The 57671-nt window shown below is 35.7% G+C and carries 47 protein-coding genes and 6 pseudogenes (1 of these 53 running past the window's edge); 37 read left to right on the top strand and 16 right to left on the bottom strand.

Features of this window, described 5'->3' with window-relative positions:
* The 7 genes and pseudogenes from IPL24_17930 to IPL24_17900 form a co-directional block, all read left to right on the top strand.
* A pseudogene (locus IPL24_17930) lies at positions 1-197 on the top strand (hemerythrin domain-containing protein) (it extends 260 nt beyond the left edge of the window).
* A gap of 335 nt (positions 198-532) precedes the next feature.
* On the top strand, positions 533-1591 hold the full coding sequence (locus tag IPL24_17925) for a hypothetical protein (protein ID MBK8365470.1): 1059 nt from the start codon (positions 533-535) through the stop codon (positions 1589-1591).
* A 32-nt stretch (positions 1592-1623) separates the two neighbouring features.
* A complete protein-coding gene (locus IPL24_17920; protein MBK8365469.1) occupies positions 1624-3900 on the top strand; it encodes a VCBS repeat-containing protein in 2277 nt (758 codons plus the stop codon).
* A gap of 236 nt (positions 3901-4136) precedes the next feature.
* On the top strand, positions 4137-5552 hold the full coding sequence (locus tag IPL24_17915; GenBank protein MBK8365468.1) for a T9SS type A sorting domain-containing protein: 1416 nt from the start codon (positions 4137-4139) through the stop codon (positions 5550-5552).
* A 211-nt stretch (positions 5553-5763) separates the two neighbouring features.
* Complete coding sequence (locus IPL24_17910) at positions 5764-6315, top strand: dihydrofolate reductase family protein (GenBank protein ID MBK8365467.1); 552 nt, start codon at positions 5764-5766, stop codon at positions 6313-6315.
* A gap of 28 nt (positions 6316-6343) precedes the next feature.
* Positions 6344-6793, top strand: a complete 450-nt coding sequence (gene arr, locus IPL24_17905; protein MBK8365466.1) for an NAD(+)--rifampin ADP-ribosyltransferase — start codon at positions 6344-6346, stop codon at positions 6791-6793.
* 397 nt (positions 6794-7190) lie between these two features.
* On the top strand, positions 7191-8282 hold the full coding sequence (locus IPL24_17900; protein ID MBK8365465.1) for an AI-2E family transporter: 1092 nt from the start codon (positions 7191-7193) through the stop codon (positions 8280-8282).
* A gap of 19 nt (positions 8283-8301) precedes the next feature.
* Here the strand turns inward: IPL24_17900 and IPL24_17895 are convergent, their stop codons facing one another.
* The 3 genes from IPL24_17895 to IPL24_17885 form a co-directional block, all read right to left on the bottom strand.
* A complete protein-coding gene (locus IPL24_17895; GenBank protein MBK8365464.1) occupies positions 8302-9078 on the bottom strand; it encodes a CPBP family intramembrane metalloprotease in 777 nt (258 codons plus the stop codon).
* 59 nt (positions 9079-9137) lie between these two features.
* Positions 9138-10046 (bottom strand): alpha/beta hydrolase, encoded by a 909-nt coding sequence (locus IPL24_17890; protein ID MBK8365463.1) that lies wholly within the window; start codon positions 10044-10046, stop codon positions 9138-9140.
* Between the two features lie 66 nt (positions 10047-10112).
* Positions 10113-12770, bottom strand: a complete 2658-nt coding sequence (locus IPL24_17885; protein MBK8365462.1) for an amidohydrolase family protein — start codon at positions 12768-12770, stop codon at positions 10113-10115.
* Positions 12771-13162: 392 nt separating this feature from the next.
* Between IPL24_17885 and IPL24_17880 the strand changes: the two genes are divergently transcribed.
* From IPL24_17880 to IPL24_17870, 3 genes and pseudogenes are all read left to right on the top strand, one after another.
* Positions 13163-15328 (top strand): serine hydrolase, encoded by a 2166-nt coding sequence (locus IPL24_17880; GenBank protein MBK8365461.1) that lies wholly within the window; start codon positions 13163-13165, stop codon positions 15326-15328.
* 226 nt (positions 15329-15554) lie between these two features.
* The gene (locus IPL24_17875) at positions 15555-16520 is read left to right on the top strand and encodes a T9SS type A sorting domain-containing protein (protein MBK8365460.1); all 966 of its coding nucleotides are present in this window, start codon (positions 15555-15557) and stop codon (positions 16518-16520) included.
* A gap of 258 nt (positions 16521-16778) precedes the next feature.
* Positions 16779-18831 (top strand): annotated as a pseudogene (locus IPL24_17870) (alkaline phosphatase D family protein).
* 100 nt (positions 18832-18931) lie between these two features.
* Here the strand turns inward: IPL24_17870 and IPL24_17865 are convergent.
* Together IPL24_17865 and IPL24_17860 are read right to left on the bottom strand one after the other, a co-directional pair.
* The gene (locus IPL24_17865; GenBank protein MBK8365459.1) at positions 18932-19888 is read right to left on the bottom strand and encodes an aldo/keto reductase; all 957 of its coding nucleotides are present in this window, start codon (positions 19886-19888) and stop codon (positions 18932-18934) included.
* Positions 19889-19972: 84 nt separating this feature from the next.
* On the bottom strand, positions 19973-20902 hold the full coding sequence (locus IPL24_17860) for an AraC family transcriptional regulator (protein ID MBK8365458.1): 930 nt from the start codon (positions 20900-20902) through the stop codon (positions 19973-19975).
* Between the two features lie 362 nt (positions 20903-21264).
* Here IPL24_17860 and IPL24_17855 point away from each other — a divergent pair, with 362 nt between their 5' ends.
* From IPL24_17855 to IPL24_17755, 21 genes and pseudogenes are all read left to right on the top strand, one after another.
* Positions 21265-21801, top strand: a complete 537-nt coding sequence (locus IPL24_17855) for a hypothetical protein (GenBank protein MBK8365457.1) — start codon at positions 21265-21267, stop codon at positions 21799-21801.
* 63 nt (positions 21802-21864) lie between these two features.
* Positions 21865-22533: an FMN-binding negative transcriptional regulator gene (locus tag IPL24_17850; GenBank protein MBK8365456.1), complete on the top strand. Its 669-nt coding sequence runs from the start codon at positions 21865-21867 to the stop codon at positions 22531-22533.
* 121 nt (positions 22534-22654) lie between these two features.
* Positions 22655-24028, top strand: coding sequence for a chloride channel protein (locus IPL24_17845; protein ID MBK8365455.1), 1374 nt, complete (start codon positions 22655-22657; stop codon positions 24026-24028).
* Positions 24029-24068: 40 nt separating this feature from the next.
* Positions 24069-25290, top strand: a pseudogene (locus tag IPL24_17840) (sodium:proton antiporter).
* A gap of 104 nt (positions 25291-25394) precedes the next feature.
* The gene (locus tag IPL24_17835) at positions 25395-27221 is read left to right on the top strand and encodes a glycoside hydrolase family 15 protein (GenBank protein MBK8365454.1); all 1827 of its coding nucleotides are present in this window, start codon (positions 25395-25397) and stop codon (positions 27219-27221) included.
* Between the two features lie 176 nt (positions 27222-27397).
* Positions 27398-27538 (top strand): cyclase family protein, encoded by a 141-nt coding sequence (locus IPL24_17830; GenBank protein ID MBK8365453.1) that lies wholly within the window; start codon positions 27398-27400, stop codon positions 27536-27538.
* Positions 27513-27920: a cyclase family protein gene (locus IPL24_17825; GenBank protein MBK8365452.1), complete on the top strand. Its 408-nt coding sequence runs from the start codon at positions 27513-27515 to the stop codon at positions 27918-27920. Before IPL24_17830 ends, IPL24_17825 begins: the two co-directional genes overlap by 26 nt.
* Complete coding sequence (gnd, locus tag IPL24_17820) at positions 27917-28885, top strand: decarboxylating 6-phosphogluconate dehydrogenase (GenBank protein MBK8365451.1); 969 nt, start codon at positions 27917-27919, stop codon at positions 28883-28885. The genes IPL24_17825 and gnd overlap by 4 nt, the downstream gene beginning before the upstream one ends.
* Entirely contained in the window at positions 28882-29694 is an 813-nt protein-coding gene (locus IPL24_17815) for an SDR family oxidoreductase (GenBank protein ID MBK8365450.1), read from the top strand. Before gnd ends, IPL24_17815 begins: the two co-directional genes overlap by 4 nt.
* Before the next feature lie 117 nt (positions 29695-29811).
* Positions 29812-30594: a methyltransferase domain-containing protein gene (locus IPL24_17810; protein ID MBK8365449.1), complete on the top strand. Its 783-nt coding sequence runs from the start codon at positions 29812-29814 to the stop codon at positions 30592-30594.
* A gap of 180 nt (positions 30595-30774) precedes the next feature.
* Entirely contained in the window at positions 30775-31629 is an 855-nt protein-coding gene (locus tag IPL24_17805) for a mechanosensitive ion channel family protein (protein ID MBK8365448.1), read from the top strand.
* Positions 31630-31807: 178 nt separating this feature from the next.
* Positions 31808-32200, top strand: coding sequence for a DUF1801 domain-containing protein (locus IPL24_17800; GenBank protein MBK8365447.1), 393 nt, complete (start codon positions 31808-31810; stop codon positions 32198-32200).
* 38 nt (positions 32201-32238) lie between these two features.
* Positions 32239-32613, top strand: coding sequence for a DUF2200 domain-containing protein (locus IPL24_17795; protein ID MBK8365446.1), 375 nt, complete (start codon positions 32239-32241; stop codon positions 32611-32613).
* A 300-nt stretch (positions 32614-32913) separates the two neighbouring features.
* On the top strand, positions 32914-34521 hold the full coding sequence (locus IPL24_17790; protein ID MBK8365445.1) for a T9SS type A sorting domain-containing protein: 1608 nt from the start codon (positions 32914-32916) through the stop codon (positions 34519-34521).
* 119 nt (positions 34522-34640) lie between these two features.
* The gene (locus tag IPL24_17785) at positions 34641-35660 is read left to right on the top strand and encodes a PAS domain-containing protein (GenBank protein MBK8365444.1); all 1020 of its coding nucleotides are present in this window, start codon (positions 34641-34643) and stop codon (positions 35658-35660) included.
* A gap of 201 nt (positions 35661-35861) precedes the next feature.
* Complete coding sequence (locus tag IPL24_17780; GenBank protein ID MBK8365443.1) at positions 35862-36221, top strand: hypothetical protein; 360 nt, start codon at positions 35862-35864, stop codon at positions 36219-36221.
* Between the two features lie 81 nt (positions 36222-36302).
* A pseudogene (locus tag IPL24_17775) lies at positions 36303-36928 on the top strand (class I SAM-dependent methyltransferase).
* A gap of 148 nt (positions 36929-37076) precedes the next feature.
* Positions 37077-38506, top strand: a pseudogene (locus IPL24_17770) (spore maturation protein).
* Between the two features lie 96 nt (positions 38507-38602).
* Complete coding sequence (locus IPL24_17765; protein ID MBK8365442.1) at positions 38603-39196, top strand: T9SS type A sorting domain-containing protein; 594 nt, start codon at positions 38603-38605, stop codon at positions 39194-39196.
* Between the two features lie 38 nt (positions 39197-39234).
* The gene (locus tag IPL24_17760) at positions 39235-40602 is read left to right on the top strand and encodes an MFS transporter (GenBank protein ID MBK8365441.1); all 1368 of its coding nucleotides are present in this window, start codon (positions 39235-39237) and stop codon (positions 40600-40602) included.
* 84 nt (positions 40603-40686) lie between these two features.
* Positions 40687-41370, top strand: coding sequence for a hypothetical protein (locus IPL24_17755; protein MBK8365440.1), 684 nt, complete (start codon positions 40687-40689; stop codon positions 41368-41370).
* 12 nt (positions 41371-41382) lie between these two features.
* Here IPL24_17755 and IPL24_17750 read toward each other — a convergent pair whose 3' ends face one another.
* The gene (locus tag IPL24_17750) at positions 41383-42822 is read right to left on the bottom strand and encodes a T9SS type A sorting domain-containing protein (GenBank protein MBK8365439.1); all 1440 of its coding nucleotides are present in this window, start codon (positions 42820-42822) and stop codon (positions 41383-41385) included.
* Positions 42823-42988: 166 nt separating this feature from the next.
* On the opposite strand from IPL24_17750, the gene IPL24_17745 reads away from it, so the two are divergent.
* From IPL24_17745 to IPL24_17720, 6 genes are all read left to right on the top strand, one after another.
* Positions 42989-44140, top strand: a complete 1152-nt coding sequence (locus tag IPL24_17745) for a M28 family peptidase (GenBank protein ID MBK8365438.1) — start codon at positions 42989-42991, stop codon at positions 44138-44140.
* Positions 44137-44691: a Crp/Fnr family transcriptional regulator gene (locus IPL24_17740; protein MBK8365437.1), complete on the top strand. Its 555-nt coding sequence runs from the start codon at positions 44137-44139 to the stop codon at positions 44689-44691. Before IPL24_17745 ends, IPL24_17740 begins: the two co-directional genes overlap by 4 nt.
* A 77-nt stretch (positions 44692-44768) precedes the next feature.
* The gene (locus IPL24_17735; GenBank protein MBK8365436.1) at positions 44769-45359 is read left to right on the top strand and encodes a hypothetical protein; all 591 of its coding nucleotides are present in this window, start codon (positions 44769-44771) and stop codon (positions 45357-45359) included.
* 227 nt (positions 45360-45586) lie between these two features.
* Positions 45587-47098: a hypothetical protein gene (locus IPL24_17730; GenBank protein MBK8365435.1), complete on the top strand. Its 1512-nt coding sequence runs from the start codon at positions 45587-45589 to the stop codon at positions 47096-47098.
* A 37-nt stretch (positions 47099-47135) separates the two neighbouring features.
* Positions 47136-47444 carry a hypothetical protein gene (locus IPL24_17725; GenBank protein ID MBK8365434.1) on the top strand — a complete coding sequence of 103 codons (309 nt, stop codon included), beginning with the start codon at positions 47136-47138 and terminating at the stop codon, positions 47442-47444.
* 747 nt (positions 47445-48191) lie between these two features.
* On the top strand, positions 48192-49055 hold the full coding sequence (locus IPL24_17720) for a T9SS type A sorting domain-containing protein (GenBank protein MBK8365433.1): 864 nt from the start codon (positions 48192-48194) through the stop codon (positions 49053-49055).
* A gap of 19 nt (positions 49056-49074) precedes the next feature.
* Here the strand turns inward: IPL24_17720 and IPL24_17715 are convergent, their stop codons facing one another.
* The 10 genes and pseudogenes from IPL24_17715 to sufC all read right to left on the bottom strand — a co-directional run bounded on the left by IPL24_17715 (position 49075) and on the right by sufC (position 57585).
* The gene (locus IPL24_17715) at positions 49075-49773 is read right to left on the bottom strand and encodes a hypothetical protein (protein MBK8365432.1); all 699 of its coding nucleotides are present in this window, start codon (positions 49771-49773) and stop codon (positions 49075-49077) included.
* Between the two features lie 31 nt (positions 49774-49804).
* Positions 49805-51634 carry a DUF4173 domain-containing protein gene (locus IPL24_17710; protein ID MBK8365431.1) on the bottom strand — a complete coding sequence of 610 codons (1830 nt, stop codon included), beginning with the start codon at positions 51632-51634 and terminating at the stop codon, positions 49805-49807.
* A gap of 94 nt (positions 51635-51728) precedes the next feature.
* Positions 51729-52028 (bottom strand): transcriptional regulator, encoded by a 300-nt coding sequence (locus IPL24_17705; GenBank protein ID MBK8365430.1) that lies wholly within the window; start codon positions 52026-52028, stop codon positions 51729-51731.
* The gene (locus tag IPL24_17700; protein ID MBK8365429.1) at positions 52025-52663 is read right to left on the bottom strand and encodes a hypothetical protein; all 639 of its coding nucleotides are present in this window, start codon (positions 52661-52663) and stop codon (positions 52025-52027) included. Before IPL24_17700 ends, IPL24_17705 begins: the two co-directional genes overlap by 4 nt.
* A 197-nt stretch (positions 52664-52860) precedes the next feature.
* Positions 52861-53373 (bottom strand): DUF2480 family protein, encoded by a 513-nt coding sequence (locus tag IPL24_17695; GenBank protein ID MBK8365428.1) that lies wholly within the window; start codon positions 53371-53373, stop codon positions 52861-52863.
* A 106-nt stretch (positions 53374-53479) separates the two neighbouring features.
* Positions 53480-53830, bottom strand: coding sequence for a DUF59 domain-containing protein (locus tag IPL24_17690; protein MBK8365427.1), 351 nt, complete (start codon positions 53828-53830; stop codon positions 53480-53482).
* Complete coding sequence (locus tag IPL24_17685; protein ID MBK8365426.1) at positions 53827-54252, bottom strand: SufE family protein; 426 nt, start codon at positions 54250-54252, stop codon at positions 53827-53829. Before IPL24_17685 ends, IPL24_17690 begins: the two co-directional genes overlap by 4 nt.
* Positions 54253-54261: 9 nt before the next feature.
* On the bottom strand, positions 54262-55509 hold the full coding sequence (locus tag IPL24_17680) for a cysteine desulfurase (GenBank protein ID MBK8365425.1): 1248 nt from the start codon (positions 55507-55509) through the stop codon (positions 54262-54264).
* Positions 55509-56810 carry a Fe-S cluster assembly protein SufD gene (sufD, locus tag IPL24_17675; GenBank protein MBK8365424.1) on the bottom strand — a complete coding sequence of 434 codons (1302 nt, stop codon included), beginning with the start codon at positions 56808-56810 and terminating at the stop codon, positions 55509-55511. The genes IPL24_17680 and sufD overlap by 1 nt, the downstream gene beginning before the upstream one ends.
* A gap of 14 nt (positions 56811-56824) precedes the next feature.
* Positions 56825-57585: pseudogene (gene sufC, locus IPL24_17670) on the bottom strand (Fe-S cluster assembly ATPase SufC).
* Positions 57586-57671: the final 86 nt, after the last annotated feature.

Here is a 57671-nt window from a genome sequence, read left to right as displayed (position 1 = left end):
TATTTTGTAATACTTCTCAAATTGAAATTTTCATAAAGCAAATACAAGTTGATTTAGAAAAACACATTCGATTTGAAGATAGAGTTTTGTTTGAAAAAATTCAAAATGCTGCTTCACCAGAAAATATGGAAGCTATAAAGAAACTTCATTCAAGTGAAAAATTTATTGATAATTCAACTGATGTATTTTGGGAATAATAAAGGGCGATTGAGTTATATTCAATGTTAGTATTAAAGTATTTCGGTGGACATAATTCTGATCCGGTGCAGCAGCTTTATTCAAAATAAAATTTATCTTGAACAAACAGCCGCTTCTTTTCCCCTCCAAGCACAATTCACCATAACCTTCAAATCCCAACCTACCCCAATCTTGCAATGCTTTAAAATGATCTAAAAACCCACTGTTCCTTCCCTCCTAATTTACACCTCAATTTCTTTTCATTCCTATCCAAATTTTTTTAGATTTGTACTTCTAACCCTAGCCGTTCATGAAGAAGGTAATTTCTTTTTCGATTTTTTTGTTGTTGGTAGTGATGATTCTGGATGCCTGTAAAAAGGATGAGACCGAACCGGAAACTCCTACAGTTCCTACTCCTCCGGGAAATACCGCGGTATCCGTGGATCTGGATAGTGTGCCGTATACTAATCTATCGCAGTACCGTTTTTTTACCGGTGATATAAAAAATAATACGCCGAATGATGGCGTCATTCAATTCCAGCCGGCATCGGCATTGTTTACCGATTATGCTCATAAGAAACGTTTTGTCTGGGTGCCACCGGGATTGAAGGGAACTTATGTTGCCGATAATAATATCATCGATTTTCCTGTGGGAACTGCCCTGATCAAAACTTTTTACTACGATAATGTGCAACCTGCAAATGTCACCAAGATCATCGAAACGCGGGTGATGATCCGTAAATCAAATCAGTGGATCTTTGCTGAATATGTCTGGAATGAAGATCAGACGGAGGCTACACTTTCTATGAATGGAAGCTTTATTTCGCTGGCCTGGGACCAGGACGGTACATCTAAAAGTACCCTCTATCGCATTCCTTCTGAAACCGAATGCATGATTTGTCATAAGTCAAATAACCTGCCTATACCAATTGGCATCAAACCTCAAAATCTGAACAACGATTTTACTTATCCTTCCGGAAGAGTCAATCAGTTGCAGTATTTTATTTCAAAGGGAATTTTAGAAAATAATTTGCCTGCGAACATGGTATCTACAATCGACTATCACGATACTACTCAGACGTTGAAACTACGACTTCGTTCTTATCTCGACATTAACTGTGGCCATTGTCATCAGGAAAACAGTCATTGCGACTATCGGCCTATCCGTCTTGCTTTTTCTGAAACGACGGATCCTGCTCACCTTGGACAATGCGTGACACCGGATGATATGTTTGATCCGAGTTTATCTAATGTTATTTTTCCCGGTAATTATAATAAATCGATGATGTATTTCCGACTTAATTCCACTGACGAAAACAATCGTATGCCTCTGCTGGGTCGTACTATAGTTGACGAGGCAGGCGTGAAATTGCTCCGGGATTATATTTCTTCCATATCAAATTGTACAGACTGACCCTTAAAAAAACCCTTAATAACAGAAACAAAATGAAAAAAACCTTACTCTCGCTCACATTCATCATGCTATTTAAGCTGGTCAGTGTGGCTCAGCAAACTTGTAGCACTGCACTTACTATGGTGGATGGTATTGGCACTACTCCAACGATCACAGGAACAGAGGTGCCAACTCAGATGTGCGCATCCGGAGGAAGCGGAGCGACTGCGGCGAACTGGTATAAATATTCTCCTTTGCTAAATTATTCAGTGACTATCACAACTGATTTTCCTGCAAACTCAGGAATCGACAATCGTGTGCATGTGTATTCGGGCAGTTGTGGTTCATTAACATGTGTGGCAGGTGATGATGATAGTGGTCCCGGTGCTTTGTGCCTGGTTACTTTCAATGCAAACGCAGGTACAGATTATTATATCGTCTTCGATAATATTTATACATCGGCAGGTTTTCAGTATGAGATGATCGAAAATCCTGTTAATCCTTCACCCTTGACATTTACGCCTGTAACCATGAGTACCATTGTCGGCAATTACAAACTTGCACTTACCGATATGAATGGCGATTATCTGGATGATATTGTTTCTGTTTCAGACACAAATATTCAGGTGCATCAGCAAGATCTTTCAGGAACTTTTACGATCGCTAACTATACAACATCAGAAGCTCAGTTTTCACCGGGATGGAGTATGGCAATTGGCGATCTGAATGAAGACGGCTTTAATGATCTGCTCTATGGTAGCGGCAGCGGAGTTACGTTTATGCTTTCAGCAAATGGGGGAACTTCATTCAATCAGGTTTCCGGACCGGAATACGTTTTTTCGCAGCGCAGTAATATGGTTGATATCGACAATGACGGACACCTTGATGCATTTGTGTGTCATGATGTTGCTCCAAACGTTTACTACCTCAATGACGGTACAGGCAATCTTACGTATCATCAGGGAGGTTTAGGAGATCATCCGAATGGTGGAAACTACGGTTCTATCTGGGTAGATTACAACAACGACCATCTGCCTGATCTGTTTATCGCTAAATGCCGTGGTGGATCAGGTACAGCCAACATCAACGAGATGCACAGAAACAATGGTAACGGTACTTTTACAGATGTTTCCATAGCTACAGGTCTGGCAGATCCGGTTCAAACATGGTCATCGGCTTGGAATGATTTTGACAACGATGGATGGATGGACGTCATTGTAGGTGCAAGTTCAAGCGCTAACGGTATGCATAAGTTCATGCACAATAACGGCGACGAAACATTCACTGATATTACAAGCGGAAGTGGAATCGATAGTTTTCCCGGACTGAGTACTGAATATGCTTCGTACGATTTTAACAACGATGGATTTGCGGATGTTTTGACTCCGGGATATATACTTTTTAATAACGGAAATGGTACTTTTACTTCTCAGGCTTATTCGATGTCGATGGGAGCTGTTGGCGATCTTAACAACGATGGTTTTTTGGATATACAGAACGGAAATACCATCTACTACAACGATGGCAATAACCGTAACTGGCTTACAGTAACTCTTAAAGGAACTACGAGTAACAAAAATGGTATTGGTGCACGAGTGGAAATTTATGGACCATGGGGCAAACAAATTCGTGATATCCGTGCGGGAGTAGGATTCCGTTACATGGGAACACTGAATGCTCATTTTGGAATTTCTTATTTTAATACTATTGATTCGGTAGTCGTTAAATGGACATCCGGAAACACAGATGTGATATGCAACCCTACGATCAATTCTGTATTGCATATAGAAGAAAATTCTGCTCCTGTACCTACTTCCTCATTTACAGTAAGTGCTTCAGATATAAATATGACCGACGTAGTAGACTTCACAGACAATTCAAGTCCTTGCCCGTATGAATGGAACTGGTCTGTGAATCCATCATCAGGCTGGAACTTCACGAATGGTACAACTGCTACGTCAGAAAATCCATCCATTGCTTTCAATGATGCCGGAAACTATGTAGTATCACTTACGGCTACTAACGGTAACGGCCCAAGTGCTAACCTATATTCCTCAACAATTACAGTGCAAAATGTTGTTGGTATCGCAGACCTGACTCAAGGATCGATCAAAGTATTTCCAAATCCTGCTGCAGATCTTTTATACTTAAAATCAGATCAAACGATCAGAGAAGTAAAGATCGTGTCTGTGCTGGGTGCGGAAGTAGCATCAACACTTAACAGAATAAATAATTCGATTTCCTTAACGCATTTGCCGGCGGGAGTTTATTTTCTGCAGATCATGACGCAGAATGATCAGACGCAAATTACGCGGTTGGTGAAGCAGTAATAGGAAGTGAAGGGTGATCCTGACAGCTATCGGGGCTGAAGGGTGAACTTCAAACAAGAATGATATATTAACAAGACGGCCGGAATTTTATTTCGGCCGTTTTTGGTTTTAATTTTCTTTAACGCATTGTATGAAATAAATATAACATTATTATTTTCTTCTTTTTATTTTTTATATTTCGGTAAATAGTAATTCTACGGCAATGCTAAACGATATAGGCAACCAAAACCACCCACATGAAACGAATAATAATTTTCATTTTTCTTCTCGGAACATTTTATTACGCAGACTGTCAACCTCAGTTTTTTGAACGAACTTACGGTTTTGGGCAAGGTGCTCATATTGACAATGCTCTTAATGGAAATTATATAATTGGTGCAAACACAGGTACATTTCCCAACAATCAGGCTTATAATTTATTGATTGATGGTAGTGGTGATACGATAAGAACCATGTCATGTCTAAATTTAAACATAGGTTGTATCAGGCAAACTCAAGAAGGCGGATTTGTTTTCATTGGAGACTCGCGTGCGTATCCTTCAAAAAAAGCAATGGTTTATAAAACAGATAGTATTGGAAATATACTTTGGTATAATTCATATCCTTCTGATGAATGGGGAACATGGGGCTCTTGTATTTCTCCGAATTATGAAAATGGATTTTTTATTGGCCTTGTAGATGACGGAGCAAGTTCTGAAAACACATATTATATTGTTAAAGTTGATTCATCAGGAAATAATTTAGATACAGCAATTGTGCAATACCCACAATCATCTTTTCTGCAAAATCCAAATAGCATACAGGTTACTCCTGATAGCGGACTGGTTGTAGCGACATCAGTACCAATCTATGGCTTAACCAGAATTGTTAAATTCGATTCAAATCTTAATACTCAATGGGATAAAGTATATATAGACACAACCAGTTCCATTGAATTGAATGGTAATTCAATTAACCTGTTAAATAATAATGGATACTTAGTTACCGGTTATACAACACCAATTGGTGGAGGTCCGGGAGCATGTGGTTACTTACTTAAGATAGATCAAAGCGGTGATAGTATATGGAGTAAGGAATATTGCTTTTCAAACATTGCTATGCGCTTTATTTCTTCTGCTGAAGACACCCTAGGGAATTTTTATATTTCAGGAGAATACAATGATAATACACAACATTCTTTAATACTAATTAAAGCAAATTCAATTGGGGACATAATATGGACAAGACTTTTTTCGGGATACGGTTATGCCTTTCCCAAGTGTCTGATACTTGACAATGATCAAAATCCAATTGTCGTTGGTTATACAAAAGATACAGTTTCAAATCAAGATTACATTTACCTGTTAAAAACAGATACTTCAGGTAATATTACCTCAACAGAAAATTATTTAAGTGAAAATAAATTAAGTTTAAATATTTATCCCAATCCGGTGCATTCAATTCTTTCAATAAACTCTAAGGATTCGAAAGTAAATCAGTATTCATATAAACTTCGAAATGTATTTGGGCAAATAATACTTAACAAGAATGAAAAATTTATCCGCGAGTTTTTATTAGAAACTATTGATTTAAGTTTTCTTCCCAATGGCTTATATTTTCTCGAAACAATGGTAGATGGTCACAGAAATATTGATAAAATTGTAAAATATTGAAGGGATAAACTCCCATATCTAATGACAATTATAAATAAAGTCAGCAAAGAATGAAAATTGACAATAAAAGTAAACAGGGTGATTTAACACAGAGAAAACAGAGAAAAAAAGGGAGAAAAAGGAGAATAAAATATTTCTCTTTTTTCTCCTTTTTTCTCCATGCTCTCTGTGTTAAATTTTTCTCTGCGTTTTATTCTCTCAAATATAAAATATGAGAAAAGTAATTGCAGCAATTAATATGACCCTTGACGGGATTTGCGATCATACAGCAGGTATCCCCGATGAAGATTTACATATACATTATGCAGAACTTTTAGACAATTCAGGAAGTATATTGTATGGACGAACAACTTACCAACTCATGCAATATTGGCAAACACTGCTAAAAAATCCTTCAGGTCAAAAATCAATGGACGATTTTGCTCTTGCCATTGATAAAATACCAAAAATTGTTTTTTCACGGACTTTGAAAAATACTGAATGGGACAGTGCGAAACTTGTAACAAAAGAAATTAAAAAGGAAGTTTCAGAACTCAAACAACAACCAGGTAAAGATATTTTAGTTGGCAGTCGGAGTTTAATTATTCAGCTAATAAACTTTAATTTGATTGATGAGTTTCAGATTTGTATTTATCCAATGATAGAGGGAAAAGGTCTGCCGTTGTTTGACAAAGTAAGAGACAGGACAATTTTTAAACTTTCAAAGACAAAAATCTTTGGCTCAGGTGCAATCGTACTATATTATGAGGCTACTCATCAATAAGAAAGTCAACCAGCTAATCGTTTACGCAATGGAAAATAACAGCGACGAACATAAATCAAATGAACAAGGTGCAACACCTTTTGCACAGACCTATTTTCACGGGACAAGGTCTGACTTGAAACTCGGGGAGTTTATTGAAGTTGGTTTCAACTCGAATTATGGACAGAGAAAAAATGCAAAATATATTTTCCTGTCAGCAACTTTAGATGCTGCTATCTGGGGTGCAGAGCTTGCTTATGGTGAAGAACGTGAAAGAATATATTTAGTAGAACCAACGGGACCTATCGAAGATGATCCTGACTTAACAGATAAAAAATTCCCTGGTAACCCGACAAAATCTTATCGTTCAACCCAACCGTTTAAAATAGTTGGAGAAGTAACAAATTGGCAAGGGCACCCACCAGAACAAGTTAAAGCAATGAAGGCCGCATTAGCAAAACTGAAAGAACAGGGAATTAATTCTTTGAATGACGAATAAAGTTAGAATAAAAAAATTTCAGAAGAAATGATTTCTCATTAACTAATTGTCGCACTCTTCGAAAGTTTTAAGCGACTCACGGGCATGGGTCACATTTTTCTCAAAGCAATAAAAAGAATACCCGAGAATCTGGTTACTTTATTTCCCCTAAAACTTTGGCAAGGTTTTGAACTTAATTGGCTTCGATAAACTGTTAAATTGAAATCAAAAGCCTTTTTTATATTATTCACTTCTAACCATCAAGCATATTGGTAAAGGCAAACTATTTTAAAGTGGTATTGCCGGCATGGGAACAGAATATGCAATAGAAAAAATTATTGGTTTAAGTTTTTGCAAGAGCTGCCGTTAATGTAATGAAGGAGCGAGAACATTTAATAAAGTAAAAAAATAAAAGCACATGATAGAAGAAACTTCATCCAAAAATAAATCAAGATCGAGTATTAGTTTAATTTATACTGCTGCTTTTGTAATTCTCGGCTTGTGGTTTGCGTATGAAATTATCAGTATTTTATTTCTCTTCTTTCTAGGGATTGTTCTGACCCTGATTTTAAATGCACCTACCATGTGGTTGGTTTCAAAAAAAGTTCCGAGAACTTTTGCTGCAATCATCGTATTTTTTGTAATGTTGCTTTTCTTATTTTTTATGGGATGGCTTATAATTCCAAGAATGTTAGAAGAGGGAAGCACACTTCTATCCAATATTCCAAATTACATCTCCGATTTACGGCATCAACTCTCATCCATGCTATCAGATTATCCTTCTCTACAACAAAAACTACTTGGTAAAGAAGCGATCAAAGATAATCTACCGGAAGCAAATAGTATTATAAAAAGCCTTGGTCGATTTTCCTTTTCACTAATCGGTGGCGCTTTTATGATAATAGTTTTTTTCAGTATCGTAATTTACATGTTGATTGATCCGGCACCGTTAATAGAAACCTATCTGATGTTATTTCCGGAAGAAAAAAGACAGAAGGCAGCACAGGCATTAGCGAAAGCATCAGTTATGTTAAATGGTTGGATATGGTCTAATCTGTTAGCTGGTACAATGGAAGCCATTGCGACCTATTTCTTTTTAACCTATATGGAAGTGCCTGGAGTATGGGTATGGACTGGATTAGCTTTGTTTGCAGAATTAGTTCCCAAGTTAGGATTATATATTATGGCAGTCCCTCCGGTCTTAATAACCCTTTCAATTTCACCGATGACAGCCTTATGGGTACTTATATTTTATCTGATATTAAATGAAATTATGGGTGATTTGGTAATTCCTCGGATAAGAGCATCCACTATGAATTTACATCCTGTATCAACCCTCTTTTCCATGCTTGCTTTAGCAAGTGCTTTTGGCTTAATAGGGGCTTTGATTGCTACTCCACTTACTGCTTTTGTTAAAGCCTATTATGAAACATTTTACGTTCCAACTGTTTCCAAAGAAAATATTAAAGACCAGGTAAAGATGGTGCTTGCAAGGAAAGAAAAAAACTGAGCACGTTGTGTCACAAATTTCAATCATCATTCTTCACTGCCAAAGTAAAAAAACCACCTTTAAACAATATGAATACCAACATAAATCCCAATACATAACAAGCTGCCAGTACATAATTTTCCAGACCGGTATCTTTGATGGTTTCAAATGAAACAATATTGGCAAAAAACTGATAGGCAATATTACTTCCCCAATGTATTCCCAGAGTAAGCCATAAACTTCGGGTGGCGACGAATACCCACATTAATAGTAATCCAAGTACAAACAGGTACAACAATACATCCGGCTTATTAAGCTTGAAAATATGGTTAAGCACATACACCCCGGCAGAAAAAAGAATGAGATAGTTAACATTCCATTTCCGGGGCCAATAAGTCATGACATAACCACGTGTAAGAATATCTTCGGCCAACGAGGGAAAGAAGGTTCCGATTGTAAACAATAAAATCTGCTGCCAATCCCAATGCCAAGAAATTTTATTCCAATGCATCCAGACCGGCACCATGTTAGCAAGTATTGTAATGCAAATACCCATAAGTATACCTTTTGCAAGGTTGCTCCAATATTTACGGAAAGCGAATAATCCATAGGTTCTGAACCCGTTTTTAAACTTACTTTTCCCAATAAAATAAGCCACTATCACGAAAAGTAGCATACTACTTTCCAGCAACCAAATAAGTGGTTCCTGATAATAGTTTTGAAAAAATTCAGGAAGATGGTATAGAGTAAACAGGGATATAAATCCAATGACAGATATAACAGACTTTTTTACAGAAGGATTCGATAAGGTATTCATAAAGCTATTCTTAGCAATACCCAAAAAGAAACAAACTAATTAGTAACCATGAAATGGAATTAGAAGTTATACTTTTTGATATACTGTATTATGGCTTTTTCCAAATCACCTTTATTTTCCATGAAAGGGATATGACCAACATTGCTTTTGTACAGTATAATATTTGGGAAATTAACACCTTTATAATTTTCAGGTCCGGCCATCCAGTCAGAATCTCCGGTAAAGAATAAAACGGGCATTTTCATATCAGTCGCCAGTGGTTTATAATTATTCCAGTATTCTTTAATTGAAAGAGCAAGATTTCCAAAATCATTATTCCAGTTTGGAATTTCATCGTATGATGCATCCATTGCAATGGAGTTCTTTTCATCAGCAAATGCCATTTTCCATTTCAGATCCTTTTCATTAAGCTTCCCTATAACACCCATAAGTCGATCGAGTAATGGAATTGAATCATTAGTGTAAATATTGTGCGGTGGAAGGTCAAGAAATTCACATGCCTTGGGAATCCATGTGCCATTAAAACTTTCGGTCAGATCAAGCGTACAGTTTATCATCAACATTCCGGAAATAATTTTTGGGTGTCGTTCAGAATAACCCATTTGTAGAATTCCTCCAAAAGAATGTCCAAGTGTCAACCATTGCTTTATGCCAAGTGCATTCCGTACTTCTTCAAAATCCTTCACCATCCTTTCCATAGAGTAGTTGTGATCCTTCGGACTAGTAGAACGCCCAACACCTCTCTGATCGAGATAAATCATTTGAAAATGTTGTTCCAGCACATTCCCGAAAAATTTTTCTACCCAATAACTTCCTGAGCCAGGGCCACCATGAATATATAAACAAGGGGTGCCACTTCCTTTTACATTTACATACAGACTGACACTATCAGTAGTAAAGATATTTCTTTCCTGTGCTTTAGTATTCAAGCCAATAACAATCAGGAAAAATGAAAGAATTATTTTCATTGCTTTGGATTTCATGCCTTTGTTTTTGCAATTAAATTTTAATTTTCATCCAATGATAAATGTATGTCAAAAAGCTTCTCCAAATGTGAAAAGCACACCATTTTGGTCCTTCCCGATTCCATAATCCAACCTTAAATTAACATTATCGTTTATCGAAAACCGTATTCCCCCACCATAGCTAAAAAGGGTTTTATTTAATTTATCATCGCTTACATCACCTTCATCCAGAAAACACACACCGGAAAATTTCTTGTACAACGGGAATCTGAATTCAAGTTGAGCCGAATAAAAGCGATCGCCTCGGTACCTGTTGGTATAATAGCCTCTTAATCGTTCCGCACCACCTAACGTGTATCGGAAAAGGTAACTTGGATTACCATAACTAATTCCTCCGGATATCCGCGAAGCCAAAACAAATTTTGAATTAGTAATGTAATGGAAGTATCTTAAATCAGTGAACAATAATCCTGATTTCCCAAAATCAGAAAAGCTGAGTTCTGAAATATTTTCGTAATAAATAGCACTGTAAAAACCTAGTTTTGTCGAAACGGGATTATCGCGTGTATCATAAAAGAGGCCAAGACCTGATCCTATATTTTTTTCATCAGGGAAGAACCACATGTTAAGTGTATTTCCTTCTTTATCTTTTACAGCATTTTCATTCCGCACCCTGAAATCACCGAATAATGAAGCCTTGAAATGATCATTAACTTTCAATTCGAATTCCGGGCGAACAAAATATCTGTCGGAAAATATTTCATTAAAACTTTCTGATGAGGTGGTGTCACCTTCGCCAAAGTAGTATTCAATAAAATTAGTATAGGTGACAGGCATCTTAAAATCCACATCTTTTAATAAGCCATACCTTATGTATTTGGCCTGAACTTGTACTTTCCCTGAAGTGGTTGCCATTAATTGAAGGTCACCGTAACTCGCCGGTGTTTTGAGTGGAAATACGAATCCCGCAGCACCAAAAATAAAACCTGTTGTCGGATCATACCCGAAAACCGGGCTGATAGTATAGTCATAGGGTTTTATTTTCTTTTCGACAGTGGATGAAATCTGGCGCTCAGCATTATTTATATCAAACACCTTTTCGCCTGCAATATAAGTTTGTGCTACTTTGCAGCTATACAAATCCATTGGGTCAGTTTCTGAAAGTGAATCTTCCAGGATTAAAAAATCGGCGGCATATCCTGGCGCTATTTTGCCAAGCAGGTTTTCAGCTCCCAGCACATACGCCCCGTTTACAGTGTAGGAATGAATAGCTTCTGAAACAGTCAGCGTTTTATTCTCAAACCCTTTAATGACTGAACCATCCGGGAATTTTCCGCATACATTTACGGCCATGTTAGGAAAGGGATTTAATCCGTCAATATTTTTATGGTGTACAAAATTTGTATCCATGCCATAGGGGAAATCGCTTGATAAAGCTCCGTCCAGAATCCTGTACTTCAGACGTGCGTTGAGTAATTCGTTTTCACGAAGAGGAACACCAGTCGCTCCGTATTGACGGATTATTGCAGGATAATCAAAAGTCTGGGAAGCCAGAATAGTAACCGATGCACCTAGTTTTTTAAGTTCGGTTAATTGATCTTCGGTACAATAACCGGCATGATCGATAACATGCCGGTGATGATTTGTGCTATTTCCCCGTTCGTTTAATGCATCAATTATATTTTGCAGACCTTTTTCACCTTGTACATGAAAAGCATAAGTTTTATCCGGGTGAAGAAGCAAGTAATGTTTAATTTCCTTTTCGTTCAGATAAATGGTTCCTCCAGGTTCCTTTATTCCGGTCACTCCGGGGGGAACCGAAAGTGACATGTCTTCGAAAAGTTTTGTTAGATGGAAATGTACCTGCATAAAATCATTTTCCGGGCCTATAAAACCCAGTTTTTTTGTCCCCATTGGATACATCAAGCTGGTAGTCTGGGGAATTCTTCCGAAACTTCGGGTCCACATTCTTAATTTTAGAGTACCATCTCTTTGCATGGCCTGGTAAATCTTCATATGATAAGGAGAAAAGGTGTTGTCACCCATGGTTGTAATTCCATAGGACAAAGCAAGTCGCTGTCCTTTTAGAACTGCTTTTTCGATGGTTCGGTCGGAATAGCATGAGCCTATGCGTTTCAATGCCTCCATTGCTGCTGCTTCCAATAACCAACCGTTCAGTTCACCACCTTTGGCAATTCCAATTGAACCATCGCTGATTTTGGTTTTTGAAGTGATCCCCAACTTTTTCATTGCTTTGGAATTAGCAACTGCAGCGTGACCGCTCTTTAAGAAAATTATTGCAGGAGAATCCGGTATAACTTTATCGAGGAAATTCAATGGTGAAGATATCCCTTGCAACGCTGGAAACCCAAGATCCCTTGCTACATAATACCCATCTATCATTTGTCCTGAAGTCGAAATAATTAAATTTCGTAATTCCGCGGAATCAACAATATTTGATAAGCTGATCTGAAGAAGGCCTAAAGAGCCATCAATAAAATGGATATGACTATCGATAATTCCCGGAATCACGGTCTTACCTTTCAGATCTATTTTGTAATCAAAGTTCTCAGAACTATCCGAAACATATGAATTCCCGGACCTCGTGAATTTTCCGTTTTCAACAACAAAATAATTGATAAACGGATTTCTGGTATCAGACGTGAAAATATTTCCATTGTAAAATAATGCTGTTTGTGAAAATACCTGCAGACTTGTGCAAGACAAACAGAAAAAGGCAAAAAAGTATTTAAACTTTATAATTACCTTAAAACAAGACTCAATATTTACGAATATTACATTAACCACATTTATCAACATTATCAATTTTCAGATATGCTTTTGTAGTTTTTTTGAAAAACAAATGTAGAAATAAATTTGTTCAGACTGTTGAACACTTTAATCATTCTGATTGGATTAATCGTATATTTGATTGACTCCTTATTGCTATAAATTCATTATTTTTTCACTCTTTTTATTTTTATATTTCGATAAAATAATACTTCAGCAATGCTAACTGTTATACGAAACCCGTTGGCAGCACAGCAACATCATACAGTGTTCAAGCGACGAAAGACTTAATCAATTATATAATTTCATTTAAAAAATTTGAAAATAAAATGAAAAAAATTCTACTCATCACTTTTATCGCATTTGCAATTCAAAGCCAATGCCTGGCCCAAACATTCGACACTCTATGGGCCAATCGTTTTCAAACGGTATTAGACAGCGTTGTTACCGCGAATAATATTAAAGGGGCATCGGCGGCTGTACTTTCACCTGGTCAGGGAATATGGACAGGCGTTAGCGGCATTTCATCAGTAGGTGTTCCTGTAACAGCAGATATGCGTTTTGGAATTGGCAGCAACACCAAATTATTTATTTCAACAGTTATGGCAAAGCTTCAGGAACAAGGAGTGTTGTCGCTCGATGATCATTTATATCAATGGTTACCATCTTATCCAAATATTGATTCAACTGCAACTATACGCCAGTTACTTTCTCATCAAACCGGCTTTTTTAATTATCTGAGCACCGGTGTCAGTTTATGGAATGATTCTTTATGGGCCGACACAACCCGCTTCTGGACAAACGAGGAAATTCTTGCAACAATAGGCCCTCCACTTTTTGCTCCTGGCCAGGGGTTCTCTTATTCCAATACTAATTATTTACTTGCAGCGATGATAATAGATGCTGCAACAGGAATCTCCTGGGTTCAGAATCTGCATAATATAATTTTAGATCCTTTAAGTATGGACAGCACTTTTATCGGAGCTTTTGAAGCACCAAACGGGCCGGTAGCACATGAGTGGGATTATAATTACGGAGAATTAATTAATTCACCAATTACTTCTGAATATAGCATTGGATCTGCAGCCGGGGCAATGCTCTCAACTTCCAGTGAAATGGTTCAGTGGTACAGCGCATTATTCAACGGGTCAGTCATTGCTGATTCTTCACTTCAAGAATTAATTAACTTTGATCCTTCTTCTTTCTATGGACTTGGTGTAGCCGAAGGGTCTTATAATTCACTTCAGCATAATTATAATCATACAGGTGCAATGCTGGGTTACATTTCGCTTATGTTGTATGATGTGCAAACAAAATCAGTTCTATGCATTTTAACAAATGGCGGTGTAACTGATTTAAGTTTAGTTCTTGTTCCAATGTTAAATGTGCTTTATAATGAATATCCCAAACAACAAAACGATGCAGGAATTATTTCGGTTGTCAGTCCTTGGGAGAATGGCTGCAGTACAATAGTAACGCCATCCGTTTCACTTAAAAATTATGGAAGCAATACTCTAACTTCTGTTACCATTAATTATAATATTGTCGGAGGAGTGCCGGCTGTATTTAACTGGACAGGAACGTTAGCCACAGATAGCCAGGTTGTGGTAACACTTCCAGATATTATCACAACCAGCGGAACACATTCATTCGTATGTTATACTTCAGCCCCTAATGGAAATACTGAAGGCTATACATATAATGATTCTTCAACAAGCAATTTTATAGTAAACACTACTGCTGCAATGTTTGCTCCATTAACGGAAAACTTTGAGGGTACTGTTTTTCCTCCGCCGGGATGGTCTATAAATTCTAATTCAATATATCAATGGGGACAAACATCAATAGCTCCATTCAGCGGTACATCTTCAGTGGTTAAAGGAAATTACAATGATGGAAATATTGGCACTCATTACGACCTTGATCTGCCTATGATTAATATAACCGGTCTAACCGATCCTGCACTTGGATTCGAGTATGCCTATACCTATTATCCGGGATTTTATGATTCTCTTCAGGTTTTAATTTCATCTGATTGTGGTGTAAGCTGGCAAAGCCTGTTTTACAAAGGTGGCAATACGCTTAGGACAGCTCCGGTGACAACAGATCCTTTTTATCCAACTTCCGCCCAATGGAGGCATGAAACCATTTCGCTTTCTGCATATACCGGTGAAGTATTGATTCGCTTCCGTTCAATTTGCGGATTTGGAAATAATCTTTTTATTGATGAAGTAAATATTGATCAGTCAACGGGTATTGGCACAATAGCTTTCGATGAAACAGGAATAAGTGTATATCCGAATCCCGCTTCCGGCAATATAACTATTGACGGCTTACCCGTAAATTCTGAAATTCAAATTTCAGATATTTCAGGAAAAATTATTTTGAATGAAAAAACAGGATCCGGAATTACAACTATTGATATAAGTCAATTTCCAAAAGGAGTGTATCTTTTAATGACATCAAAAGGTGCACAGAAAATTATACGAATGTAATTATTTCACGGTGATTGAAGATCTCACTAATTACTATTTAAATAAAACCGAGCCAAACAAGAGTTGCTTGCTAGCTTTAAGAAGTATTATTCTCAAACAGGACATAATTATTAAAAATTACGAATAGGCATCCGACAACATTCGAACAATTTATAAATAACCATCACGTAGATTATCCTTCACCTCAAATATCCGCAAAACGTCTGTTTGCACAATTTCTGTTTCTATGAATAAACTATGTTGTTTTATTTTACTATTAAATTTCAAAATTTGCATTGCTCAAAATATTGTTCCGAATGGGGATTTTGAGCAATATTCGGGATGCCCGACAAATTTTAATCAAATTAATTCTGCACAATTTTGGTTTAATCCATGCGTTCCTCCTTATGGAAGTTCTCCGGGACAAAGTGGTTCTTCTGATTATTATAACGCATGTGCTCCAAGTGGAATAATGAATGTACCTAATTCTGCTGTAGGATATCAGCCTTCTCATAGTGGCAGCGCATATGCTGGTATTTATACATTTTCTATTAATCACCCTGATTTTCGCGAATACATAGAAGTACAGTTAATTAATGTGCTTATTGCAAATGAATGCTACTATTTTGAAATGTTTATTAATCTCTCAAACTTAAGTCAATTCGCAACGGATACAATTAGTGCTTATTTTTCCGATACGGTTGTGACGGGAATTCATAGCCACTCTCCCTTTCAGTTTATGTCACAAGTAAAAAACATTTCAGGAATTATTTCTGATACTTTAAATTGGACTAAAGTGAGCGGAACTTTTATTGCTGCAGGAGGCGAAAGCTATTTAATAATTGGAAATCAAAATAATGATCTGCATACTGATACTATAAGTGTTAATAATACTGGAAGAAATTTTTCGTACATATTTATTGATGACGTTTCCTTAATTCCATGTAACAGCATTGGTATTGAAGAACAAACTACAACTTCAGAAATAATATCTTATCCAAATCCTATCGTTAACAACTTAAATATTACAATCAATAACAATGAACTTTCAGAAATAATTCTTTATGATATTACTTCAAGAATAATATTAAATAGAGAATTTACAAATTCAATTCTTATAAATACAGAACAACTTTCAAAAGGGATATATTTTTACGAGATAAAAAATAAATACAATTTGAAAAATAAGAAGGAAAAGGTTGTGAAAGATTGACGCAAAATATTTTTCATTAATAACTATATCTTAATTAACTTTTTTTTATTGAGCCGGAATAATGAAAAGATTGTCAAATTTTTCTACAATGTGGGTTAATGATGTAGGTATTTTAAGGCAAACACTTTATCAATTTCGCAGAGTGTGTTAGTGCAAGTAAATCAACATTGTTAAATTGTTTTAAAATTTCATAAGCCCACTGAATTAAAAATACCTTGCTTTAAATTAAAAATTATTAAGCAGTATAAATTTAATCACATGAATTTATCACGACGTAAGTTTTTACAAACTTCCTTCCTTATCGGCTTTGCCGTCACAACAAAAAAGGATTGGGCTAATGAAATTCCATCACTATCTGTTGAGCGCCGTGATCTCTTTCCGCAAGGTGTTGCATCAGGAGATCCGACAGAAAACAGTGTGATCTTATGGACAAGACGTCCGCCGGTAAATGATAGCGTTACTAAAAAGGTACAAGTCGAAATTTCTACAACTCCTGAATTTAAAAAGATCCTTGCAGGTGGTACTGCAACAATCAGTGCTGATTCAGACTGGACATGTCGCTTTTTAGCAAAAGATCTTGAACCCAATCATGTTTATTGGTATCGCTTCATTGACGACCATGGTTTCGCAAGTAGAGTTGGTCGTACGATGACTGCACATAGCAACAATTCAGATGCACCTGTTCGTTTTACATTTGTATCATGCCAGTGCCCTAACGAAGCAGGGTTAAATGCTTACCGCAAGATGATCTTTGAAGATGAAGCACGTGCCAAAGATCAACAACTTAATTTCGTGTTGCACCTGGGAGATTTTATTTATGAAGTCACATGGTATGCAGAAGATAATCCAAATGGAAACCGGGGCCGGCGTATCAGGAATCTATATAAATTCCCGCAAGGACGAAAGGTTAGTAATTTTCATCTGCCGGTTACACTTGAAGATTATCGTACACTTTATCGTGCATATCTCGAAGATCCGGATCTGCAGGATGCACGTGCTCGTTGGCCATTTGTTTGTGTATGGGATAATCATGAGTTTGCCTGGGCAGGATTTCAAAGTCAGTATGTAGCCGGAGGAGGTTACAATGCTCCTGCACAAAATCAGAAAGTCTATGCTAACCAGGCATGGTGGGAGTTTATCCCTGCAATGGTTCAGCAACCCGGCAATCCCAAACTAGAAAATTTCATTGCACCTGCAGTGGTAGATACACCAATGGAGGAGTTCAATGATGACGGACTTTCAGAGGAGCCAAATAATCTTATTGCCATACACAGTCTTAAGATTCAGCGTGTGCTTCGTTGGGGAAAAAATGTTGATCTGCTGCTAACTGATAACTGGTCCTTCCGTTCACCGGATATGTCGACTGATGATTTTCCTGTAAATGAATTTCCAAGAGTCTCACCACAGATCCCTCTTGAAATTATGAACTATGGTAAACATTATAATGACGGCAATCCACCGGATACTATACGTTTCAATGGAAAAGATATTCCGAATCCGACTAAAGATGTCTTTGCACAAACGTTCCTCGGTAGTGAGCAAAGAAAATGGTTCATTGAACAGCTCGGAGCATCAAAAGCAAAGTGGAAAATATGGGGACACACTTTTGGGACAACTGAAGTGCGTTGCGATTATCAGAATTTACCTGGTGATCTGGGAAAAGAGTGGCCAAAGGATGTAGGGTATGCGGTAATGGACAATCGATTCCTTCGTGATAAAGATCTGATTTTTGATTTCATACGTGATCAGAAGATCACAGGGTTTTGTGTAGTAGCCGGCGACCGACATGCGTTTACTGCAGGTTTAGTTTCAAAGAATTTACCTCCGAAAAAATTCGAGCCGCTTGGTGTGGAATTTATAACAGGTTCCATTTCGCAACAAACGCTTTTAGAAGTATTGGAAGTCACCATGGCAAAAGACAAACCGAAGCGTGTTTTGCATCTGATTGATCAAGCCTGATGGTACAATGATCCCTTCTGTTAATATTACTGCATTGCATGGTGTGCAATCTACTCTGAAATTAAAGGAAACCGGAGACATCAAGCAAGCCCTTGCGGTACGCAATCCGGACCTCGCACCTCATCTTAAGTTACTTGATTTTGGCGGTCACGGCTATGGACTTGTTACAGCTACTTCCGATCAACTCTCGACTGAATTTGTATGTATTCCGCGGCCGTTTGAACGCAGTGAACAACCGGATGGTGGTCCTGTAAGTTATCGTGTTGTGCATCGCACCCAATTATGGAAGGCAGGCGAAGCACCAAAGCTTGAGCAGGAAATTCTGGAAGGTGATCCGCGGTATTGCATCTAAGATAAAACTTTAGCAGATTTTACAAAGCATCACCTACAAATTAACGACAGAACACTTCAAACAATTTTTTCTCTTACTCCTATGCAATTATTGAACTTTATTAATATCGATTCCCAATAGTCAATTCAGGGATAGACGTTTCTATAAGTTTCATATCTTCTGTAGTTAGATGAACATTGTAAGCACCTAAGTTTTCTTCCAGACGATCTATTCTTCTCGTTCCCGGAATAGCAGTAATTTCATTGTTATGATTTAAAATCCATGCAAGTGCAATCTCTGCTTTTGTAGCATTTTTTGCTTTTGCCATTTGGTCGATGACCTCAACAAATTTTATATTCTCCTTTATCGCTGCATCTGTAAATCGTGGATTGCTTAATCTAAAGTCGCCAGGTTCGAAATCAGAACGAGTTTTATACGCACCTGTCAAAAACCCTCTGCCTAATGGACTATAAGAAACAAAAGTGATCCCAAGTTCTTTACACACTTCAAAAATTTCTTGTTCAGGTTCACGACTCCATAAAGAATATTCACTTTGGATAGCTGTAATTGGATGTATCTTATGTGCTCTTCTTATAGTTTCAGCATTCACTTCCGATAAACCTATAAATTTCACTTTTCCTTGTTTAACCAATTCAGACATTGCACCTACAATAACCTCAATATCGACATCAGGAGCCTGACGATGCATATAGTATAAATCAATAGCGTCGATACCTAAATTTAAAAGACTTTGCTCGCAAGCTTTTCGAATGTAATCAGGTTGTCCATTTAAGCCTAGCCATTCGCCATTTGGACCTCTCATCACCGCGAATTTTGTTGCCAACACAACTTCATTCCATTTACCTTTAAATGCTTTTCCAATTAACTTTTCATTGGCGCCACTACCATACATATCAGCAGTGTCGAAAAAATTAACACCCAGATCAATTGCCTTATGCAATGTACGGACAGATTCTAATTCATTGTACGAGCCGTAAAACTCCGACATTCCCATACAGCCAAGTCCGATTCGATTTATTTGAAGAGTGCTGTTACCTAATATTGTTGAATTTTTCATAGTACTTTTAAAATTGAACAACAAAAGTCAGCCTTTCACATAATATTTGTTTACAAATAACAATCTGATATTTACAAATTTCAATCAATTACGATATTGTAGTGGTGAGTACGCTGTATGCTTTTTAAAAAAATTAGAAAAATGAGAGACCTCATCAAACCCCAGGGCGAAAGCTATTTCAGAAACATTCAATTGTGTTTGTTTAAGTAATATTTTCGCTTCTTCAGCTATTCTGCCATTAATAATTTCTGTAGTGCTTTTACCTGTTGTTTCCTTTAAAACCTTGTTCAAATGATTTATATGAACACCTAATCTGTTTGCAAAATCACTTGCAGCTTTGATTTGAATTACCTGAGCATTATTTTCAATTGGAAATTGCCTTTCAAGTAATTCGATAAACAAAGAAGATATTCTACTTGATGCATTGGTAGAGTTTATAATACTGGCCATGGGAGTTAACTTTTGTCCGGTATGTATCACTTCCATTACATAATTACGAAGTAAATCGTATTTATAAGGGTAATCTGACGAAAGTTCTAAGTCCATTTTCATAAACATCTTTTGAATTTCCATGTATTTTTTATCAGTCAATTGAAAGACGAAATCACTGTTGGGCTTATATATAGGTAATTCATCCACCAGAATTCCTGTTTTCGATTTTGACAAAAACTCTTTTGTAAACACGCAGAAAAAACCCGACTGGTTTTGATCTTGTGGCGTGTAGCGATATGGAATTTTAGGTGTGGCAAATAAAATTCCTTGTTTTTCAATGAGCACAGATTTCCCAGCAAACTCCACCAGATTTTTCCCTTTTATTAGGCTGATTTTATAATACAATCTTCGATTGTATGTCATTTCAGATTTTTTTGCACCGCTGAAATAAAATTTCTTTGTATCAAAAACATTGAAATGCCCTAAATTTTTTGCACTGTTGCTTTCTAAAAATAAATCCAACTGACTTCCATTTTCGCCAAATATCTCTCTGTAAAAATCCTTTATACCTATGCTTTCCATTGTTGCAAAATTCAAATAATAGCAAAGTTATAGTTTTTTCTCACTTTAGCATAAATTGTACTAAGAACTTTGTACCACATATGTTTTTAAAAACGCCTCAAATACCTATGCAATCAAAGACTTGAACTTGTAGAATATGATGGTCATTCCCATAACATGAAGATGTTGAATTGAACGACATAGACAGTTTTATTGCAAGTCACAAGAGTTTAAAAGTTATTGCTTTCAATGGCCTTGATATTAAGAATAGAAAGTTATATCTTCGATTCAAGAGTGCAGCCGGTCTCGTAGTTCTATGTTCGAATCAAGAGGCGTCTTAACCCACAGCTAACCTAATTGATACTCTAATTAAAACTACTACAATGAAAAAATCCATTATCACGACCTTCTTTTTACTGATAACTGTTTTTTGCTTTGCACAATCCAACAAGATTGAAGCTGTAGATTGGCTGCATCCAAAAATCTTTAAAGCAAAGAGTTTTACTTTTAAATCTGATTCAGTACTATTTGAATCTAAGAATTGCAAAATACTCGAAATCCGTACTCTTTCAGGTATTACAGGATATTTTGTTGAAAGTGATGCTACCATTCAAATTAAAACAAAAGGGTTGAATGAAAAATGTTCAGCAGCAATGTTTCGATTTAATCCTGCAGACGTGGATTCTTTGATACAAATTAAAAACTTAGAAGAAATTCAGGACGACGCTTTTTTCAACAAATCTCTTAAAGTATTAAAATCAACTTTCAGACATTGTTATCACTCAGGAATGGATGCAATGATTCCGGATAAAGAAGCGTATGCTATTGACTTTTTCAGCCCAAGGATTGGAGAAGTGCTGGTTAGTCATAACGAAAAGGAAATCATTTATTATAACTTTACATTAAGGACAAAAATGTAATCAAACAAATTATAAAGATAACTTCATATCTTCGTTTTATAACATTTGTAACCAAAGTCATTCATGTACAACTTCTCCTATTTCAAAGAAAAAGATAAACAAACAATAAAAGATTTTATCGAAGAGAATCCCTTTGCATTTTTGACAGGAAGTAATTTGTCGGGCACTCAGGTTGCAACTCAGATTCCTGTTATCTTGGAAGAAAGAAATGGAGAATTGTTTTTGCAGGGACACATTATGCGAAATACAGATCATCATAAAGCTTTTATTGAAAATCCTAATGCATTGGTTGTGTTTACAGGTCCCAGTACTTATGTCAGCGCTACCTGGTATACTAATCAACAAATGGGGTCTACATGGAATTATATGAGTGTATTTGTAAATGGTAAAATGAATTTTATGACATCTGATGAATTAATTCAATTGATGCGAAAGTTTACTTTAAAATTTGAAAATGGAAATACCAAGTCTCCCACAATTTATGATAACCTTTCTGATTCATACTTAAGTAAAATGCTTCAAGGAATTACAGTATTTGAAATAAAGGCAGATAAAATCGAAAATGTCTTTACACTCAGTCAAAACAGAGATGAGAAAAGTTACATGAATATTATTTCTAAGCTTGATGAAAAAGGCGGTAACAGCGCACTGATAGCTTCAGAAATGAAAAAAAGGAAATCGGAATTATTTCCACCTGGTGTAGAATGGGATGCTTCTAAATTTGACTCATAGCGAAATTCCTTCTTTATTCGAGAAGCCTGCTATATACATAATGGAATATTCATATTTACAATAGAACAAATTGTTACGTTTGCAGTAATCCTTTATAATGCAGGAATTATTAAATAAGGAAATGAATATATCACGGAAAATAAAGAGTATACTAAAATCCAAATTTGATTTAATAAATAATGAAAAATTAAAAAATAATTTACTCAATGCATTTCCGTACTGGCTTTGTGCAATTATCACCGGTATAGTGTCAGTTTTTTATGCGAAACTATTTTTATTAGCAGAAGCAGGAACAAAATTCATTTTTGAAAGAGCAAGCTGGTCATTCCTGATTATAACTCCTGTTTGTTTTGTGCTAGCGTGGAAAATTATCGACAGATATGCGCCTTTTTCAAGAGGAAGTGGAATACCACAAGTAACCGCCGCAATTGAATTATCCACTCCCAAAACCAATCATAAAGTAAAATCATTATTAAGTCTGAGAATAATTTTCACCAAAATTTTCTCCAGCCTGATAATGGTTTTCGGAGGTGGAGTAATAGGCCGGGAAGGTCCAACGATACAGATATCCGCTTCAATATTTAAAACCATCGGTGATTATTTACCGGCATGGTATCCGAAAATTTCCAGAAGAAACATGATCGTTACCGGTGCGGCTGCAGGTCTTGCTGCTGCCTTTAATACACCTTTAGGAGGAATTGTATTTGCTCTTGAAGAATTGACAAAAACACACTTCAGCTATTTTAAGTCAGCATTGCTTACCGGAGTTATAATTTCAGGATTAACCGCTTTAAATTTTTTAGGGCCTTACCTTTACCTCGGATATCCGACACTCGATCTTATTACTCCCTGGGTAATTGTAGCAATAATTCCCTTATCAATCTTAGCGGGAATTTCTGGAATTGCAATGAGCAAGGTACTACTCTACTTTTTAAAAATAAAAAGAAATTTAAAGAAGAATTATCTTAAGATAATTTACATAGTTATCTGTGGATTGATTATATCCGGTTTGGCTATTTTAGTTGACTTCAGGACTTTTGGTTCAGGAAAAGACATTATGGTTTCTACATTATTCAGCGATCAAAAAAAAATAGAATGGTACATTCCTTTTCTAAGAATGGTCGGGCCGATTTTTTCTTTTTCAGCAGGTGCAGCCGGTGGAATTTTCGCTCCTTCCTTGAGTGCAGGAGCAACAATAGGTGCAGTACTCGCTGAGTGGTTTCATTTATCAAATCCCGAAACCAATCTGATAATTCTTTGTGGGATGACCGGTTTCCTCACAAGTATAACAAGAAGTCCATTTACTTCTTCAATTCTTGTTCTGGAAATGACCAATAGTCACAACGTAATATTCTATATCATGCTGACAGCACTTTTTTCGAATTTAGTTGCAGTATCGTTAAGCAGGCGATCACTTTATGAACATCTGAAGGAACAATATCTTTCAGAAATAGATTCCATGGAAGAAGAAAAGCCTTTTTCCAAATCAATTTAATTTTTATCATTGAGAATCCATTTACAGCAGAAGAAAATAAATGAATATCTATTTCGCCTTAACCATCTTGATCTGTCTTTCCGCAGGATTCTCCTATATAAATCAAAAATTCTTAAAACTACCATTTGTAATAGGCTTATTTTTTCTCTCAACTGTATTATCCTTACTGGTGATCAGTTCCAAATTATGGATGGATATTCCAATCGATGAAATCAAAAAGTATATAGAATTTGCCAATATTGATCAGATCATTCTGAATGTCCTTTTAGGTTTTTTACTTTTTGCCGGATCACTTCATACCAACTGGAGCAATCTCAAGGAACAGATCAAACCAATTGCAATATTCGCTTTGGGTGGAGTTCTGCTATCAACTATCATCGTTGCCATTCTGTTTTATGGATTAAGTCTGGCCTTTAATCTGCACATAAATTTTATCTATTGCCTGATTTTCGGTTCACTAATCTCGCCTACCGATCCGATTGCTGTATTGGGAATATTAAAAAAAGCAAAGGTTCCGAAAAAAAACAGAATATACAATTGTTGGTGAAAGTTTATTTAACGATGGTGTTGGCGTAGTAGTATATATTTCATTATTGGATTCTCTCAGTAATGGCACTTTCAGCTTTGCTCATTTTGGAATTTTATTTGTGAAAGAGGCTGTGGGAGGAATTCTGATGGGTTTTGGACTAGGATATTTATTGTATTTACTTATGAAATCTGTTGATCATTATGAGACGGAGATCCTTCTCACAATCGCCTTTGTGATGGCCGGTTACTCTTTCTGTAACTATCTTCATCTTTCAGGTGCTTTGTCAATGGTAGTAATGGGACTTATGGTTGGCAATTACAAAGTCAATATTTCAATGAGCGATATTACACAGGAGTACATAAATAAATTCTGGGAATTGCTGGATGTCATCCTGAATGCAATTCTGTTTATAATAATTGCCTTCGTAATTATTGTTATTGATTTTAACTTCACATATCTGGCAATAGGAATTCTTTCTGTGATTCTGGTTTTAGTATCCAGATTGGTTGTTGTATATCTGCCGCATTTAGTCTTTCCAAAACTCTTGAAATTAACCAGCAAAGAGGCAAGAATTATAGGTTGGGGCGGCCTGCGTGGCGGGCTTTCACTTGCTTTGGCATTGTCGCTTCCGACCAGTGAAACAAAAAACCTGCTTTTGATTGCAACCTACTTTTGTGTTCTGTTCAGTATAATAATCCAGGGGCTTACAATTGAAAGAGTGGCAAAAAGTTAATTAAACCGCAATTACAAAATTTTATTTTTTTCTTTTCAGATAATCCATCAATTTTTTTTCTTTCTCATTTTATCGGGGAGGCATATAAATTGTATTTCGAAAGAATGTATTCTCCTATAGAAAATTATGGAATAATAGGTGATCTGAACACAATCGCTTTGGTCAATCTCAATGGATCCATAGATTTTATGTGTTTTCCGGATTTTGATTCGCCAACAATTTTCGCTGCGTTATTGGATGATAAAAAAGGCGGGCGTTTTGAAATTCGTCCACAATTCGGTGAAATGAAGACCAAACAACTTTATCTTCCTGATACCAATGTCTTGCTTACAAGATTTCTATCGGCCGAAGGTGTGAGCGAAATCACAGACTTTATGCCTGTTGAAGAGCTTTATGAAGGCAGTGAACTTATCAGAAGAGTAACAAATGTAAGGGGTAATGGAAATTATCAGATGTTATGTCAACCACGATTGAATTATGCTCTTCAGTCTCATACTGCGGAACAAATTTCTGCGAACTGTGTACTGTTTAAAAGCGAAGGTGAACACAACATTTCGTTACGGCTGACCAGTAGTGTTGAATTATTCATTCAGGATGGAGATGTATATTCAGAATTTACTCTGCAGGAAAAAGAAACCGCCGATTTCCTCCTGGAACATATTGTAAAAGAACATGACGAGCGTAAAGATTTTAAATTATTTATCACAGAAAGTCTATTCCGAACTATCAATTACTGGAAAGAATGGGTAGAACGCTCTCAATACAACGGACGATGGCGAGAAATCGTCAATCGTTCAGCATTGGTTTTAAAACTTCTGACCTCATTTAAATATGGTTCAGTGATTGCTGCACCAACATTCAGCCTTCCGGAATATATTGGGGGCGAACGAAACTGGGATTATCGCTACACATGGATTCGTGATGCCTCCTTTACAATTTATGCTTTGATGGTCCTCGGCTATACTAAGGAAGCGGGAAACTTCATTAGCTGGATTGAAAAATTATGCCGCGACATTAAAGGTCATAAATCACTGGGAATAATGTACTCTATTGATGGGTCAAGACAGCTCAAAGAAAAAGTTCTTGATCACTTCGAAGGCTACATGAAATCCACACCGGTTCGTATCGGGAATGAAGCATATGATCAGCTTCAACTCGACATTTACGGTGAGTTAATGGATGCCGTTTTTCTGTATAATAAACATGGCGAACAGATCGGCTATGATTTATGGGAAGATCTGAAAAAACAAATCGCATGGTTGGCAGAAAATTGGAGAAGACCTGATGAAGGTGTATGGGAAGTAAGAGGCGGAAAAAAAGAATTTTTATATTCCAGATTAATGAGTTGGGTGGCTTTTGACAGAGCAATAAAAATTTCAGAACAAAGATCCTTTCCTGTCGATGACAACTGGAAAAGACAACGTGATCTGATCTACGAAAGTATCTTCATTGATTTCTGGAATGAGGAAGAAAAATCATTTGTTCAGCATAAAGGTTCATCACATGTTGATGCATCCTTATTACTGATGCCTCTCTTCCGGTTCATCAGTCCGAAAGACCCTCGCTGGCTTTCAACACTAAAGAAAATAGAAAGTGAGTTGGTTTCCGACTCATTGGTATATAGATATAAAAACGAATTTGCAGCTTACGATGGAATGAATAGCCGTGAAGGAACATTTTCAATGTGCACTTTCTGGTATGTTGAGTGCTTGTCCCGATCCGGTCAACTTGAAAAAGCGCGGTTGTATTTTGAGAAGATGATCGGATATGGAAATCATTTGGGTTTGTTTTCAGAGCAACTTGGATTTGACGGGAAACATCTGGGAAATTTCCCGCAAGCCTTTACACATCTGGGTTTGATCAGTGCTGCTTTCAATCTTAATAAACAGTTGAATAATAGCCGGAATAAAAACGCTCCTGAAAGCGGCTGAAAAACTGCAATAAGGCGCATCAGAATTTCTTCAAATAAAAAAACGATCATGGAATGGTATGAAGCAAATTGGATAGACATAACAGCATGCATTCAAAATGACATGGTTCACTGGCCAGGTGATATTCCGGTAAAGATCCAAAAAGTTCTGCCATTCAAAACGGAGATGAGGCCAATGTGACTGCTTTAAAATTCAGCGCTCATACAGGAACTCATATTGATGCAGAAAATCATTTTTTTTCAGAAGGTGAAGATACATTGCAGATACCTATGAGCCGGATGATCGGACCGGGTGACCATTTTCCAGGTAAAAGATGAGCATCAGATTACTTTAAAGGAAATAAAATCTTTTTTAATACGATCAGGCGATCTAATCATTTTTAAAACAAAAAACTCAGACATTGATTGGATATCAGAACCATTCAATAAAAACTATATCTCACTGGATACCGATGCGGCAGTTTATCTAAGTGAGATCGGTATTAGTTGTATTGGCGTGGATTATCTGTCAGTAGCCCAATTTGATCATGCAGCTGAAGTACACCGTACACTTCTTGAAAAGAAAATACTGATCATTGAGGGATTAATTCTTTTCAATGTTATTCCGGGAAAATATGAAATGATTTGTCTCCCCTTGAAAATTAAAGATGCAGACGGAGCACCTGCACGAGTGCTTCTCAAAAAAATAAATATCAGATGAAAAAAATAATTGGAATAATCGGTTTAGGAAAAATGGGAAGTAATCTTGGCATGAATGCCTTAGAAAAAGGCTACGAGGTCGTGGGCTTCGATAAATATCTTAAAAACGATGATAATAAAACCGGAATTAATATTAAATCAAATTTATCTGAATTGGTATTATCCCTACCCTCGCCAAAAATAATTTTTACATATATCCCTGCGGGAAAAGCTATTGATCAACTACTCAATGAAATTTCTTTACTGCTTCAATCTGAAGATATAATTATAGATGGTGGAAATTCATATTGGGGCGATTCTATTCGTCGTGCTGCTTCGCTCAGTGAAAAAGGAATTCACTTTCTTGACTGCGGTACCAGCGGAGGAGTAAGTGGTGCACGTGAAGGTGTGTGTTTTATGGTCGGCGGAGATAAAAAAGCTGTAAAAAAAGTATCTCCAATTCTAAAAGATCTTGCGGTAGTAAACGGATATATATATACCGGAAGTTCCGGTTCGGGTCATTTTGTTAAGTTAGTTCATAATGGAATTGAATTCGGAATGTTACAAGCAATCGGAGAAGGCATGGCACTCTTGAAAAATTTCAGGGAAGAACTTAATATATCTGAAATTCTTGGTGTATGGGGGCATGGCTCAGTTATCCGATCCTGGCTGATCGATCTGATGAAACAGGTTTACGACGACAAAAAAAGTTTCGATTCTGTTCCATCATACATCGAAGATACAGGTGAAGTAAATTGGTTGGTAGCAGATGCTTTGAGAATGGAAATCCCGATTCCGGTCATTGCACAATCTGTTATGCAACTTTTTGCTTCACGTGAAAAAGTTCACATTTCAGATAAAGCAATTGCAATGATGAGAAATGGTTTTGGCGGTCATCCGTTCGGAGAAGATAATGGTATTAAATACGAAAGGAAATTCGGAAAAGTTAGTAATAGTGACCAGTATCTGTATGAAGAAATAAAATGAACCGCGAAAGATTAAAAAATCAGATAGCAATTATTACCGGTGCCAATTCAGGAATAGGTTCAGGTATTGCAAGAGAAATGGCAACAGAAGGTGCTACAGTTATAATCAACTATCCGTTTCCAAAATTGCGGGAAGAAGCTGAAAAATTACAAGATGAAATCAGACAGTCAGGAGGTAAAGCAAATATTTATCAGGCCGATGTGAGTATAGAAGATCAGGTAAAGTCTATGTTTCATGACGTGATAACAAATGAAGGGACAGTAGACATTCTTGTAAATAATGCAGGAATTCAGAATGATGCACCATTGATCGAAATGACATTAGAGCAATGGCAAGCAGTTATAAATGTAAATCTTACCGCGCAATTTCTGTGTTCGAAAGAAGCAGTCAGGGAATTTTTAAAGCGTGGCATTCAAAAACAAACATCACTATCTGCCGGAAAAATAATTTGCATCAGTTCTGTACATGAAGTGATACCCTGGGCCGGTCATGCTAATTATGCAGCTTCAAAAGGAGGGGTCATGATGCTGATGAAAACGATAGCACAGGAATATGCACAGCATAAGATCCGCATCAATAGTATTGCTCCCGGCGCCATACGGACTCATATTAATATTAAAGCGTGGAATACTCAGGCTGCAGAAAAGGAATTGCTTACATTAATACCTTATGGACGTATCGGCGAAACCGAAGATGTCGGCAAAGCCGCTGTATGGCTTGCTTCAGATGAAAGCGATTATATAAACGGCACTACCCTCTTCATTGACGGCGGAATGTTACTCTATCCCGGATTTATTTCTAATGGTTGATCGCCCGGCTTCAAATCAAGATGTTTTGTCGTCATTTAAATAAAACACTACCTTGGTTTCAGGATGCATACATCAAGATTTACAAGTCTGATATCATAAAATAACACATTAAAAAAAATGGATACTTTATACGACAATATCGGATCCGGATACAATTTAACACGACAAGCTGATCCATTTTTAACAGAAAGACTTATTCATCATTTGAAACCTGAATTGAATCAGGTCTATCTTGATATTGGTTGCGGTACGGGAAATTATACAATCGCCATAGCCCAAAATGGTTTTAGTTTCTGGGGTATTGATCCTTCAGAACAAATGCTTGATTTAGCCAGATCCAGAAATAAAAAAATTAAATGGCTGAACGGTTTTGCTGAACAACTCCCTGCAGAAGATAATTTTTTTGATGGAATAATCGGGACCTTGACTATACATCACTGGAAAGATCTTAAAAAAGCATTTTCAGAAATCGCCAGAACACTTTCAGAAAACGGCAGAATTGTTTTGTTTACATCAACGTCCGAACAAATGGAGGGTTATTGGTTAAATCATTACTTCCCGAAAATGCTTAAGTCTTCTATTTTACAGATGCCTTCATTACACAGTATAGAAGAAGCAATTAAAACAACGGATCTTAAAATTACCAATACAGAAATCTACTTTATTGAGGATAAACTTAAAGATCACTTTCTGTATTCCGGAAAAAATAATCCTGATATCTATTTTGAAGAAACATTCCGCAACGGAATTTCATCATTCACTTCACTGGCGAATTCTGAAGAAGTAGAATGCGGCCTCACAAAATTAAGAAATGACATTGACAACAATTTGTTTGATGAAATAAAGAATCGGTATAAAAGCGAATCTGGAGATTATCTATTTATAACAATAAGGAGATAAGTTGACAGACAAATTATTTGAAATTACCGGCTGGACTTAACTTGCCGCAATTAGTTATTTTGTATTAACTAACTTTTCGAATTTACCGGACATCATTCTCCTTTATAAATTGAACTTTTTCAAATACAGGAACAAATTTTGTATTGTAAGGAATTAATTCAACACAAAAGAGTAATAAAAATGGAAGAAATATTTTTAAAATGGACGAAAATGGCAATTCCATGGTTGTTAACACATGGAGTTAAAATCATATTAATTGCACTTGGAGCATATATTTTGAGTAAACTGGCTAATAAATCAATTGAAAAGGTTGTCAGAGTTGCTGTTGTATCCGACAGATATTTATCAAAGCAAGCTGAAGAGAAACGAGAAGATACACTTATCAGAATTTTTTCCTGGACATCAAGGATAATTATTATGATGATTGCAATCCTGATGATTCTTCAGGAATTAGGTATTTCAGTAGGCCCTATTTTAGCAGGACTAGGTATTATAGGCCTTGCTGTGGGTTTTGGAGGACAATATCTGATCCGTGATATAATTTCCGGATTCTTTATCATACTCGAAAACCAATATCGAATTGGTGATGTGGTGAATTTTGATGGTACAGGAGGGTTGGTAGAAGACATTAGTTTACGTCTGACAACATTAAGAGATCTTGACGGAACAGTGCATCATGTCCCTCATGGAGAGATCAAAAAAGTAGCCAACCTTTCGAAAGATTTTGCACGTGTCAATTTGAATATCGGAGTTTCATATAATTCAAAACTGGACCATGTAATCCAAATTGTAAATAGAGCGGGTTTGGAGTTGTCTCAAGATAGCAACTGGAAAGAATTTATCATTAAAGCACCTCAGTTTTTAAGAGTAGATGAATTTGCGGATTCTTCAATTATTATAAAAATTCTGGGAGAAACACAAGCTCTCAAACAATGGGATGTAACGGGAGAACTTCGTAAAAGAATTAAAGTTGCATTCGATAAAGAAGGAATAGAGATTCCGTTTCCACAAAGAGTTGTTCATCATCCTCAATAATCTCATTCACAAAAATTATTGAGTTTATTGCAGGGTGCTCTCAATTAGGATCTCATTTATGATTTATTCAGATATTTTCATTTTAAATTACAAATTCAAATATCTGGTATTTTTAATATTTTTTTAAGACCTTTCAGCGGACTATATTATTGAATCAAGTAAAGTTCATTTCTGAATTATGAATAAAGAAATAAAATCGCACAACGATAAACAATCCTTAAAGGACAAAGCAATTTGTAATTTACTCTCTCAAACGATCGATAAAGAGTTGAGTAAAGCAGAAAGTAAAATCTGGCACGCACACCCTGTATGGTTTTTAGATGAGAATCCGATTGTCGGATATAGTAAACAAAAACCCGGAATCCGACTCATGTTTTGGAGCGGTGCAAGTTTCGAAGAAGAAGGTCTGAATATCACTGGCAAAAAATTTAAGGATGCTTCCATCTTCTATACTGATATCGAAGAGGTCAAATTAAAGGATCTTAAACGCTGGCTGAAAAAATCAAAGGAAATTCAGTGGGATTATAAAAACATAGTAAAAAGAAAAGGCAAGTTAGTAAAGCTGAAATAAAAATACAGCGCATTTTTCAGAATGAAAATTGAAAATAAATGAATAGCAAAAACAATCATGACGAGCGTATGGCAAAAATGTCATTCGCTACTGTATATCCCCTCTACGTCACCAAGATTGAGAAGAAAGGAAGAACGAAAAAGGAATTGAACGAAGTCATAGAATGGCTTACCGGTTATAATGAAAAAAAAATACAATCTCTGATTGATTCAAATGCTACATTCGAAACATTTTTCATGAAAGCAAAATTGAATCCGAATGCAGAATTGATCACAGGATTGATTTGTGGATATCGAATCGAAGAAATTGAAAATCCTTTAACAAAAAAAGTGCGATATCTGGACAAGTTGGTAGATGAATTAGCGAAAGGAAGAAAAATGGAGAAGATTTTAAGGAGTGAAGTGGGTGGTTGAAAATTGAGAGGGTTTGAAGTCGCTGTCGATTGGACATGGCGCGCCCCGGGGTTTAATTGAAAAAAAAGCAACTGAATCAATTACTGCGAAGTTTACGAAAGGCTTTCAAAAAAATGAACTACAAATCTTTCTGAAATTAATATCTCGGAACTGAAGAATGGAATTTACTTTATCAGATTAAAAAACGAAATTTATAGCCCTGTTAAAAATATCAAACTTTCCTGGTAGAGTTCTGTGACTATTGTTACCAAAGTATAATTTACGATTTTGTACAATTGCGGTACCTAAAGATATCACAGAATGATAAAGCGAATTTCAACATTCATTGGACTGATTTTAATCAGCCTATCAGTTTACTCACAAACATCACCTTTTAATATTCAAATCGAACCATTGAATATTTCAGGACTTGGCGGATTGCAGGCGTTTGCATACGGCCAGGAAAATGGTAAATGGTTAATAATAGGTGGGCGACTGGATGGTCTTCACCGAAGACAGCCTTTTGCTTCTTTTGATGTTGCAGGGAATAATAATCAATTAATTGTTGTTGACCCTGTATCTCAACAAAAATGGGATGCGCCGCTAACGAGTCTTCCTATTGCATTACAGGAACAATTAAGTTCAACCAATATGGAATTTCATCAGGATGGAAAGTATTTGTATATCATCGGTGGTTACGGATATAACGCACAAACGGCTTCAAGAAAAACGTTTGACAATCTAACTGCAATCGATGTTCCAGCTGTGATCAATGCAATTATTTCAGGAAATTCATTCACAACTTATTTCCGACAAATTTCGGACATTCAGTTTGCTGTAACAGGCGGGCATTTGAAAAAAATAAATAATACCTACTATCTCGTTGGCGGAAACAAATTTGATGGCAATTACAATCCAATGGGAAATCCAACCTATACTCAAGTCTATACAGACGCAATTCGGAAATTTAATTTGATTGATGATGATATAAACCTTTCGATCAATCACCTTCCTACTATTACCGATCCGATCAATCTACACCGAAGAGATTATAATGCAGTCCAGCAAATAATGCCCGATGGCGCAGAAGGTATTACAGCCTTTTCCGGTGTATTTCAACCAACGATTGATTTACCATTCTTGAATTGCGTAAACATTGACAGCACGGGATATACTGTTAATAATGCATTTCAACAATATTACAATCACTATCATTGTGCCGTATTGCCACTCTATTCAAATTCAAATAACGAAATGCATAATGTATTTTTTGGAGGCATTGCACAATACTATGATAGCTCAGGAATTTTAGTCCAAGACAATGATGTTCCCTTTGTAAATACAATTGCCCGTGTAACAAGAAATTCGAGTGGATCAATGGCTGAATACAAATTACCGGTTGAAATGCCCGGGCTCCTGGGTGCCGGTGCTGAGTTTATTCCACAAAGAAATGTCCCACATTATAGCAATGAAGTGTTCAAATTGGATGAATTCTCTTCTGATACAACCTTAGTTGGATATATCTATGGCGGAATAAGTAGCACAGCGGCTAATATCTTTTTCACAAATACAGGAAATCAAAGTAGCGCAAGTAGTCAGATCTTCAAAGTTTTTGTAATCAAAAATTCATCAGTCGGAATGCATAATCTGAATATACAAAGTACAGGGACATTGAAGTTGCAAGTTTTGCCTAATCCAAATGATGGAATCTTTGTCGTGAAATTCAATCTGGACAAAATTTCAGAGACAACTTTCTCAATATATAGTCTGAATGGAGAAATAAAAGATCGAATAATTTTAACTAATTTAACAGTCGGTGAAAATTCATTCCGGAAAAAAGTTGAAAGTCTGAAGTTAGGAGGCACTTATTTCCTAACCATTGAAACGCCTTATGAAAAAGCGACTCAGAAAATAATTATCACGCCATAGTTCAAGACATTTCCTTCACATGACAGGAATCATGTAGCTTTCATTCCAGAAAGAATACATTTAGAATTGTAGAAAGGTTGACTTGAATATTTACTTCGAAATGTAACACTCTATCTGCGATGATACCCGAAAATACTTTACATAGTAATACCGGTGAATTTGCTTTGTCAATCGCAGACCACATTTCTGCCATGATAGCCTACTGGGATAAAGACCTGATCTGCCGGTTCGCAAATAATGCATATGTTGAATGGTTTGGGAAAACCAAAGAGGAAATGATTGACCGGATGCATATCAGCGAATTGCTGGGGCCGATATATGAAAAGAATCTGCCATACATAAAAGGCGCATTATCCGGAGAAAAGCAATTATTCGAAAGAGAAATACCAACTCCTGATGGTAAGGGTATCAGACATTCTCTGGCCACCTATCTCCCGGAAATTATCAATGATGAAGTGAAAGGATTTTTTGTGCATGTCGCTGATGTAAGCTACATCAAGAATCTGGAAAAAGAATTAATAATTTCAAAAAGAAATTTCCTGCGCCAGGCAATAGAAACTGAAGAAAACGAAAAGCGGTACCTTGTAGAGATTTTAAGAGAGAGTATAAATCAAAAGCTGGCTGTATGCAAAATGATGCTTCCGAGAGCGCAAAACAAAAACCAGGTTTCTGACTCCGACAAAGACTTAAGTTCCCTCCTGGTTGAAACAATCAATGACATCAATAAATTGTGTCAGAATCTGACTCCAACTGAAATTGAAATTTTGGGATTAAGGGAATCCATTGAACTGTATTGTCAAAGATTTTCTTCCGAAAAAAATCTCTTAATAGATCTCAATATTTCCGGAGACGACATTGAAAGAATTGCAATCAAAGATAAGCTGTCAGTATTCAGAATAATTCAATACTTTTTTTTCATTCTTCAGGAAAGTCCGGCATCAACTGCAATTGAGGTCACTATTATTTATCTGGATTCAAAAACAAAGATCACTTTTTCGACAGACACTAAAATAGATCTGAACTTAAATTCAAAAGAATACAATTCAATTTTATGCAGGATTGATTATTACTCGGGTAATATCTTTGAATCATTTAATGATAATATATATATATTAGAAATAGAATTATCATTTTCCTGAAATTCTCATCATTGTTAAATATCACTTTTTTTCTGTATAAATTCAAAATATGGATATTCTTTTCTACATTCACAGACCACTAATGAAGGTATGAATTTTAACTATTCTTGTCTGTAAAAAACTCCATTGAAAATAACAACCAGAGTATCGCTCAGGGAATATCTTAAGATTCTCTTTGGATTGGCATATAGAAAGCCTATAATGATCTTTCTACTTGGGTTATCTCTGCTATTGATACTTTGGATTTCATTTTATTTTCTGAATATTTTTAATTTGCCAAGGCCGCTATTCTATCAATACTTAACTGTAGGGTTGATCTTAATAGTTCAGCCTCTTGCTATATTTTTAACGATCAGAAGAAATTATTTTTCAAGTAATCACCTCCGGGAATCACTTGAAATGGAAGTGACAAAAACAGATTTTAAAATAAAAGGAGAGTCATTTTATCTTGAAGTGATCTGGGATAAAATTTTTAGGATCGTTGAACATTCTGAGTGTTTTCTTATCTATCAGAATAATTTGTCTGCAATTATTATTCTCAAAAAGACCTTAGCCTTCTGAAATGATTGAAATAAAGAAAATATTCAAAAATTTTCTGAGAGATCAATCTAAGAAGCTTAAGTAAATAACATACTATTTGAAATGGACATGGACAAAGAAACTTTCGAAACCTGGAATAAGGTCGCCATATTGTACCAGGAAAAATTTACGGGTCTGACCATATATGACATCATATGAGAGTTTTGCAATACATTAAAAATTAAAATGCAAAGATTACTGGATATAGGTTGTGGCCCGGGGAATCATCACAGGGCTATCTCTTGTCAAAATATCCGAATTACTGATTGATGGTATTGACATTGCTCCCAATATGATCTTACTTGCAAAAAAAATTATCCGGCAGCAACTTTTAAAGTTATGGATAGCAGGGACATCAAAATTATCCGGAAAAATACGATGGGGCATTGTGCGGTTTCTGTCTTCCTTATCTTTCGGACTCTGAATCATCTTCCCTGATCAAAGATGTATATGATCTTTTAAATGAGAATGGCATCTTTTATATCAGCTTTGTTGAAGGAGATCCTGTTGATTCCGGATACAAAACCGCAAGTACAGGCGACAGGACATATTTCTATTATTACAAAACAGATTTTCTCATTGACAAACTTACATCCGCAGGATTTGAAATTCTTTCTTCATTTCAGATTAATTATGAATTATCTAATACAGGAAGTGAGCTGCATACAGTTTTAATTTCAAAAAAATAAATCCGGAGTTTCCTGAATTAATGTCCTGAAACCAGTAATTAGAGTATCAATACTGTAGTTATAAGAAATTGACTGTTGAAATGTTCTGAGAAAAATCAACATTCTCTCTGTTCCAAATTGCTGTTTAATTGTTTTCTTGTGAAGCACAATGGTACTCAGTCGTTTTTGGTCTTTCATAATAACAGGTAGTATAATCTACCTATTGGTATTGCTGCAACAGGCAGGTTATATACGATCAGTCCGGTTGTAAATGGTAAGCAAAGCGATCCTGTTCTCATCGCTGAAAAACCGCTGAAGGATTTTCAAAATGGTGATACAGCTTTATATTCACAACTTGTAAGTCAGGAACTTCCGGATTATTGCATAACGATACTCTTTACACGTGACCAATGCTGGAGTGGTTCAGGTCTCTGCAGGAAAACAACCCGCAGATGGAATTTTCCAGACATGCAAAAATACGATTATGGATATCTGGTTGCCTTTGATTGGTTATCTGACTTTTTTTGCGGCTTACTCAATCTGTTAAGTGCATCAAATGCGCTAGATAAGCTGGCAAGGCTGATCTCGCCTTTGTTCACACGAATTTTTCCTGAGCTACCTAAAGGTCATCCGGCTTATGGATTTATGACGATGAATTTCGCTGCAAACTTCCTTGGTCTTGACAATGCTGCTACTCCTTTTGGACTTAAAGCCATGGAAAGTATGCAGGAAGTAAATCCGAATAAAGATCGTGCATCAAATAGTCAGATCATGTTTCTCTGTCTGCATGCAGCCGGACTTACATTAATTCCGACTTCGATCATCGGCTATCGCGCTGCTCAAAATGCTGCTAACCCTGCAGACATTATGTTGCCAACCATTATTACATCTTTCATCGGTACAATAGCAGCTCTGATATTTGTAAGCATAAAACAAAGGATTAATTTATTAAATGGCGTAGTGCTTCTCTTTGTAGCAGGGATCAGTGCAATTATCGGTTTACTCCTTTACTACATAATGGGTCTTGGTGGAATTGAAAAAATACATTTTACAGGAAATCTCAGCAATGCTGTTCTCTTATTCATCATTCTTGCAATAGTACTTTACAGTTTGTTGAATGAAAAGATCTTCAAGTTAAATCAGACAAATATTTTTGATTCATTTGTAAATGGTGCCAAAGACGGATTCACAACAGGTGTACGTGTTCTTCCATATATGATCGCAATGCTAGTTGCGTTAAGTATTTTCCGGAATTCAGGAATGATGGAAATAATTATGAAAGGTATTCGTGCTACGATGGGACTATTTAATGTCGATCCGCAGATCACCAATGCAATTCCGGTAGCATTGATGCGACCATTCAGTGCAGGCGGTTCACGTGGATTTATGCTTGATGCAATGAAGACCTACGGACCCGACAGTCTTACCGGACAACTTTCCTGCTTATTTCAGGGCGCAGCTGAAACAACTTTTTATGTGATTGCCTTGTATTTTGGCTCTGTAAATGTGAAAGAGACCAGATATACGTTAGGTGTAATGCTGTTAGTTGACTTGGTTTGCGTGATTGTAGGAGCTTTGGTTTGTATTGCTTACTTTTAATTCAAGATAAGTTTCATTTTCTACTATTATTACATTTAGTATTTATAAAATATTTACTTTTATTTGAGATAAGTTCAATATCAAAATCTTAATAGCATGAAAAATATTATATTATTAATCGGAGTATTCGCTTGCAATTTTTCCTACGCACAGCTTAGTGCAGATTTCTCATGTGTAGGGGTGGGATATGATGGATGTTGTGGCAATGGATTTCACGATTTATCCAGTTCAGGGACAAATCCAATAACATCATGGTATTGGGATTTTGGAAATGGTGAAACAAGTAGTGATCAACATCCATATTGTGTCTGCTATGAAAATATAGGATTCTACACTGTTTGCTTAACAATAACAGACGCATTTGGAAATAGTAATCAACATTGCAAGCCAAATTATATACAACGTGACTCGACCAGGTCACGCTGTATTATTACCGCTGGTATATCTGAACTTAACGAATCAGATTTTACAATATTCCAAAATTATGCTTCTGATGAATTTTACATTCAAACAAACCTTAGCGAAAAATTACAATTTACTTTAATTGATTGTTTATCAAAACCAGTACTCCAAAATAGTTTCAGTAAAATCTTGAATATTAATTTAACAACAATCTCTTCGGGAATCTACATTTATATTCTCAGATCAAAAGACGGTAGATATTTAACAGGAAAGTTACTTAAGCAATAATCCAAAAATATAGTAGTCGTATTGTCAAATAGTAAATTATGAAATCAACGATTACAAATCACTTGAGTACAAAAAAAACCATCCCATCCCTTTCCGAAAACACATTTTTAAGATATCTCAACTTCGTTGCTTTATATGTAGCACAAGGAATTCCTGAAGGCATGACCTTATTTGGGATCCCTGCATGGATGGCGATGAATGGAAAAACACCCGGAGAGATCGGAGCTTTTGTCGCTGCCTTTGGGTTACCGTGGAGTTTCAAAATAATAGTTGCTCCGATGATGGACCGATTTACATATTTACCAATGGGCCGTCGCCGGCCATGGGTTTTATTTGGACAGATTGGATTAATGATCAGTTTTATTGCAATGGCATTTGTTCCGGATCCATTAAACAATTTAAATCTCCTGATGATTGCCGGATTTGCAGTTGGCTTTTTCGGATCGTTTCAGGATGTTGCAACAGATGGAATGGCAATTGACATTGTTCCTATTCATCAACAGGCAAGAGCAAACGGAATGATGTGGGGTGCAAAAATTATAGGCACCTCGGCATCACTTGCAATTGGAAGCTGGCTGATTAACGCATATGGTTTTACCACTTCAATTCTGATGCTTGCTGTTGCAGTCAGCATTATCATGCTTGCACCTTTATTTTTAAGAGAACGACCGGGAGAAAAACTTTTGCCATGGACAAAAGGAAAAGCATCGGTCGAAACACAGAAGATGCAGTTGCATAACTGGAGTGTCATCTTTAAATCACTTTTCAAAGTATTTACACTTCGCAATAGTTTACTACTTGCATTTGTACTATTCGTTACACAAACAGCATTCAATTTGATTGCAACTTTGCTTCCGATCTTTACAGTACAGGAACTCGGCTGGACGAATATCACCTACTCTCAATTCTTTGCAACTGCAAGTCTGATCGGTGGAATTGGTGGAATGTTAATTGGTGGATTTTTAATAGACAAATTCGGCAAAAAAAGAATGCTGAATATTTACTTTGCATTATTGATCACTATAAACATTGCACTGGCATTTCTTCAAAAATACTGGAGTCAGACCTGGTTTATCAGCGGATTCATGATCATTTACCAGATCTTCTATGTATTCACATGCATTGGTTTGTTTGCAAATGCTATGGAATTCTGCTGGAAAAAAGTTTCCGCCAGTCAATTTACTTTATATATGACGATTGGAAATCTCGGCCGCATTGCAGGTGCAAAATTAATTGGACCCATCAAAACAAATTTCACATGGGAATATACTATTTTATCATTCACAATAATCTTTGCAATCGCCTGGCTGATCTTTCAACTCATTCATGTAGGTAAACATGCAGAAAAATTAAACAATCTGGAATTGAAAGATTCAGAAAGTCTGGTTCCTTTGCCTTTAATTTAATAATTTCCCAAAACAAAAAATATTTTCTATTGAATTCTACAATGAAAAATATAACTAAATCTAACTTAACATAAAATCAATTTTATGGCCGGAGATCCAATACTTGATTACCAGGAAGAACATACAGATCAATTCGTAGTATTCAGAAAATTTAATGATGAAGAGTATGCAAACGAAATTGGAAGTGCTTTTAAAGATTCTAAAATCGACTACATTATATCTGAAACAACTACCCCTGCCCCACTTCTTACTAATAGCGAGCCGATAAAAGAGTTTACAATAAAATTAAGAAAAGGAGATTTTAATAAAGCAGAAAATATTATCATTGGAATCTCGAAAAAGCAAATTGAAGGTATTGACAGCGATTATCATTTGTTTCAGTTTACAGATGAGGAGTTAATGGAAGTAATATTTAAGTCCGACGAATGGAGCCCGCTTGATTTGGTATTGGCGCAAAAAATCCTGAAAGAAAGAGGAAAGGAAATCGATATTATTCAGACAAGTAAATTGAAACAAGAACGTTTAGTTGAACTTTCAAAACCTGATAAAAGTGAAACATTATGGATTGTTCTTGGATATATTTTTTCACTTTTCGGCGGAATACTGGCGATAATAATCGGATGGTTATTATTATCACAAAAGAAAACACTACCTAATGGTGTCCGTGTTTATGCCAATTCGCCTAGTGACAGAAAACATGGAAACAGAATATTCCTGCTCGGAATCAGCTGTTTCATTCTATGGACTATCTGGAACTTTGTAAAATAGTTTATTACTCTCTCATTCTACTTTAACAAATTTATTTCTTGCTATTTCAGAGTTATCTTCAATCAGTAAAATATAATACAATCCTGCAGGCAGATTATTGCTGTCAAATTCAAATTGGTTTCCTGAAACATTCACAATTCTTGAAATCTCTTGATTAAGTGAATTGAATACTATCATTGTTGCTTTTTTCAACTCAACCTTAATTTTAATTTTTGTTTTTTCAGAAACCGGATTTGGAAAAATTGAAATAAGATTACTTTCTGCATTCACTTGATCGATACTTGTTGCCGGTGTGCAATAAGTTTGGTATTCGATATAATTATTCAATCCGTACTTACAAATTTTTCCATCCAGATAGAATCCATTACTCACATAATTACAAGCGACTCCTACAAGATTTGGCTCATTTATCACACCAACATATTGAGCGTTCATTCTTGCAACATAAATTTTCCCGTCCGGACCAATTTTCATTGAGCCATAGATCGAATTTGTTGCTACTGAATCAATAATTACTTTTGAATTGATAATAGAATTTGGGTTTCCGGATGAAAGATCGAATTGATAAATATAATTATACTCTCCTGCTCCAAAGGCAAATGCTTTCCAGGTAGAGCCATAAAGTTTTGAATTATCAGGGGAAAAAGACAAACCGAATTCACCATTGCTATAGGGTAGATTAATTGCATTGGAAACTATTCCTGTCGCATTGTCGAAATCAAAAAGCGCAAGAATATTAGTCAAACTATTATTACCAACTCCATTTCCATTGAATGCAACCATACTTCCATCCGGTGAAAATTTTATCTCTCCTCTTGAATTAATATTAGAAGTGCAGGAAACATGCGTTGGTCCAATTGAAGAAATAATTGGAGTCAGATTAATTCCACCCGAAGTAACAAGAAATGAAAGAAACTTATCCGTTCCATACTCATGAGTCATAACCCAGATATCTGTTCCATTTGCATGAGTTGTTGCAGCAACCTGTTCAGTGATGTTCCAGGTTGTCATTACATTATTGCTACTTACAACTTCACCAAGTCCTGAATTCTGAAGCATATCAATTGTATGATATTGCATCGTTAAATTTCCACTTGCTTGAATTTTTGTAGTGATAATGTAAAAGATAGTTGTTGATCCGGGTTGGGGAATTATTAGAACCTGACTTAACGACCCACTGCTGGAGATCAGGTTTCCATTCGACATTACAGAATTCGTTTTATTCCAAACTACATCAGAATTTGTATAAAACAAAATATTCCCGTTATTATCACAAATTGCAGCACATCCTTCAAAACCGGTGATTGAACTACTTATAAACGCTTCTGCTTTACAGGATTTAAAATCTATTCCTGCCTGATCACCAAAATGCCAGACATTGCCGTATTTCTGTGCATTTATTGAATTAGAAATTAAGAAGAATATAATTAATGTGTAATTTCTAAAGTTCATTTTGACTTAAATTTAAATGTCCAATAAATGTATAATAATTTTCAAACTTTATTCAATTTTTTAGTAATTATGTATTTCAAACCTGCACACACATGCATTTTATACTCATTTTGAATCAATCTATACAATTAAAAGCAATTAAAAATTGAAATCAAACAGAATAATCATACGGTATACTATTCTGGTAATTGCCAACTTTTTTTCAATTTCAGGAAAGGCACAGGATTTAGAATTTGGGAGAAAAATTGTTGACACACTAAGCAGTGAAGTTTTCTGGGGGCGCGGCTATACCAAAGACGGAATGAAGACAGCAGGTAATTTTCTGGCTCAACAATTTTCGGAATACAAATTGCTTCCGATGAAAGGTAAAAATTACTATCAGGAGTACTCTTTTTCTGTAAATACATTTCCCGGGAAAATGGAGTTAACAATTAATGATGTAAAATTAGTTCCCGGAAAAGATTTTATTCTTGCAGCAGAAAGTAAAGGCTTTTCCGGATCAGGAAATCTTGTTCAGGTAGATTCTGTTTCCTTTGTAGATAAAAGTAGCAGGTTAATTATAAAACTAGAAGAGAAACTGACAATGGATGTTTCGCAGGAAGTTGGCGATCTTACAATTATTAAGATTTTAAAATCATCAATCAATAAATTACCCAATTCATATAAGATAAATATTGAAAATGTATTTCGTAAAAAATTTGAAGCAACTAATATTTGTGGTTTTGTTAATGGAATTATAGTTCCTGATTCATTTTTACTGATTACTGCTCACTATGATCATCTCGGAGGTCTTGGCTCAGACACATATTTCCCCGGAGCAAATGATAATGCAAGTGGTGTTGCGCTTCTTCTGAATCTCGCCAGATTCTATGCAAAAAATCCACAGCGTTATAGTATCGGATTTATCTTGTTTTCAGGTGAAGAAGCCGGATTAGTAGGATCAAAATATTTTACAGAAAATCCGCTGATCCCCTTAAATAAAATAAGGTTTCTGACAAATACAGATCTGGCAGGTACCGGCATAGATGGAATAACAGTAGTAAATGCATCAGAGTTTCCTCAAGAGTTCAAAATACTCCAAAATGTAAATTCAGAGTATCAATTATTAAAGGCTGTAAATTCCAGAGGCAAAGCTGCTAATAGTGACCACTATTTTTTTACTGAGAAAGGTGTTCCTTCCTTTTTCTTCTACACATTAGGTGGTATAAGTTACTATCATGATATTTATGACAAGAGCGAAACACTGCCATTGAATGAACATGAAGACTTGTTTAAACTTCTTGTGTCGTTTAATAAAAAACTAATGGGAGCAGAATGAAAAACATTTTACCGCTTTCGGATAGTTCATTTTCTGAATTAGAAAAATTATTCAAAGAAATTTCCTTTGAAAAAGATGAAGTATTCGTTAAGGTAGGACAAAGAAATAATTCAGAATACATCATAGTTGAAGGTTACTGCAGAAGTTTTCTTCTAAATCCTGAAGGCGAAGAAATAACACTATCGTTTTATAAAACAAATTCCGTTTTATCACCACATATTATAAGAACAAAAAACAATCAATCACTTTTCAATTTACAGGCTTTAACAAAATTACATTTGATCGAATTCGACAGTGATCAGTTTTTAAATCTTATGATTCAGAATCTTGAAATAAGAAATTTTGGAAATTCAATTTTATTAAATGAACTGATTAAAAAGACAGAGAAAGAAATCTCATTGGCATCTTTGTCGGCGAAGGACAGGCTAATAAATTTCAGAAATGAATATAGTTTATTGGAGAATTTGATTCCTCATTCAATAATTGCCTCTTATCTGGGAATTACAAATGTATCGCTAAGTCGTTTAAGAAAAGAAATTTTGAAAGGCTGATCACTTTTTATCATTTGTTAATGGGTATTAAACTTAATGACCGGTTATTTGCCGGACAATTAATAACTCAAAAACAAATGAAAAATATCAAAATCATCGCCTTTCTTCTGCTTGGACTTGCAGCAAGTGCCAAGGAAGACACCTTGTCAACATCGAAGAATTATCTTTCCATCGAATTGGATCCGGCACCGTTTATCCTGGGCGGATACTCTTTTAGTATGAAATATAGTCCTTCCACATTAAATCACTTCACAATCACAGGTTCCGTTTATCGTTCCGATTTTCCGGATAAAATGATGAAGAAATCAAATTTCGAAAAAGGTTTCCGTGATGTGAAGATCAATACCAGTTATGCTTTGTTTGCTGATTACTTTTTATCAGACAACAGATCCGGTTTTCATTTGGGTCCGTCCGTTTTTTATTATTCAAAAACGATCGGAATAAATGCAAGAAAAGAAGCCATGAATTTTAAAAGTATCTATCCAAATCTAAGGGTTGGCTACGTTTATAAACCATTTCGGAATTCAGGTTTCTATTTGAATCCATGGGTAAATGTTGGAAAAGAAATTATTACTTCAGGACAAAATTACATAGCCGAAAATGAATTCAGTATTGATAAATTTTCATATATCGTTGCAATTCATTTTGGGTATCAGGTCTTATTCTAATGAATGCTTGAAACTAATTTTAGAAAAGGGTTAACACTAAGATCACTAACTTTCGAGTTCAACTAAATCAGCTATAAAGGTACTATGAAAAGAGCATCACTTGTGTTCTTGTGCTAAAAACTTAGTGATCTTAGTGTTTTATTTTTTACCAGATTAAATTCATTACATATTCCATTGGCTAAATCTTATAAAGAATTTCAATATATTAGCCACCGAAACATCCCCTAATGACAAATGAAAAAATAAATAACCGCCATCTGACTTTAATTCTCATTGCAGGAACAATTGTGCGGTTTATTTATGGATATTCGACAAAAGCCTGGTTATCTTCTCCTGATCAATTAGCATGGGGATTGAGCATTGATGAAATGTTCAACAGTCTTTCATTCTCATATTTACAGTTCATTCATTATCCACACGAAGGCGGGAGTTTTCTTTTCGGTTTTATTTCCATTCTATTCCGGCCTTTTGAAAATATATTACCAACTTTATCCTGGGTTGCTTTAGCAATTGATTTTTTCTCCCGATTGATTCAGATAAGAGTAGCAGAACAAGTCTTTGGGAAACAAGTTGCATTATGGTTTGGTGTATGGACAATTTTTTCTATTCCTCTTCTTATTCCTTGGACCATTGTAAATTTTGGAATGCATGCCCTATCATCATTTTTTCCATTTCTTTTTTTATACATAGCAGTAACATACAAGCAATCAAAAAATCTGATAATATTTCTGGGATTGTTGTCAGGAATTGCTATCTCCTATTCTTACGACAACATATCGTTGGTCATACTTTCTATCCTGTACATATTGCTTTCAGAAAATTTCACCGGAATGCGGGTAAAATCGTTATTAAAATTTAGTCTTACTTGCTTTATAATTTTAATGCCGCACTTATATACAAGAATTTTTATCGACACCGGATTTGGTCTGGAAAAAAATCCTGTTGCATCAATTCGTGGAGTTCCTTTAAATAATTTTTTGACAACAACGAGTTTAACAAATTTTATGGAAGTCTGGTATAAAACTCTTCCCGGATCGTTTTTGCTAAACTCTCCCGCTCTATTAAGTTCAATACTGAAATATATAATTGCAGCATTCATTTTGACCGGAATTATTTTCTTCATTCGGTCAAAGACAATTTCGCTACAGATTAAATCACTTTCTATTTCTCTTGTGATAATTTTTTTCATTCTATATTCTTTTAGTCCATTCTTTACATGGTACTTTGAACACAAAGGCTATGTATTCTACCGGCACTTATGTTACATCATTCCAGTTCTAGTCCTGATAATGATGGCTGGTTTTTATCATTCGGCAAAAAGTAAATACTTCTTACTCGTCAGCTGGATATTACTTTGTGTAATTGCATCCACCGAATACATTTATTCAACAAAAAAAACAGAATATCCGCTTTACAAAGCAGCCGGATGGGTTACGGCAAGAAAATTCGGACATGATACAGAAAAATTATTTAAGATAAGAGATATTTCAAAAGCTGAATTTCGTGATGAATTTACTATTGGATTAGGCTGGGGCTTATCAGCAACAATTCTTGAGAATAAAAAAGAACAGAAAGATCTTCTAAAGTTAATTTCTATAGTAGAAAACTGTCCAATTGAACATAGAGAGAAAATCATTGAAGGCGTTCATTTTTCCTTCAGTGATAAGGTAACTCCTGTTCTCGACAGTAAATTTAAAACCGATTTTGATAAACTAATTTTACCGTTACAAATAAAATAAAGAAGGAATCGAATTCGTTAGTCAAAAAAACCCTAGAATGACAACCCAGACCATTACCAAATCATCATTCAAATCAACTTTGATTCTGTCATTTTCTGTTTTACTTGCATGTTGGGGATTATTCTGGCTTGACTATGAGACTAAGGAAGTCGGAGATTTATTTAAAATAGGGAATCTGGTAGCATTACTCATTTATTTTGTCCCAACTTTTCTACTTTCATACCTGATATATTTGTTTTTGCTGCAAAAATGGGACAATTCGAAAAGTTTATTCTGGTCACTCATAATTGGAATTCCGGCAAGTTTCACATTGATAATATTAGCTTTCTACTTGCGTAATCATTAATAATTTTTGTCATCGTAATCAATTTTAAGTATTTTTATAACTGATAATATTGAAGTAATTTGTTTTACTACCTGTTTGAATTAAATAAATTCAAATTCCCGAAAGTTTGAATTCAATATATCCGAAAACATCACTTAACCTCATCACTATGAAAAAAATCTTTACTTCTATTCTCATTCTCGTCAGTAGTATAATACAAACAAAAGCACAAACAGGATTATACGTACCTGAATTAGCTGCCTTTGATGCAGCAATGACTACCTTACTCGCAAACCATAGTGTGCCGGGTGGCCAATTGGCTTTAACTTATCATGGAAGGCTTGTTTACAATCGGGGATTTGGCTATGCAAATACATCTACATCTTCACTTGTTCAACCAAATAGTGTATTCCGAATTGCGAGTTTATCAAAACCGATAACATCAGTTGCAGTTATGAAACTTTTCGAACAAGGTTTACTTACACTCGATGCAAAAGTTTTCGGACCAACCGGAATTTTGAATGATTCCATTTACCAGAATATTCTTGATAGCAGAGTAACAGATATTACTGTCAGACAATTATTGCAACATGAAGGCGGATGGAATAGAAATATCTCCGGAGATCCGATGTTCAACGCTTACAATATTGCAACCTTTATGAGTGTACCACCACCGGGTGATGCAGTTACAATGATTCGTTATATGCTTGCAAATAAAATGCTTGATTTTGATCCCGGAACTCAAGCACAATATTCAAACTTCGGATATTGTATTTTAGGAAGAGTAATAGAAAAATTACCGGTGAGAGTTATGAAAATTATCTTCGTGGAACTATTTTCGTACCAATGGGTATTACCGAAATTCAGCTTGGAAGAAATCTTGAAGCAGATATTTTACCGAATGAAGTAACGTACTATGACTATCCGTTTGCTCCCCTGGCTTCATCTGTATATGATAATTCAACGCAAGTTCCATGGCCTTACGCAGGTTTCAATATTGAGTACATGGATGCTCATGGTGGCTGGGTTTCGTCTGCAGAAGATCTATGCAAATTTTTAGTTTCTGTCGATCGGTTTACAACAAAGCCGGATATCCTTACAACAGCAACAATTGACACGATGATCAAACCATCGACAACCGATCCAAATTATGCATGTGGATTTGCCGTAAACTCCTTTAACAACTGGTGGCATAATGGATCTTTGTCGGGTACAACAACAGAATTCGTTCGGGCAGGAAATTTACAATTAAACTGGGCTATTCTTTTAAATACTCGTCCGGCAAATGGTACACAACTATCAACTGATGTAGATAATCTTGTATGGAATGCCCTATCGCAAGTTACCTCATGGCCTTCACATGATTTGTTCACAGGAATAGATGAAAACAAATTTTTGGATTTTTCAATTTATCCTAATCCTGCAAAAAACAATATAACAATCGATGTCTCCAGATTGAAAGGAAACAACTTGAAGGTTCGTGTATCTGATATGCTTGGTAAGATTATTTACCAGGCTGATCTCAATTCTGATAACGTTCAGGTAAATACTTCATCATTTGCAAGCGGAATTTATTCTGCTGAAATCTTTTCCGGAGATTATTCCGTGGTGAAAAAATTGGTAATCGAATAAATTTATTCCTGATAATAATCTATGCAATTAACGGTTTCTTTTTCATGATACCGATAATTGCATAGACAATCAGGCATTCGCCAATTCCAAATACTGTCCAGTTAAGGTATGAAAAGTTTGGCTCAATTATTTCGATGGACATTTTATTTCCAAAAACTGAAGACATCATCATTTCTTCCAGTGTTTTTATAAAATTGATCAGGAATGAAATAATTGCAATTAGACTCCCACTGATCAATAGCACCCAATCCCTTCTTAATAAAGAATTAGATTTCTGCGATTCTTCGTGTCGGAGGATAATAAATGATAAAACAATCATTGATATAGACAAGATGATCGGTGTCACTACCGGTCCAACCCACGGAACAGGAATTAAGAATAAAATATCAGGTGTCAGAAATGATTCCGGCCAGTCAATTAATATTTTAAGAAAGATGTAATAAAATATATCCCAAACAGCGAAACTGAAAATAAAGAATGCGAATCGTTGTAATTTTGTTTTTCCAATCAGCAATCCAATAGATAAAAGCATTATCATAGTTGCAAATTCTCTTAATATTTCCACCAATAAAATATCATTTCCAATTTCAACTAATGGAAAGCGAAATCCATCCGGATAGTAAATTTTCCGCAAATAAATTACAACAGAGGTCTCAAGAAAACCCATAGCTATACCAAACAGGGTCAACCACAGCATGGTTGATTTGATCGTTTTCATTGTTTTTAATTATTAGCAGTAGAACAATTAATTAATACTTGACAAGAATCAAATCCGGGAAACGTAATTTCAGGGAGTCTACTTGTGCATTCGATATATTTATCGGCAAATGAAGTTCTTTAAGATTATTCAGCTTAAGTAAAGGCGAATAGTCTGTGATAGGATTTCCTCTCAAATTAAGATACTCTAACTTTTGAAGATTATCAATTCCTTCCAATCTCGAAATTCGATTCCAACCAAGATCAAGTTTTACAAGTCCGGGGAAGAATTTAATTTCAGATACAGATCTTATGTAATTCGACTGAACATCCAAGTCTGTCAAATTCCAGAACTCTTTAATTACATTGAGATCATATAATCCTTTCTCTACTAACCTGACCCGTGGGATTTCAGAACGACTATTTAAATCGATAAGATCATTCTTCACTTGTGAATGATCATAATTCCAGGACCGCCAATCCATTTGTTTATCCTGCTTCATAAATTCAAAAAGTTTAGTCCCCAATTGTACTTCATAATATCTCTGTGCATCAGTAACCGAATCACCAATAACAGATTTCATTAATTTAACGTCTTCCTTTTCAAGTTTAAAAAGTTCCGGGAGATTTGTTTCAGAAAGCATAACCAGATAATCTTTACTGACTTTCCCACTATGTTTAATATTGTAATTGGTGATAAACATATCCCAATTTACAAAACATGAAATAACAAGAACAAAATAAAACAGCCAAGAGTTTATCCTGATAAGGAAGGATGTGGTTTTATATTTTGCGATCTTTATAGATGTTGTAATCAGACCAATTGTAGTAAGAAGAAGATAAATAAATACTCCAATTCGTTTATATGTCAGTCCATATTCATTTATATACATGCCGTTCCTCATTGAGGTTGAGATTAGCATGATCACGTTCTGAATTATCCATAAGTAAGCAAGTGTCTTTATTAGTTTATTATCTTTCGAAAAATTGATCCCGCCCCGGAAATAGAAGAGAATAATCAGTACAGACATAACAATTGAAAAGATCAATGCTCCGATTCCCTGATGAACAAATTGAGAATATGTTACATCTTCCGGTAAATGATGACTAATAAATAAAAAGTCAAAATCCAGAATATTTATTATTAGCACCAGAATATTCAACAAGACGAAGAGAAGTTTTCCTGAAAATAATTCATCGCTTTGCGAAAGTGATTTTCCAAATATTAATGTGGATTCGCTTGCGCCGGCTGATATAGATTGCTTAGAATTTTCATCTATCGCAGAGATAAGATTTATCTTTCTGTGATAATAAAAACCATAAAGAAGTATAAATCCAAATATTGTAAAAAAGATAAGCTCAAATGAAATAAAATCCAGATTTATTTTCTTAATAAAATCATTGAACAATGGATTTGACGCTCTGTAGAGAAACAAAAAGAATATTGTGATCAGAACAGGTATTATGATCAGAAATGTTCTTTTAACTGAAGGTACTGATTTTGTTGCTTCACTATTTGCTCGCTTTTGCCAATCCAGTACCATATAAAAAACGGACGTTGCATAAGAATAAAAAGAAAATGCAAGTGATATTAAAAATGAATTGTTGTTTCTTAAACTAAATGCAGAAAGCAAACTTAAAGCAATAACATTTGCAAATACTGCGAGTCCGTTTCCATAAATGGTTATTGCCAGAGAAGTTCCCAGACTCAGGAATGCTGAAAGTTTCCACTTTTTATTTTTAACAAGTTCCCTTTCTTTCAACAATAATCCAATTATCAGAGCGATGTTGAAAATTAAAAAATTCACTCCTGCAAATTGATTATAGAATAGGAAGCTGTATAAGATTACACTGATGATCAGTATCCAATCGTTCTTTTTCATTTTAGATATATTTAGGATTAATTTCGTTTGTATGAGTTTCTAGTTTCTTTATTTAAAAGTACTTTGTATTTCAAAGTGATGGTATAAAAAAATATCACTCTCTTTTTTTTAATAATTTTTCAAGTCCATCGAGATGTTCTCCGAAAGCTTTACGTCCCTTTTTTGTAATTGCATAAGTCGTATTAGGTTTTTTTCCAACGAATTGTTTTCTGATCAGAATGAATTCCAGTTTTTCTAAGGCAGCAGCATGACTGGCAAGGTTACCATCTGTAATATTGAGCAATTCTTTGAAAGTATTAAAGTCAACCGAATCATTGACCATGAGAATGGACATGATACCGAGCCTGATCCTGCTTTCGAATGCTTTATTAAGATCGTCGATATAATTTTTCATCGCTCGTACTTGTAATACATTGCTGTACCATAAATGATATGAAGTAAACCAAAACCGATTGTCCAGCAAAGTAATCCATATTTCACAAATATAGCTGAAGCTAATCCAAGAATAATTTCACAGATTCCCAAAAAACGAATATCGTTTAATGTGTATTTACTTGCATTGAGTAAAGCAAGTCCGTAAAATATAAGTGTAGAAGGAACAACAAGTGGAAGTAGTTCGTGATAAATTAAAATTTCGCAAAACAATCCGCCGGTAACTAAAGGAATAAATAAATTAATGAGTAATCTTTTTGCAGATGAATCCCATACTGCAAGGTTATTCTTTTTTGCTTTTTTAGAAGTAAAGTAGTAACCAAAAGTCAGCGAAGCGACAACCATACTTAATGCAATAATTCCAAAGAAAATATAAAAAGACAAATTTGCTTCACCTGTTTCAAGTTCTGCTTTTCCATAATAAAACATTGAATCGAATGTAAAACCATAATTAACAGCGACAGCAGTTGCGCCCAGGAGAGCAAAAATTCCTGCAAATATTCCTGAGAGTCCGCTGAGAGAAATAAAACGTGAAGAGCGTTCCATGAGTGAACGGATCTCTGTCAGTGTTTCTAGTTGCTTTTCCTGCTGGTTCATTTTTGATTGATTTAAAAGTACTTTGCGATACAAAGCAAATCAATTTTCAGCATATTCCAAAATAATAGCGACAAAAATTTATTTCCCGCAGAATTGCGCAGAAAACGCAGAAAAACCACAGAAAAAGTCGAAATTTCCAATTAAGCTAGGAGTTTTGCCAGTCCGCGTGACCTTTGACCTTTAACCTTTGACCTAATTTAAACAGTGTCCTTCCTCTTGAACACCGGCACAGTACTACAAGGTTCCCCAAACATGATACTCTTTACAAAAGGACGAAGCTTAGCAGTCAATGCAGCATAAGTAAAAAGTGGAATTTCTTTTTTCGAACAGCCTTTAATGATCACACGTTGATCACGATACTTTTCTGCATCGATTGAATCGATCACATCTTCAAAAATTTCTTCTTCAAGTCTCTTCAGATCACCGAAAATAATTTTTTTAGCAACAGGTTCAAGCTGGGAAAAAATCAACATGTACGTCCACGCCGGAACAATTGCATCAGCTGAACAAACAACAGCAACAAATTTATCTTTGTATTGACTCCAGTCGTGCGTTTTTAAATTTTCACGAAAGTCTTTTTCTTTAAGTATCAATTCCTGAAACAACCACGGCTTTAGATCAAAAAGTATACGCTCTTCTTCAGGATAGAGATCTTCAAGGTCGATGGTGATAAGACCGGAAGAAGCTACTTTATTTATGATAGGTTCCATTTTCTTTAGAATGTTTTTTTTGTTCAATGTTCAAAGTTCAAAGTTGGCTTCGTAGTCACCTACGAAGCCAACTTTGAACTTTGAACTTTGAACATTGAACTTCGACTCACCACATCCCCAACTCCAACTTCGCCTCTTCACTCATCATATCCTTTTCCCATGGCGGGTCGAATGTGATTTCTACTGTGGCATTGTTAACGTCGGGCATTAATTTTAATTTATTTTCTACATCAACCGGTAAAGTTTCAGCAACCGGACATGCGGGTGATGTCAATGTCATTTTAATATGCAAGTCGTTCCCGGGAAGTTCTTTGATCTCATAAATTAATCCGAGCTCATAGATATCGACAGGAATTTCCGGATCGTAACATGTTTTCAATGTTTCAATCACTCGTTCACGTAACGATCTGACCGGATGACCGTCTGGAGTTATAGTTGATGGCGTGTTTTCTGTCATGCCGATTGTTTCGAGTTCAAACCTAATGCGTATAATTTCATTTGCTTGATCATTGATGCAAGTCCGTTAGCGCGGGTAACTGCAATATGCTGACGTAATCCAATTTCATCGATGAACTTTAAATCAGTTTCAACAACATCTTTTGGATCTTGTCCGGAAAGAACATTTATAAGTAATGCAATCTCACCTTTCACAAAGGTAGAGTCGCTGTCAGCTTCAAAAAATACTTTTCCTTCTTTACTATATGCATTTAACCAAACACTGCTTTGGCAACCTTTGATCTTATTTTCTTCAATTTTATATTTATCATCAAGAGGTGGAAGTTTTTGTCCCAGTTCAATGATGTACTGATATTTTTCAGCCCATTCATCGAAGAGTTCAAAATCTTCAACTATTGATTTTTCAATTTCTTCGATCTTCATTTTAGTTCTTCAGTAATTTAATTGCCTTTTCACTCCTTCTATTAAAGAATCGATTTCAGCAAATGTGTTATAGAATAAAAACGAAGCTCGTATTGTTCCTGGAATACAGAATTGATCCATTACAGGTTCAGTACAATGTTGTCCGGTGCGGACAGCAATTCCCATCGTATCAAGAAACATTCCGACATCAAGTGCATTCAATCCATCAATGACAAATGAAACAACACTTGCCTTTTCTTTTGCAGTTCCGATCAGTCGTACTCCGTCGATAGCAGACAATTTCTCCGAAGCATATTTCAGCAAAGCCTGCTCATGAGCATGCGCTCCTGCCTGATCAATTCCGGAAAAATAATTCAGTCCGGCTCCTAAACCAATTACATCAGCAATATTAGGAGTACCGGCTTCAAACTTATATGGTATCTCATTGTAAGTCGTTTTCTCAAATTTCACTGAACTGATCATCTCACCTCCACCCTGATATGGTGGCATCGCTTCAAGCAATTCAGTTTTTCCAAATAAAACACCTGTTCCTGTTGGAGAAAATACTTTATGTCCTGAAAAAGTTAAAAAATCACAATCCAGTTTTTGTACATCGATTGTTGAATGTACAATACCTTGAGCAGCATCCACCATCACAGGAATATTTCTTTCATGAGCAAGACGAATGATCTCTTTCACCGGATTCACCGTACCAAGAGAATTTGAAGTATGAACTACGCTGACAAATTTCGTTTTATCAGACAGTAATTTTTTATACTCATCCATTATGATCTCTCCTTTTTCATTCATCGGAATGACTTTCAGAGTAGCTCCTTTTTCCTCACAAAGCATTTGCCATGGAACGATGTTACTATGATGCTCCATTGCAGACACAATCACTTCATCACCGGCCTTTACATTCTTCCGGCCATAAGTCGATGCGACTAAATTTATTCCTTCGGTAGTTCCTTTAACAAAAATGATCTCTCTTTCAGAAGAAGCGTTAATGAATTTCTGAACGATTGAGCGAACAACATCAAATTCATTCGAAGCTTTCTGACTTAGATAATGAACACCACGATGAATGTTAGCATTATAATTAGAGTAATAGTCGACCAGTTTATCAATCACCACCTGTGGTTTCTGACTTGTCGCAGCATTATCAAAATAAATCAAAGGTTTTCCATGAGCTTTTCCTTTCAGTACAGGAAAATCTCGTCTGACAGATTCAACATCAAATGGTGCTTTAGTCACCGGATCTGTAATTACACTGTCCATTAATTTTTTGCAATTAATCTTTCGCTGATTCGTGATTTCAATTCTTCACGAAGTGTTTCATTCGTAATTCTGTTGAGAACATCTTCAGCAAAAGCAATGGTAAGAAAAGCCCGTGCCGCTTCTTCACCGATACCCCTACTGCGTAAATAGAAGAGGGCTTCTTTGTCGAGTTGACCGGTTGTAGCACCGTGGCTACATTTAACATCATCAGCGAAGATCTCCAGTTGCGGTTTTGCATTCATGGAAGCTTCGTCAGACATCAAAATATTTTTATTCGATTGATAAGCGTTTGATTTCTGGGCATCTTTACGAACGAAAATTTTTCCGTTGAACACACCTTTAGATCTGCCATCTAAAACACCTTTGTAAAGTTCATTACTCTGGCAATTAGGCATTGCATGATCAACAAGCGTATGATTATCGATCAGCGAATCACCACCACCAACATACAATCCGTTGAGGTTTGCAGTAATATTTTTTCCGTTCAATACAATGTGCAGATTGTTCCGGACTATTTTTCCTCCAAAAGTAATGGTGTGAATATCAAAATTCGAATTCACTGCCTGAGTACATTCAGTATGACTAATATGAATTGTATTAGAATTCTCAAGTTGAATTTTTGACCACTCAACTTTTGCATTCTCTTCCATTACAACTTCAGTAACGATATTGATAAAAGACGTTTCTCTGCCCCGAGAGTGAAAACTTTCAATGACATTCACTGAAGAATTTTTTTCTGCGATAAGCAGATTTCTTGGTAATGCAAGAGTATCAGCTTCACCACCGGAGATGTACATCAGATGAATTGGTTTTTCAAATATTACGCCTTTAGCAATGTGAATGAATGAACCTTCTGAAATATGTGCTGTGTTCAATGCAACCATAGCTTCATTCTGAAAAGAAGCGTGGCGTGAAATATTTTCAACTACTAAAGTATTATCTAAGTTATCGGAAAGATTTCCGATAGTGACCCCTTCAGGAAGGTCATTGAAATTCGAAAGTTCTTCGTTAAATCTTCCATTTTCAAAAACCATAAGAACAACATCTTTTCCGGCGATCATATCATTCACAACATCGTTTTCAGAAAGTGTATGATAAAGTGCGGGATGAAATTCTGATTTAGAAAGTTGTGCGAGATTTGTATACTTCCATTCTTCATGTTTAGTCGAAGGAATTCCTAATGCTTCAAAACGTGCAAGCGCATCTTTTCTGATCTGCTTCAAAACAGCAGGTCCCGCCAGATTATTATTTTCAAAATACCGTGTTAAATATTCCGGCATTGTATTGATCGTTGTATTCATAATGTTTCTGCCAATTATACTTTGGCTGCATCTACTTCTTCTTTGATCCAGTCGTAACCTTTTTCTTCCAGTTCGAAAGCAAGTTCTTTTGTCCCGGACTTTACTATTTTTCCTTTGTACAATACGTGAACGAAATCAGGTACGATATAGTCAAGTAATCGCTGATAGTGAGTGATAACGATGAAAGAACGTTCAGGGCTTCTCAATGCATTCACACCGTTAGCAACAATTCTCAAGGCATCAATATCCAGACCTGAATCAGTTTCATCAAGTATAGAAAGCGTCGGTTCGAGCATTGCCATTTGAAAAACTTCATTGCGTTTTTTCTCACCTCCACTGAAACCTTCATTCACTGAACGCTGCGTCATTGCTTTGTCCATTTCAACGAGTTTCATCTTTTCCTTCATCAACACCAAAAAGTCTTTCGAATCCATCGGCGCAAGACCTTTTGATTTACGAACTTCGTTTAATGCTGTCTTTAGAAAGTTAGCATTCGTTACTCCGGGAATTTCAACGGGATATTGAAAAGCAAGAAATAACCCCTTACGTGCGCTGTCTTCGGGCGACATATCTAAAAGATCCTCTCCATTAAACTTTACTTCACCATCAGTGACTTCATAACTTTCTCTCCCCGCAATACTGAAGCAAGAGTGCTTTTTCCTGAACCGTTAGGGCCCATGATGGCGTGGACTTCTCCTTTACCTACTTCGAGGTTGAAGCCATTTAATATTTCTTTATCTTCTACTCTAGCAGATAGATTTTTAATTGATAGCATTTTTTTTGTTTAATTCTAATGTACTTTATCAACTTTGGTTTGCAGGTTGCAATTTTCAGGTTTGCAGGTTACCAATGAACCAACTT

This window comes from Bacteroidota bacterium, assembly GCA_016711505.1.
GTDB lineage: Bacteria > Bacteroidota > Bacteroidia > AKYH767-A > 2013-40CM-41-45 > JADKIH01.
This window is presented reverse-complemented; position numbering and strand designations above follow the sequence as displayed.

Coding starts and splice junctions, on each gene's coding strand:
- IPL24_17800 (MBK8365447.1), top strand. CDS start 31,808: ATGAATAAAGAAATAAAATCGCACAACGATAAACAATCCTTAAAGGAC.
- IPL24_17910 (MBK8365467.1), top strand. CDS start 5,764: ATGAGAAAAGTAATTGCAGCAATTAATATGACCCTTGACGGGATTTGC.
- IPL24_17890 (MBK8365463.1), bottom strand. CDS start 10,046: ATGAAAATAATTCTTTCATTTTTCCTGATTGTTATTGGCTTGAATACT.
- IPL24_17845 (MBK8365455.1), top strand. CDS start 22,655: ATGAATATATCACGGAAAATAAAGAGTATACTAAAATCCAAATTTGAT.
- IPL24_17860 (MBK8365458.1), bottom strand. CDS start 20,902: ATGGAAAGCATAGGTATAAAGGATTTTTACAGAGAGATATTTGGCGAA.
- IPL24_17715 (MBK8365432.1), bottom strand. CDS start 49,773: ATGAAAACGATCAAATCAACCATGCTGTGGTTGACCCTGTTTGGTATA.
- IPL24_17730 (MBK8365435.1), top strand. CDS start 45,587: ATGACAAATGAAAAAATAAATAACCGCCATCTGACTTTAATTCTCATT.
- IPL24_17900 (MBK8365465.1), top strand. CDS start 7,191: ATGATAGAAGAAACTTCATCCAAAAATAAATCAAGATCGAGTATTAGT.
- IPL24_17790 (MBK8365445.1), top strand. CDS start 32,914: ATGATAAAGCGAATTTCAACATTCATTGGACTGATTTTAATCAGCCTA.
- IPL24_17810 (MBK8365449.1), top strand. CDS start 29,812: ATGGATACTTTATACGACAATATCGGATCCGGATACAATTTAACACGA.
- IPL24_17780 (MBK8365443.1), top strand. CDS start 35,862: ATGATCTTTCTACTTGGGTTATCTCTGCTATTGATACTTTGGATTTCA.
- IPL24_17805 (MBK8365448.1), top strand. CDS start 30,775: ATGGAAGAAATATTTTTAAAATGGACGAAAATGGCAATTCCATGGTTG.
- IPL24_17735 (MBK8365436.1), top strand. CDS start 44,769: ATGAAAAATATCAAAATCATCGCCTTTCTTCTGCTTGGACTTGCAGCA.
- IPL24_17760 (MBK8365441.1), top strand. CDS start 39,235: ATGAAATCAACGATTACAAATCACTTGAGTACAAAAAAAACCATCCCA.
- IPL24_17695 (MBK8365428.1), bottom strand. CDS start 53,373: ATGGAACCTATCATAAATAAAGTAGCTTCTTCCGGTCTTATCACCATC.
- IPL24_17750 (MBK8365439.1), bottom strand. CDS start 42,822: ATGAACTTTAGAAATTACACATTAATTATATTCTTCTTAATTTCTAAT.
- IPL24_17740 (MBK8365437.1), top strand. CDS start 44,137: ATGAAAAACATTTTACCGCTTTCGGATAGTTCATTTTCTGAATTAGAA.
- IPL24_17700 (MBK8365429.1), bottom strand. CDS start 52,663: ATGAACCAGCAGGAAAAGCAACTAGAAACACTGACAGAGATCCGTTCA.
- IPL24_17920 (MBK8365469.1), top strand. CDS start 1,624: ATGAAAAAAACCTTACTCTCGCTCACATTCATCATGCTATTTAAGCTG.
- IPL24_17915 (MBK8365468.1), top strand. CDS start 4,137: ATGAAACGAATAATAATTTTCATTTTTCTTCTCGGAACATTTTATTAC.
- IPL24_17925 (MBK8365470.1), top strand. CDS start 533: ATGATTCTGGATGCCTGTAAAAAGGATGAGACCGAACCGGAAACTCCT.
- IPL24_17725 (MBK8365434.1), top strand. CDS start 47,136: ATGACAACCCAGACCATTACCAAATCATCATTCAAATCAACTTTGATT.
- IPL24_17850 (MBK8365456.1), top strand. CDS start 21,865: ATGTACAACTTCTCCTATTTCAAAGAAAAAGATAAACAAACAATAAAA.
- sufD (MBK8365424.1), bottom strand. CDS start 56,810: ATGAATACAACGATCAATACAATGCCGGAATATTTAACACGGTATTTT.
- IPL24_17835 (MBK8365454.1), top strand. CDS start 25,395: ATGTATTCTCCTATAGAAAATTATGGAATAATAGGTGATCTGAACACA.
- IPL24_17855 (MBK8365457.1), top strand. CDS start 21,265: ATGAAAAAATCCATTATCACGACCTTCTTTTTACTGATAACTGTTTTT.
- IPL24_17710 (MBK8365431.1), bottom strand. CDS start 51,634: ATGAAAAAGAACGATTGGATACTGATCATCAGTGTAATCTTATACAGC.
- IPL24_17895 (MBK8365464.1), bottom strand. CDS start 9,078: ATGAATACCTTATCGAATCCTTCTGTAAAAAAGTCTGTTATATCTGTC.
- IPL24_17705 (MBK8365430.1), bottom strand. CDS start 52,028: ATGAAAAATTATATCGACGATCTTAATAAAGCATTCGAAAGCAGGATC.
- IPL24_17795 (MBK8365446.1), top strand. CDS start 32,239: ATGAATAGCAAAAACAATCATGACGAGCGTATGGCAAAAATGTCATTC.
- IPL24_17685 (MBK8365426.1), bottom strand. CDS start 54,252: ATGAAGATCGAAGAAATTGAAAAATCAATAGTTGAAGATTTTGAACTC.
- IPL24_17690 (MBK8365427.1), bottom strand. CDS start 53,830: ATGACAGAAAACACGCCATCAACTATAACTCCAGACGGTCATCCGGTC.
- IPL24_17680 (MBK8365425.1), bottom strand. CDS start 55,509: ATGGACAGTGTAATTACAGATCCGGTGACTAAAGCACCATTTGATGTT.
- IPL24_17865 (MBK8365459.1), bottom strand. CDS start 19,888: ATGAAAAATTCAACAATATTAGGTAACAGCACTCTTCAAATAAATCGA.
- IPL24_17880 (MBK8365461.1), top strand. CDS start 13,163: ATGAAAAAAATTCTACTCATCACTTTTATCGCATTTGCAATTCAAAGC.
- gnd (MBK8365451.1), top strand. CDS start 27,917: ATGAAAAAAATAATTGGAATAATCGGTTTAGGAAAAATGGGAAGTAAT.
- arr (MBK8365466.1), top strand. CDS start 6,344: ATGGAAAATAACAGCGACGAACATAAATCAAATGAACAAGGTGCAACA.
- IPL24_17765 (MBK8365442.1), top strand. CDS start 38,603: ATGAAAAATATTATATTATTAATCGGAGTATTCGCTTGCAATTTTTCC.
- IPL24_17815 (MBK8365450.1), top strand. CDS start 28,882: ATGAACCGCGAAAGATTAAAAAATCAGATAGCAATTATTACCGGTGCC.
- IPL24_17875 (MBK8365460.1), top strand. CDS start 15,555: ATGAATAAACTATGTTGTTTTATTTTACTATTAAATTTCAAAATTTGC.
- IPL24_17785 (MBK8365444.1), top strand. CDS start 34,641: ATGATACCCGAAAATACTTTACATAGTAATACCGGTGAATTTGCTTTG.
- IPL24_17755 (MBK8365440.1), top strand. CDS start 40,687: ATGGCCGGAGATCCAATACTTGATTACCAGGAAGAACATACAGATCAA.